The organism is Bradyrhizobium sp. MI1.11 (assembly GCF_055811255.1).
In genome coordinates this window covers 1-53,665 of the sequence record NZ_JBVVPM010000031.1, presented here as the reverse complement: position 1 = coordinate 53,665, position 53,665 = coordinate 1, and the positions used below count along the sequence as shown (strand labels likewise).

Below are 53,665 nucleotides of genomic sequence, written 5' to 3'. Positions count from 1 at the left end.
GTGTCCGCGACCGGCGCCGCACTCGCCAGAGCATCGCCAGCCACACTGCCCGTATCGGCCGGATGCGAGACGTCGCTCGTCGGGTCGGTCAGCGCGGCAGCCGTTGTGGTGAGCACCGGCTCGCTCGTGTCCGCGACCGGCGCCGCACTCGCCAAAGCATCGTCAGCCACACTGCCCGCATCGGCCGGATGCGAGACGTCGCTCGTCGGGTCGGTCAGCGCGACACCTGTTGTGGTGAGCACCGGCTCGCTCGTGTCCGCGACCGGCGCCGCACTCGCCAGAGCATCGCCAGCCACACTGCCCGTATCGGCCGGATGCGAGACGTCGCTGGTCGGGTCTGTCAGCGCGGCAGCCGTTGTGGTGAGCACCGGCTCGCTCGTGTCCGCGACCGGCGCCGTACTCGCCAGAGCATCGCCAGCCACACTGCCCGTATCGGCGGGTTTCGACACGTCGCTGGTCGGATCGGTCAGCGCGTCAGCTGTTGTGGTGAGCACCGGCTCGTTCGTGTCCGCGACCGGCGCCACACTTGCCAAAGCATCGCCAGCCACGCTGCCCGTGTCGGCCGGTTGCTGCGACACGTCGCTCGGCGCATCGGTCGGAGCCGCTGCTGTTGTGGTGAGCACCGGCTCAATCATGGCAGCCAGTGGTGCGGGACTCGCCAAAGCCTCGCCAGCCACACTCGCCGTGTCGGCCGGATCCGACAGTTCGCTCGATGGATCGGTCGGAGCCGCAGCTGTCGCAGTGAGCACCGGCTCGGTCATGTCAGCCACCGGCGCCGCACCCGCCAAAGCGTCGCCAGTCACACTCGCCGTATTGGCCGGATGCGACAGCTGGCTCGGCGGATCGGTCGAAGCGGCAGCTGTTGTGGTGAGCACATGCTCGCTCGTCTCAAGGACCGGCGCGCCACTCGCAAGAGCATTGCCAGCCACATCGGTGGGCTGGGATACATCACCAGGCGCACCGTTACCCGTGGTCAGTGCCGACTCCGCGATCTCAAGGGGGGGTGCTGAACTATCAAAGGTGTGAGTTCCCGTGCTGTCCGATGCAACCGTTTGCGACAACGCGCTCGACTGAGCGTCTGGACCCCTCGTCTGGCCAACCACCTCGTTGCTCACCGTGCTCACGGTGTCGATAGCCGTCGCGAGCGCAGGCGGCACCGTCGCCTCGACCGGCGCGATCGCGCCAACCATGTCGTCGGGCAGCGTACCCGCAGTGTCGGCCAGCGTCGATAGCGTCGGCTGCGTCGCCGCCTCGAGCGGCGTGATCGCGCCGGCCACGTCGTTGGGCAGCACACTGACGGCGTCGGTCGCCGTCGCGAGTGCTGGCGGCACCGTCGCCGCGACCGGCGCAATTGCGCCGACCACGTCGTTGGGTAGCGTGCCTGCAGTGTCGGCCAGAGTCGATAACGTCGGCTGCGCCGCCGCCTCAACCGGCGCGATCGCGCCGGCCACATCGTTGGGCAGCGCGCTGACGGTGTCGCTCGCCGCGGCGAGTGCCGGCATCACAGCCGCCTCGACCGGCGCAATTGCGCCAACCACGTTGTTCGGCGGCGCGCTGACAGTTTCGGCTGCCGTCGCGAGTGCCGGCGGCACCGCCGCCTCGGCCGGCGCAATTGCGCCAACTACGTCGTTCGGCAGTGCGCTGAGGGGCGCCGAGGCGAGTGCCGGCATTACAGCCGCCTCAACCGGCGCAATGGCGCCGGCGACTTCGTTGGGTAGCGTGCCCGCAGTGTCAGCCAGAGTCGCTAGCATCGGCTGCGCCGCCGCCTCAAGCGGCGCGATCGCGCCGGCCACGTCGTTGGGCAGCGCGCTGACGGTGTCGCTCGCCGTGGCGAGTGCCGGCATCACAGCCGCCTTGACCGGCGCAATTGCGCCAACCACGTCGTTCGGCAGCGCGCTGACAGTTTCGGCTGCCGTCGCGGGTGCCGGCGGCACCGCCGCCTCGGCCGGCGCAATGGCGCCAACCACGTCCTTAGGTAGCGTGCTGACTGTGTCGGTCGCCGTGGCGAGTGCCGGCATCACAGCCGCCTCGACTGAAGTAATCGTACCAACCACATCGTTGGGCAGCGTGCCAACGGTGTCGGCCAGAGTTGATAGCGTCGGCTGCACCGCCGCCTCAAGCGGCGCGATCGCGCCGGCCTCGTCATCGGATAGCGTGCTGACGGTGTCGCTCGTCCCGAGCGCCGGCGGCACCATCGCCGCAACCGGCGCAATCCCTACCACCACGTCATTGCTCACATCGCCGATCATTCCAAGCAGGGGAAAGGAGCTGATGATCGACGGGCTAAACGAGTCGCTAAGCAAGTTAGACCGAACGGATTCGATGCTTCCGAGGTCGGAATCCGCTGACAGCGAGTTGACGCAACTAAGGTCGGCTGAGATGTGACCATGGTGCTTGCAAGAATCGACATCGTCGCCACCCCCACCCCCAGAGCTCGCAGTAGCAACTGCTTCGCCACGAGCGGTGCTCGGTCTGGGCGCGTCTTCATGCGGCTCCGCCAAGCGCCCGGTCGGATCGAGCTGAGCCACATGCGTGTCCGACGAGGCGGCCGGCCCCTTGGGCCTCTCATCCTCCCAGCCCGGTTGCGCGGGGTCGCTCGCAGGCAGCTCGTCGTTTGTTCCTTGCGGCCCCGCACCTGCCTGAGCGGCTGTCGCGTCTTCTTGCCTGGCCAGCGCAGATTTGAACGGGGCGGCAAGAAACTCCTCGCAGGCAACTAGCTGGGCAATAAAGAATGACCGGGTCAAGAAACTGAAAGAGCCGGATCGCTTGTCGGCACGCTGCACTCCGGCTTCGAAAATCTTCCGCTCTTGTTCGAACAAGTCGCGCTTTTCTATCTGGTGCATGACCGCCGCCTTTCTTGTTCAAAAACCACCCTCGCCCGGCAGCATCCACCGCCAGACGAGCCTCTTCGGCATGTCAGGCGCCCGTGTCGTGCGACGTATCCGTCGCCGTGTCGAAATGCCCTACGTCGAAGTGATCCATTGGGCCCATCAAACCGATGGCGTATTCGAGCGCATCGTCGGAAGACATCGAAGCGAGCGCGCCGTGTATGTCACCCGAATGATCTGGACCGTGCGAGCTGAAATCACCCCCGAACTCACCGTGGGAGAAGTCGAACTTGGCCAGCGCGTCACCAGGACTGCGATCGGTGTCGCCCCTGCTGCCATCGTCAGCCGGCTGGAGATCGCAATGGTCCTTGGGCTGGTATTCACCGTCCTTGGCATCCTTCCAGCCCCCATCGTGCTCTGGGTAGGTGCCGTCTTTCGGGTAAGCGCCCATGCCGCTAAGCTTGGAGTAATTTTCTTTGCCGTCGCCGGTCGAATACTCGTCGTTACCGCTGTGATCGTCATTCCACTTTGACTGCTTGCCGTCGCCACAGTCGTCCGGCTTGGTTGACGTGCATTCCTCGGCTGGGACGCCGGTTCCCGTGAGCTTTATCAGTCCGAGAATGGTCATCACACTGCTCAGGATAGACATGGCTTCGTTCCTCGCTTCAGCTTTGCGACGGTCACAGGCACCTGCGCCACGCGCGCGTGCCCTGCCCGGATCACCACGCCGTCACTCCTACTGTCGCCGAAGCACACCTATGGATGCAGCGGCGAGAAAAATAGTTTCACGCTTCATTCGAGCTGCCGGCGCATGGCCACGAGCTCTCTCCGGATCCACGCTTTGACGGTTCCGACGGGAACCTGGAGGTATTCGGAAATCTCCTCGTGCGTGCGCCCGTCGACGATCGCCAAGAGAAGGCTCGCGCGGCGCTGTGGCTCGAGTTGATCGAGCATGCTTCGCAACGTCATGCTGTCTGGGATACAGCACGCAGGGTTCGGAACCGTCTGTTCCCGCGCACAGATGGCATTCAATGCTTCGTCCTCCAGCGCGAGTTCGCGCCTGGCGTTCTGGCGCATCTTGAGCGCCGTGTTGCGGACGATCGCGTAGATCCAGCCCCGGGCGGATCCGCGTGCAGGATCGAAGTTTTTCGCATATCGGAGAATCTGCGCGAATGCGTCGTGGATGACGTCCTCGGAACGCGATCTGTCGTGCACGATACGGTGCGCCATCGCGCGCAACTGCTCCTTCTCGCGCGCGTAGATCCTGCCGACGGCGGACTGCGATCCGGAGGCGCACTCAAGCAGAGCTGTTTCGTAATTAAGAGCCGTCTCGCCAGTGAGACAGCTGTCATGGCGCGCTGCGCCGGAGCGAGACCTTGCCTTCGTTAAATCGAGGCACTGATGGGGCATGCTCGAAGTCACCCCTCGTAAGGCACTGCGGCATTTTATGCCGCGCATTTACAATTTATTTAAATGACCGCTTTTAAATAAAAACGAAATCGGCTGTCGGCGAACTCAAGTCAGCAACCAGCGACTTCGTTCCCGGAAGTTTTCAAAATTTTTTTCCCCGATCACCAAAGGGCGAACGTGGTCGTCAGGGGTGCAGGCGGACCATGGCGGGTCGTGCTCCCGGCCAGGTGAGCCGCTGCGAGCAGCAACGTAAGTCTTCGAGACAACCTCGAAAATGGGCAACGTCAACATCGTCGCTAGTCGCGTTTATAACTTCAGAGCACGCATCGGGTCCGACTCCCGCGTAATGCCACCGAAGGACATTCAACGCACCTTCTCAACACACCATGTCAAAACACGCGTCGACTTGCGCACCTTTCGCGATGAGCCATCGAAACAAGCTAAGGCGCTTCCCGGACCGAGCTCGCCACATGGCACGTCGACGCGCTTTCCTTCGGAAGGCGCAATGTCGCATCTCGGCCGCGCAGAACATCCAGCAGACCAGAACATCCAACTCACTCTGACGAAGCCGCCACTGAGTCCCACTTAAAGCGCCCTGCATACGACTTGCAACAATCACGATACGACAAGCGTGAAACACTTGCCGCTCACAAAATTTGCGCGACCGTGCATCCAGATTGGCGTCTTGCACCTAGTGATGACGTGGCAACAGTTACATCAATGTTCCGCCACCTAACCCGAAAGGAGACCAACATGCTAGAGATGACCAATCTTGCTCACCCTATCGAACTGTCTGATGAGGAGCTCGACCTCGTGGCCGCCGGCACCGGCGGTTGTGGCGGTGGCTGCCATGATGGCGGATCACTGATCCGAACTGGCGACATCAATGTGCTCAGCGGAAACCAAGTTCAGGTTGGCCTGCTGTCCAAGCAGTCCCAAGTCTTTATTGGGTAAAGGCGGGATGCATCGGCGCGAACCGCTTCTCCATCAGGGGAAGCGGTTCTCCGGTATCCATCCGCAGTCTTGCTTTGGCGGAAAGATACTCCGCGCAGCGCTTCAGCAAGGTGCGTCCATGGCGAACCGACCAACTCTGTTTCGCAAGGAAGCCGTCGACTTTTTGCATCAGCGCCACACCTGGGGTGAGGTCGTATTGCTGCAGCCGCTGTCGAGCACACTGCTTAGCTGGAGCCTTGCGGCGCTCGTTGTATTCATTTTGTGTTTTCTCTCCATCGCGCAATACGCCCGCAAGGAGACCGTCTCCGGGTATCTGACGCCGACCTCCGGCACAGCTAAGATTTTCGTATCACAACAGGGCTTCATCAAGGCGATACACGTGAAGGAGGGGCAAGAGGTTGCGGAGGGTGACCTGCTCCTGACCATAGTTACTTCCCAAATCACGGCTAATGGCGATGACGTCAATGCGACCGTACTGGCGGTGCTGACGCAGCAACGCAATGTGGTCGAGCGACAGATCGATGCCGAAGATCGCCGAACCGCCTCAGAACGGGATCGCCTCGGTTCGACGATCAAGGGGATTGAAGGAGAGATTCTCCAACTCGAGGACCAGCGGAACATCCAAAACGAGCGACTGAAACTTTCCGAGAGCTTCGTATCAACGGGCGCTAAGCTAACCGCGAGCGGCGCACTGCCAACGATTGAGCTCAAGCGCCGCGAGCAGGCCGCACTTGAGCAAAAGCAGAGTGTGGTGTCGCTCGATCAACAGATCACCGCGCGACACACCCAGTTGACGGACGCTCGGCATACACTCGAGCAACTCCCAACCATCGCCGCAGAGAGGATCCGAGGACTGCGTAATGAACTCTCCTCGATCGAACAGCGCCTGGCCGAGGTGAATGGGCGGCAGGCTTACGTTATCAAGGCGCCAACGAGTGGGCGCGTATCCACGCTGCAGGCGACAATAGGCCAAATCGCTGATCCTCGGCATATGCAGCTCGAAATCATTCCCGTTGATGCGCACTTGCAGGCGGAGCTGTTCTTTCCGACACGCGCGTTTGGTTTTGTGCGCCCCGGCCAGCAGGTTAGGATACTTTACGAAGCATTTCCTTATCAGAAATTCGGCACCTACCGCGGCAGCGTGACCAACGTCTCTCACACCATTCTGACCGGCAACGAAACGACCGGGCCGATCGCCCTCAAGGAACCGGCTTACCGTGTGACTGCGGCTCTCGAGCGGCCCGACATCGACGCCTATGGCCGTAAGATGCCGCTTCAGCCGGACATGCTGCTCAGGGCCGACGTTATCCTTGAGCAGCGGTCCCTGATGAGGTGGCTGCTTGATCCGGTGGTAAGCGCAAGGATGTAGCCAAGGATGTAGCCCATGCAGGGACTATTGAATTTCAGCGGCCGCAGATTCCTCCCGGTCATCCGGCAGACGGAGGCGACGGAGTGCGGGCTCGCTTGCCTTGCTATGGTAGCATCCTATCATGGTCATCGAACTGACTTGAACAGCCTGCGGCGCCGGCATCCAGTGTCCCTAAAAGGGGTCACTCTCCGCGACCTCATGGAAATAGCAGCTCGCCTCGGGCTGGCGTGTCGGCCACTGCGTATCGAGATCGGCCATCTCAGCCAATTGCGTCTGCCGGCTATTCTGCACTGGGACATGGCTCATTTCGTTGTTCTGAAAGCATATAGGAACAGGGGAATCGTGGTGCACGATCCGGCAGCCGGCGAGAAATGGTTTCCCCTCGCTGAAGCATCTAGACATCTCACCGGAGTCGCGCTCGAGCTCTCGCCCACTGAAGAGTTCTGCCGCACAGACGAGAGAGTGAGATTGCCGTTCTCGGTATTCTGGAGCGGAATGAACGGGAACACTTGTGCCCTCGCCCAAATATTAGTTCTGTCAGTGGTCATCGAAATTCTTCTCCTCGCCGCCCCTTTCTATATGCAGCTCACCGTTGACGAGGTCATCGCCAGAGGCGATGTCGATCTCCTGGTCGTCCTCGGGCTCGGATTCGCTCTGCTTCTCCTGATACGGGTCGCGTCGACCGCGACCCGCTCGTTCATTATTCTTGTTCTGCAGAACACGTTGAGTTTTCAGATCGGCGCGCGGCTGTTTCATCATCTGGTGCGCTTGCCACTCTCATTCTTCGAAAAGCGGCACATCGGCGACATCCTGTCTCGTTTCAACTCGATCGAGCCCATCCGCAACGTGCTCGCGGAGGGATTGATCACGGGGTTGATTGACGGTCTCATGTCGGTGTTGATGCTGGCGTTGATGTTCACCTACAACGTCCAGCTCGGAGTTGTTGTCCTGCTGGCGTCCGCGTTGTATGCCACCCTGCGGCTCGCTCTTTTCAGCATGTTCCGGCAACGGAGCGAAGCGGCCATTCACGGCAAGGCAGATGAGAACTCCACTTTCATCGAAACCGTGCGAGCAGTGCAAAGCCTAAAGTTGCTCAACCGAGAAAACGAACGGGAGAGCCAGTGGCTGAACCGCTATGCTGCGTATATAACAGCCAACGTGCGGCTAGGTCGGGCGAGGATCAGCTTCAAAGCGATGAACGACACGATATTCGGCTTGGAGAACGTGATCACAATCTACCTCGCCGCTCGCCTCGCACTGGACAACCTCATCACGGTTGGCATGATATTCGCGTTCGTCAGCTACAAGTTGCAGTTCGCTGAGCGGACAGCGCTGCTGATCGAGAAGCTGGTGGATGTCCGCATTCTCGGGCTGCACCTGGAACGTCTCGCCGACATTGCGCTCACCCCGCTCGAGCGCGGGCACGACCGAGACCTGTCATATATCCGACAGATTCGCGGCGAGATCGAACTGCGCAACGTGTGCTTCCGGTATGCAGAAGGAGAGTCTCTGATTCTTAACAACGTCAATCTGTGCGTTGCTCCCGGACAATTCGTGACGATCATGGGACCATCGGGCTGCGGCAAGTCAACTCTTGTCAAGATTATGCTTGGGCTGCTCGAGCCAACAAGCGGTGAGGTTCTGATCGACGGCCTTCCGCTGGGCCAGATCGGACCGCGCGCTTATCGCGAGCAAATCGGCGCGGTGATGCAGGAGGATCAATTGCTGTCGGGATCGATTGCCGACAATATCTGCTTTTTTGACACAGCGTTCGATCTACAAGCCATGATCGATTGCGCGCGAATTGCCGGCATCCACGAGGACATCGTGGCAATGCCGATGAGCTACAACAGCCTCATCGGCGACATGGGAAGCTCGTTATCCAGTGGCCAGAAACAGCGAGTACTGCTTGCGCGCGCGCTCTATCGCCGACCAAAGATCCTGTTTCTGGACGAGGGCACGGCGCATCTCGACACACAGAAGGAGAAGGAAATCAATGCGAATCTCCGGCACCTTAGTATGACGCGCGTGAGCGTAGCGCACCGACCCGAAATTACCCAGGGAGCAGATATGATCATCCATCTTGCCGCGACGGCCAGACCGTTTCGGGTCGGAATGACGAGCCTCAGACGAGAAGCTGGGGCTGCGCAAGATGTCGGTGTGACCGGGTTTGCTGCCGAAGGTGCGAAATCGGCCGAGACCGATGACTGCCCCGGCGACGCCACGGGGGATGGCTCGAAGCGCGATGGTGACTGGAAAGACGCCAAGGACGACGACTGCCATTCAAAGGACTGCTGCCAGCTGCGGAAGGACTGCACCCCCAAGCCGTCCGACGACGGCGGCAAAGGCGACAACCCGGGTGAAGCGCTAGCCAGGATCGACTTCTCACGATGCTGATTCGGCTCGCGCAGTCTGATCATTCGCGTGACATGGAAGGCGCATTCGCTTCGAAGACGTCCGATGACGCGCGCGGATACGCCATCGGCGGCCAAACGCCTGCTGCAGTCGCGCGAGCGACGTACTGGCCGGATAGAGACCAAGCCGTTTCCTCGCGCTTTTATTGTTGCGTCGATTCCGACGTACGGCCGGGCTCAACTTTTCCCCAGCCTTGAGCCTGGGTCGCTCCGAACCTCATGGGACTAGTGTCGGTGCTCACGCGCCGGTTGGCTGCTGCCGCCATCAAGGCGTTCGGAGAACGCCTGGACCAAACCAGTCGCGGTCCCGCCTGTTCACGCTGGCGGTGCGCCATCAATATGCGAAACACCGACGTTTTCGCAGATTGAGACGAACGCCCTCTTCGCCTCAGCGTCCTCAAAGCAAAATCGTGTGCCTTGGACTGCGCGCTCAATCCACCAATCGATTTTGTTTGCCCGCGAAATGCGGGATGCCTCGCCGCGCAACTGATCCAATTGCCGTCCATAGGCCCGCACGATCACACAATTTGTCATTCGTTAATCCCCCAGAAACGCGCCGTTCTAACTAGCGCTGAACGCAAGTATCCGTCCGACTGTTCATCGCCCACGCGCGGTGAGCTATCCCCTCGAAACGCCAGAAAGTCACAGAGTCAGTCGCTGCGCAGCGATCGCACGTCAATCGCTCCTCGCCGAGTATGTAGCGCCCGCGGATCGCGGAAGCGGAATTTTTGCCTGATGGATAAATCAACAAACAATTGCGCATACGCCAGCGCATCACCGCCCAACACCTTCGACGCCCCTCCGTGAGCCCGGTACCTCGCTGAGGAGGAGCTTAGCGAAACTTTGCACGCCCGAATGTTCGATCGCTAACACAGGAACCGCGACCACTTGCCCAGGCGTGGTGGGCATCCTTTCCGAATGTTGCTAGGCTACGCTCAACTGCGAGAGAGCGATGAGCAATGACTCGAAAGATCCGGGCCTTATGGCGCTGATCAGCGGCATTTTTGCTCCGCCCGCGCCGCCCACCCCCGCGCCTCCGGCGCCGGAGATGCCGCCAACGCTCGAAGAGGAGCCCGTGACCGCGGCAGCGTCGCCTGCAAAACCGGTCGCACCCTTGTCCGCCGGCGGCCCCGATGGAAAACGAGCGCGACTGCCCGCTGTGGCGATCGCCGACCTCGTTCTTGGTGAGCTTCGCAAAGTTGAAGGCTTTTCGAGATCCGGAGTCTCGATCACCGTCTACGGAAGTCGACCTTGGAATGCGATGGTCACGTTCGCACCGTTCTCGACCACGTCCCAAGACGCTGCACGCCTGCGACACGCTTTGCCGGATATCGTCTTCAGGCTTCGTCAGTGCGTCGAGCTCGAACAGTAGGTTCGGCCGATCACCTTCCACTCGGCGGCCCGACCCTCGCGCTCGGGTAGAGCGCGGACTCATTTAGCGCGCAGCCAAATGCGGATTGATGCGAGCTTGATGAAACGCCAGATAGTTGACTGAGAATTTGTGGTATCGGGTCGCGACCCGCCGACATTGCTTGATCTTGTTGAAGAACCTTTCGACGAGATTTCGCGCACGATAGAGATACGGACTGAAGCAGATCGGGTCTTTGCGATTTCGTTCCGGCGGAATATCGCGGTCCATTCACAATCGCTGAGTTCGTAGCGCGTGATTCGAGGCCGATTTGAGAGCTTGAATCACGCCCAAAGCGATACCATCAAGCCGCAGTTGGCCGCAAAACCGCTAACGCTCCAGATTTACTTCCGCTTTCGGCGAGCAATGGACATGGCCGGGTTGGCCATTGCTTGGCGCAGAACGCGAGTGACCCATGACGGACTTACGGGTACTATTGTTTGCTTAGCGAGGATCACTCCTTCGGTCCCGGGCGGTATCGCCAATTGTTGCACGGCAGCAAAGTATGAGCCGGTCGAGGTAGATTGGCGGAGTGGCCTTGGTAACATCATGCTTCTTGGATGAAGCCGATTAGCACGGGCCCTTCATCACGATGGCGCCCGGCCCCCCCAGCTACGTCGATATCCGTTCGTGGTCTCCCGAGGAAGAAGCGCAACTTCTTGCGTTATTCGACAGTGGCATGAGTGCAAGCGAGATCGGCCAGCGGTTAGACCGCACTCGCCTCGCGGTCTACGGTCGATTGCAAGGCTTCCATAAGCAGCAAGGTCGAGTAAGCCGCACTAGCGGACGCGTCTTCGCGCAGCGGGCCGGGTTTGAAAACGTGGAAAGCGGGGCCAAGAATCGGCTGTTCCGCTGGACACTTACCTCGGCTTTTGGACCATCTTGCATGCACGAAAATGCGGGGGTGGACGGGACGTCGGAGTAGGTTCGTTACGCTTTCGAGGAGAGCGAACGACGTCATAGGGGAGCCGGCGCCGCTCGAGGCATCGCCAATCACCGTTCCTGCCGCAAGGCGAACGCTGATCCCCACCCGTCGTGAAGGTTAGATTGGCGTATTGCGCCGTATCGAAGCCGCCGTTTCCATCGATAAGCTCACCGATCTGGCCGGCAATACCGCCACCAGCCCATGTCAGTCATCCGTCAACGATTGGATCGCTAAAATCGGTTGGACAGCGGACATCACGGTGACTGAGGCGCTCTTCGGCTTGGGGCCGTACCGCACGTTCTAGATTGTCTCGCGAACACTCTCGAACCCCGCCTCGATGACGGTGGACCCGCGAGCGGGCTACTCGTCTTGGCGTTGGTCAACGTAGCTCGGGTAAAAGACTTCTGCTATTGCGGTGAAGTTTTTAGATTTGCAACGGGGGCAGTGAGACGGCAAGTGAGCCCGCTCGATCCGTAGGACACAGTAACCGCCCCTCGGAAATCCTCTTCCAGTGTTCTCGAAATGAGGCGTGAGCCAAAGCCTTTCACGGTCGGCTCCGACACAGATGGGCCTCCGAATTCTTGGCAGACGAAGACAAACTTTTGATCACCCGCTTGATCTTCGGATGACCACACAACCGACACGCGGCCGCTTGTCACGCTCAGAGCGCCGTACTTCAACGCGTTAGTAGCAAGCTCGTGGACCGCCAAGGACAGGGCGAGCGACTGTCGTGATTTCAGAACAAGTGGAGGACCGGAAATCGTAATCCGGTCTTGGCCTGTTCTGTACGGGCTCAGGGCAGTATTGATCACATCTCGCAGTGGGGCGCAGCCCAATTTGCCGCAGTAAGCAAGTCGTGCGCTCGTCCGGTGATTGTCCGGCGCCCTAACCCGACGGACGATCGCGGCGCTGGGCGTCGATGCACCCCTTTGACTACCCCGCCAGCTTCTGGGCGGCGACGCTCGTCGAATTCTGCGAACGTAGCGATACCGCTGCGCGCGCCGCGGCAGCTCGTCATAGGTCTCTGGGAACGTGGAGGAGCTTGTCGCTTGTCCTGGATACCAAACTGGTTGAGGCTCCTGAAGCATAACTCCGTCGGCTTAATTGATCGCGGGCCGGCGACTTCCAGCCCGGGAGGGGCATTGCAAAGTCCCCATACCCTATTCACACGGCGTGCCAGGGTTCATGTGCGATGACGGAACAGCCTTTGGAACCATCGGTTCCGGACTGACTTGGTTTGATCCACCGGACCCTTACCGCCGAATACGTCCGGTGCGGAATGGCGGCCCCAGCCCTTGGCCCCCCATCCCCGCTGGGGCCGCTCTGTTTGCGCCCCCTGAGCGATGGCCGCAGGTTGTTGTGCCAAAGCTTCGAACCTGACGCCCTTCCGCATGCGCGCGGATTGACCAAAGGAAAGAGGGCCGAAAAGGAGAGGGCCGACTGAGGCGGCCTTCCGTTACGAGGGCGAGCACCACCGCCCGATGAGTTAGCGAGGACTTGGCGTAGCCTCGTGGTCGTAATCTGGGCAAATCAAACAGGTGGACCATCATAGGTCCCGACTCCTGCCTGACCAGTTCAGACCTGAATCGCACAATGCGCGCCCCGGAATTCGATCGACTTGGATGCTGATTCATGCCCACTCTCCGAAGAAGAAGAAGAAGAAGAAGAAGACGAAGAAAGAGAGTAGCTTCCCGTTAGTGCGACCGACTATCAAAGATAGAAAGTAGGACACCCAAAAATTCGTAAGACGTGAGGGTCAAAACGGGCCCGTTTTGAGGTCAACGGCGACATCGGCTGACGCCAAGTTGCGTCGAACTCAAGCGAACGTGCAGCCGAGCCGTTGCGAGGTGCGCTGTTGGGCAAAACGCGAAGAGCAGAAGCGCGAGCAGGTCTAGTCGGCTATTCTTCCTTAACAGGCAGTCAGCGAAAGACGTAGCTACATCGCCTACGGGCCAGGTGCATCGCCGCCCACGACGACGTGTCGGCGTTGCCGTGCACGAGCAACCACACGGGGCGAATCCGTGAAGACGGCGGCGGCCGCTTGCCGCTCGATTCCGCCCCCAAATCAACAACATCCGAAACACATCGTGACTGAAGTAATTGCATACGCAGCAATTTGACGGCGGCCGGGGCTTCCTTCAGTTCGTTCCGTATCCAGAACGAACCGAAGGAAAGTCGCTGGCGTTGCAGATTTACAACCCGCACAGCGGACTGAAATACTAAGCTCGGCCATTGAGACAACCGAAACATATTCCATTCTTAGTTCGATATGGTCGGCGGGGGCGAACGATGTTTGATGTCTATCGCAATGACAAGCACGGCTTGCTCGTTCTAAGTACAGGCTCGGCCGTACCTGCGCTTTACTCTGCACATACCTGGCGAAAGAGCAGAAAACGAGTTCTCAAGGTTAGCAACGAAATCAAGTCAGCCGTTCAGGCACAAGGCTATTACATCCGCAGCCTGCGGGCCACTAAGGAACGAATGATCTACGTCAAGTAGGTCGGCAGCCGGTGTTCCCCATTTGCAAATCTCTATGACACGGCAGAAGCCAATCCGCCACTATCGCGCTTCGTCAACTGTCGACGCCCGCGCTTCGGTGGTAGCCCGAACCTCGGTGAAGCCCTAGGTCAGGATCCGTCGCCTGCACATGCTAGATCCTCGCCGTCGACTCCGTGCTCAGGCTGTAGCTGGGCAGGCGGGCGCGGCCGCTTCGAAGGCCCGTATTGCGTGGAGCGGCTTTAGCAGCACCTCGCTACCGTATATGCCTCGGTCGCTTCACGTCCCAGCTCAATGTTCGTCATGCTTATTCGCTGTAGGACCGTTGTGGACCTGTTTCGGCGGTCTCGTTTGAGGCCAAGCAACGCCGAGCCCGCTCGATCTGGCTGTTGGTGGCTCCCTGATTGCGGGCATACATCTCGGCCACAGCCGCCGAATACCTCGCAACGTAGTATCGGACTTCCGAACAGGAAATCCGCTCTCCCGGTCTGTGCTGGCGCGCGGCATAAGCTTCAGAGCTCACCGCGATCAGGAACAGGGCGGCGGCGCCGATCCAACGCGTAACAGTCATTGTGTCCCCCACAGCTACAAGGTTCGTTGCGGGAGCTGGCCTGAATCGTTCTGACTGTGCAAATTAACATTCACGCACTCGCGCAAGGTGTTGTGGAGTGTTGCTTTCCTGCTGCACATGCCAGAGCCGTAGAATCTAAGCAGACTTGTGGGCGCAATATGTGGGATCACGCCTTGCTCCCGGCGCCCGGTCATATGGATCCCCCCGTACTGACTTTGCGCCAGCCTCGATCTTCGTCGTGCGCCCTTGAGCGACGATCGCACGGACACGCCCAGGCTCCTGCCGAGCCGGCGGCTCTCCTAGCGCCGACGAGCCACCCACAATCCAAGTAGAAACGCGGCGAAGAGCGACTGCAATGAGGAAGTCGGGGTTGCGGCGGGCTATTTGCTTCAACCTCGGGAAGTCATCAGGCGGTTCCGGCATCTGAATTCTGCATGAACTCTTCGAATGCTTTCCGCTCTCCGCAGCTCAAATGCAGGGCGTGCTTCGTGCGTCGCTCCAGGATATCTGCAGGCCTGCTCGCCCATTCTGCCTCCTGCAGATAGTGGACCTCGCGTTCATAGAGCAGCCCGCCGAAGTGCCGCCCGAGCTCCGGGATGCTCCGCACGGTGCCTAGGAGGTCCCACGCACGGGTACCGTAGAGGCGTGCATAGTGCTGGATCAACTTGCGCGGTAGATTGGGATATTCGGCCGCGATCGCCGCCACGAACTCCTGGAACGTACCGCCGATCTGACCGCCTGGCAGTGGCCGGCCGGCGGTCCATGCCGATGACATACTCGGAAACCACGGCTGCAGCCGCTCCAGCGCCTGCTCCGCCAGCCTACGGTAGGTCGTGATCTTGCCGCCGAAGATCGACAACAGAGGCGGCTCTTCGGGCGCGCCGTGCACCTCGAACACATAGTCCCGAGTCACCGCCGACGGATTTTTCGCATTGTCGTCGTAAAGCGGCCGCACGCCGGAAAACGCATAGACGATGTCGCTCTCTGCTGGAGGCGTCTTGAAGTAGCGCGCCAGCACGCGCAGCAGATAAGCGATCTCGTCGCCGTCGATCGCGACATTCTCGGCGCTTCCCTCATAGGGAATGTCCGTGGTGCCGATCAGCGCAAGGTCATCCTCATAGGGATTGACGAAGATGACGCGGCGATCCTCGTTTTGCAGCAGATAGGCTTGCGGCCCGCTCCAAAATTTCGGCACCACGATATGGCTGCCCTTCACCAGACGCACATTGTGTGACGAATTGAGTTTTGCCACTCCCTGGACGACATCCTGCACCCACGGCCCCGCTGCATTGACCAGTGCACGCGCCCGCACGCGTTGTGAGCGTCCGTCCTCGCTTAGCATCTCAAGCAGCCAGGTCTCGCCCTCCCGCCTGGCACTCACGGCGCGCGTGCGCGGCAGGATCATCGCCTCCTTCTCCCTGGCAGCGATCAGATTCAAGACCACCAGCCGCGCATCATCTACCCAGCAGTCGGAATATTCAAAGCCGCGCCGGAACTCCGCCTTGAGCGGCGCGCCTTCGGGCGCCTTGGCGAAATCCAGTCCGCGGCTTGCCGGCAGCTGCTTGCGGCCACCGAGGTGATCGTAGAACAACAGCCCGGCGCGGACCAGCCAGGCGGGCCGCTGCTCAGGCGAGTGCGGGAGCACGAAGCGCATCGGCCAGATAATATGCGGCGCCGAGGCGAGCAGCACCTCGCGCTCGATCAGCGCCTTGCGTACCAGGCGTAACTCGTAGTATTCGAGATAGCGCAGGCCACCATGGACGAGCTTGCCGGAGCGCGACGAGGTGCCCTCGGCGAAATCGCCCTTCTCGCACAGCAGAACCTTCAGGCCGCGCCCTGCCGCATCACGCGCGATCCCGGCGCCGTTGATGCCCCCGCCGATGATGGCGAGATCGACCAGCCCGTGATCCCTCCCCGGCGCCGTCGCTGACATCACGTCCGGCTGCGCTTGATCTCAATCGCCAGGCGCGCGGCGGCCTTCTTTGCCTTGCCAGGTTTGGCCTTGGCAGGTTTTTTGGGCGTCTGCAGGCCGTAGGTCGAGAAGCCTTTGGCGGTGTCGGCAATCTCGGCTTCGCTCAGAATGTGCGGCTGACCGAGCGCCAGCGACAGATAATGTTGCCGCGCGATGGTCTCGAGCTCGACTGCGAGCCACATCGCCTTGTCGAGGTTGGCGCCAACCGCGATCATGCCGTGATTGGCAAGCAGGCAACCGTTGCGTCCTTCGAGCGCGGCGAGCGCGAGTTCCGACAATTCGGCGGTGCCGTAGCGCGCATAGCCGGCGCAGCGGATGTCGTGGCCGCCAAACGCCGCCATCATGTAGTGGCAGGCGGGGATCGGCTTGCGCGCGATCGCCAGCACCGTGGCGTAGGTCGAATGGGTGTGTACGACGCCGCCGACATCCGGCCGGCCGCGCATGATGTCGAGATGGAAGCGCCATTCGGTGGAGGGCTGGAGCGGTCCCGACCATGAGCCGTGCTTGCCTTCGAGCGGCATCGCCGCGATCATCTCCGGCTTCATCGCATCATAGGGCGTCGCCGACGGCGTGATCAGCATGACGTCCTTGTAGCGCGCCGAGATATTGCCCGAGGTGCCCTGGTTGAGGCCGGAGGCGTTCATCCATCGGCACTTGGCAATGATCGCTTCGCGTAACTGGCGCTCCTCACGGGTCATCTCAACATACCTCTCCTCGTCAACATGGATTGAGCGGCGGCTCGCCAGCGAGATAGCGGCGAACCTCCTCGGCCGCTTGGTCGGCGGCGACGGTTACTGTGCGCACTGAGGCGCCGGCGATATGCGGCGTCAACGTGACATTGCGCAATTGCAGTAACGGCCAATCCGGCGGCACCGGCTCGACCGCGAACGTATCAAGCGTGGCGCCGGCCAGCCGCCCTGCGGATAATGCCTCATGTAGCGCCTTGTAATCGACCAGCGGGCCCCGCGCGGTGTTGATCAGGAATGCGTCCTTCTTCATCGCGGCCAGTGCGTCGTGGCCGATGAATCCCGTAGTCTCCGGCGTCACCCGCGCATGCAGCGTCACCACATCGGCCCGCGTCAGGAGGTCGGCAAGCGCGACATGCTCGACACCGTCATTGCGGTCCTGCGCGCTGATTTGCACATAGGGGTCTGCGACAAGGATCTTGCAGCCGAACGCTTTCAACAGCTTCACCACGCGGCTGCCGATCGCGCCATAGCCGACGATGCCGATCGTCATCTCGCCGAGTTCGCGCCCGGTGCGATCGGCACGATAGAGATCGCCGCGCCATTCGCCGCCGCGTAGCGATTCATGCCCGCTGCGGATCAGCCGGGTCTCCGCGAGGATCGCGCCAATGGTGAACTCAGCGACGGCGCTGGCGTTGCGGCCGGGCGTGTTGACGACCAGCACCTTGTGATCGCTCGCCGCCTGCATGTCGATATTGACCGGCCCGCCGCGCGACACCGCGATGAACTTCAGGTTCGGCAGCCGCTCCAGCATCGCCCGCGAGACCGGCGCCAGATGCGTGACCAACAGCGACGCATCGCCGATGAAGGACACGACTTCGTCGGGATCGCCCATGAACTCCTTCAGGCCGTCGAGCTTGGAGCCGGCATAGCCGTGCTCCATCGGCTCGTCGGGCCATGGCTGCTCGAGGGTGCGGATATCGATGCCGTTGCCGCAGGCCGCCGTGATCTTCTCGACGAAGATCGAGGGAAGCATGAATCGATCCCCAATGACGGCAATGGATTTAGACATGACCAGCTCCCGCGCGCAGCGCCGCGAGCTGCTTCCAGACCGGATGTGACGCCAGCCGGGCATCGAGATAGGCCGGGAACATCTTTGCATAGCGCGCGGCCAATGCCGCGTCAGGCGCCTGCGGTTCGTTCAAATAAGGTCTCACCCAATCCTCGGCACAATCAGTCATGTTGGAATAGAGTCCGGTCGCGACGGCTGCGATCATCGCAGCTCCCGCAGCACCGGCTTCGCCGCGGCTACAGACGCGAACGTTGCAATCGAGCGCAGCGCTCAAGATCACCCCCAGCGCGCGGCTCCTCGCCGCGCCACCCGTGATCCGCACGTCGCGCGGCAGACTTCCCATCGCGGCGTAGCAATCGCGGGCGGCAAAGGCGAGCCCTTCTATCACCGCGCGCATCAGGTCCCAATAGCCATGGCGCGAGCGCAGGCCGAGGAACTGCGCGCAGGCCTCATGCGCGACGAACGGACCGCGCTCGCCGGCATCGGAGATGAAGGGGTGAAACAGCAGCTCGCCGGGCTTCGCCTCCAGCACCCGATCGTCCAGCCGCCGGATCATGTCGGCGCGCGTCCGCGCCACGCCCTCGGCCGCGAGCAGATCGCGCGCGAGATCGAGCAGCCAGTCGATGTTCAGCGTCGCTGCCATGTTGGATTGCATCTGGGCGTAGTGGCACGGCACCGGGAACGGCATGGTGTAGCCGGTCGCTTCCGCGTTCAGCGTCACTGCGCCCGCGCTCGACGCCAGCCGCATATGCATGCCGGTCGAGCCGATGATGGTGCAGCCGACATCGGGTGCCGGATCGTAAAGCCCCGCGCCGAGCGCATTGCAGATCACATCGACATAGCCGAGCGTAACAGGCACATCGACGGGCAGACCGGCTTCTTCCGCCGCGGTCGCGCTGAGCGGATGGGTCGTCGTCACGCCGTCGACGACCTCGGGAAACAGCCGCATGCAATCGGAGATGCCGATCAGCCGCGCCGTTTCGGCATCGAAGCGGCGCTTGTGGAATTCGCCGCAGGAGAATGTGGCCTCCGACGGATCAGTGGCGCGCTCGCCGGTGAGGTTGAAGTAGAGCCAGTCCTTGCAATGGAACGCCGTCGCCGCGCGCGACAGGGTTTGCGGCGCATGCGTCTGCAGCCAGGCCAGTTGCGGACCCTGCTGACAGGCATTCAACCCCGAGCCGGTGCGCCGATGGAGCGCGATGTTGCGCTCGCTGGCCCTGATATCGTCAACGATCTCGGCAGAGCGTGAATCCAGCCACAACAACGCTGGCGCCACCGGGCCGCCGCCATCGTCGATCAGCCAAGTGCCGTCGCCCTGCCCCGTCACCGCAATCGCCGTCACGCGCGTGGCAAGCTCGGGCACTAGCGCCGCCAGCCCGCGCAGCGCTGCGACCGTATCTGTCCAGGTCCGCGCCATGTCCTGCTCGACACGCCCGCCGGGCAGCGTGACGTAGGTATTCGGCAGCGAGGACTCAGCCAACTGCTTGCCGTCCCGCGTGAACGCCACGGTCTTGATCAGGGAGGTACCGGCATCGATGCCGACGATCACGTCACGGCGCTGCGGATTGAGCATCGTCAGCGCACCTCCGCATGACGGATGCAGGTGCCCTCAGTGCCAAAAATGTGCAGATGGCGCGGCTCCAGCCCGAAGGAAATGACGTCGCCCGGTCGCGCCGCCACCCTGCCCGCCGTCACGGCGATCAGGAAATTTCCGGCACATTCGCCGGCGACGTGCGACTGGTCGCCGAGCCATTGATTAGAGACGATGCGGACGCGCACGTCTCCGCTGCCGACCGCGACCTTCTGCGGCCGGATGCCGACGCGCACGCGCGGCGTCTGCTGCAGCGCCTGTTGAGCGGTGGAATCTAGCCTGTCGCCCGGAATCAGAAACGCCATGGCGCTGCCGACCGACAGGCGGAAACCACCATCGGCGCGCGCCACCTCGGTCTCCAGAAGATTCATCGGTGGTTCGCCGATGAAGCTGGCGACGAACAGGTTGGCGGGCCGGTTCTTCAGCTCCTTTTCGCTGGCGAATTGCTGCAGAATACCGTCTTCCATCACCGCGATCCGGTCGGCGAGCGCGCTCGCCTCGGTCTGGTCATGGGTGACGAAGATCGCGGTCATGCCGCGCTCGGCCAGTAGGCCCTTGATCCGTCCGCGCAACACTGCGCGCAGCTGCGGCTCGAGCTGGCCCATCGGCTCGTCGAGTAGATAAAGATCTGCATCGCGCACCAGCGCCCGCGCCAGCGACACCCGCTGCTGCTGTCCACCGGAGATCGCCCGCGGATAGGCGTCCAAGATGTCCTCGATTTCGACCAGCCCCGCGATCGCATCGACCCGCCGCGTCACCTCGCCGCGCGACAGCTGCTGGGCCTTCAGGGCGAAGCCGATGTTCTCGCGCACTGTCAGCGGCGGGTAAAGCGAATAGCCCTCGAAAGCCATCGCCACCTTGCGCCGCGCCGGGGGCAGCGCCTCGATCCGCCGCTTGTCGAGCGCGATCGAGCCTGAAGTGACGTCCTCGAAGCCCGCGATCATGCGCAAGGTCGAGGTCTTGCCGCAACCGGACGAGCCGAGTAGCGCGACGATCTCACCCTTGCCCACCTCCATGTCGAGCGCGCGCACGGCGTGCACCGGCGGCTTGCCGCGACTGCGGTAGACCTTGTCGACATTCTCTAGCTCGAGCATGCCCCTCGTCGCTCCTATGCCGCCTGGCGCCGGTGCGGCAGCCCGATCCGAACACCGGTCGCACGATCGAACAGCAATGATGCTTCCGGCGCGAAGCGGACGAAAACGTCATCGTCGGCCACGGTCGCGCTTGGCGGCAACGCCGCCAGCCATTCAGTACCATCCGTGAAGCGCAACAGCAGCACCGCCTTCTCATGCATCGGGGTGACCGCGACGACGCGCGCCGGGATGGCATCGCCGCTGGCTACTTGCGAGATCACGAGATCATCGGGCCGCACCCCGACCCAGCACGCCCCCAGATCCATCGGCTGGTGGTCTGCCGTATCGAGCCGCACGCGCGTTCCTGAGATATCTGCGAACAAGACGCCACGCTCCGCGACGGGCACGACCTCGGCGAGATTGATGCTGGGATCGCCGAACAGCCGCGCCACCGCAACTGTGGCCGGCCGGGCATAGATCTCCTCGGGACGCGCGACCTGCACCAGGCGCCCCTCGATCAGCACCGCGATGCGATCGGCAATCGCCATCGCCTCGCGATAATCCTGAGTCACATAGAGCACGGACGCCGAGCCGCGCCGCAGCAAGGTCGGCAGTTCGAGCCGCATCTCATAGCGCAACTTGGCGTCGACATTGCGCAGGGGATCATCGAGCAGCAGCACCTCGGGATTGCCGATCAGCGCGCGGGCCAGTGCCGTGCGCTGCTTCTGTCCGTTCGACAGTTCGCGCGGACTATGATCAAGGACATGTTCGATCTTCAACAAGTGGCTGATCGACTGGACTTTTGCGGACACGTCGGCGCCCGCGCCCCGCGCCCGCAAGCCGCTCGCGATATTGGCGCGGGCAGTCATGTGCGGAAACAGCGCAAAGTTCTGGAACGCCATGCCGATGCCGCGCCGCTCGGGCGGCGCGCCGACGATCGAGTGGCCGCCAACCAGGATGTCGCCCTCGTCCGGCTCGAACATCCCAGCGATCATCCGCAGCAGCACGGTCTTGCCGCTCCCGGACGGACCGAACACGGCCACGATCTCGCCCGGCTCGACGGCCAGCGAGAGATCGGCGGCGCAGCTCACAGCGCCGAATGCCTTACCCACGGAAGAGAGTTCGAGACGCGCCATGCCCTAGCCTTTCACCGCGCCGAGCGACAGGCCCTCGACCAGATAGCGCTGCGCATAGAGCGCAAGCAGCAAGGTCGGTGTCACCGAGAGCACGATCGCCGCGGCGATCTGGCCGTACTGGATGCCCGAAGCAGTGACGAAGGCCAGTGCACCGACCGTCACCGGCTGCTTGTCCGCCGAGGCCAGGATCAGTGCAAAGACGAAATTGTTCCAGCAGAAGATGAAGGACAACAGCCCCGCCGCAGCAATGCCCGGACCCGCGAGGGGTACCGCGATCCGCGTAAAGGCCTCGCGCCAGGAGTGGCCGGCTAGCCGATAGGCATGCTCGATATCCGGGCTGATATCCTCGAAATAGCCGCGCACGATCCACAGGATCAGCGGCAGCGCGATCAGCTGATAGACCCAGACGATCCCGAAATAGGTGTCGTTGAGCCCGAGCTGCTGGTAGTAGAGCGACAGCGGCAGCAGCACCAGCAGAGGCGGCGCAAAGCGAAACGACAAGAGCGTGAAGGCGATGGTCTCGCCGAGACGAAATTTGAACCGGGCGAAGGCATAGGCGGCGGGCACGCCGAGCAACAGCGCGAGCAGCACCGCCGCGCTCGACAGCACAAAGCTGTTCATCAGGTTGCGCATGAAGGAGATCTCGAGATTGCCGGCTGTGGTACGCAGCTGGCCGGAGATCAGCGCCTGGTAGTTGAAAAGCGTCGGCTCAAACAAGATGCGCGGCGGTATCCGCAGGATCTGCTCGTTGCTCTGGAACGACATCAGGAATATCCAGACGATCGGAAACATGAAGAACACCAGCACCAGCGCCAGCGCCACGCCTCGAAAAACTCGACCTGCCAGACTGCTGTGCTCCATCGCGGTCCCCTGATCGCCTAGGCGTGGCCGTGCGCGCGCTCGCGCAACCGCAGCCAATTCTTGATGAAGATGTTGGAGAGGATGTTGGTGATCAGCCAGAGGATCATCAATAGCGCCGCCGAGCGGCCGACATTGGTGTACTGGAAAAATTCGAGATAGGCCTGCACCTGGAACACCATCAGCCGGTCGCCGGGTCCTCCTTGCGTCATTGCATAGATGATGTCGAACTGCTGGATCGAGTCCAGAAGGCGAAACAGCGAGGCCGTGATGATATAGGGGGTCAGCATTGGCAGCGTGATGCGGAAGAACACGAAGCTCGCTGGCACGCCGTCGAGCGCGGCGGCCTCGAACGGCTGGCGCGGCAGCGAGCGCAGACCTGCCAGCAGAAGGATCATCATGAAGGGCGTGTAGACCCAGACATCGACCAGAACCACGGTGAACAGCGCCGTCGAGGGATCAGAGGCCCATTTGAAATCATGGATGCCGAGCAGGCTCACAGCATAGGACAGGATGCCGAAGCTCGGATTGGTCATCAGCTTCCACATCAGGGCGGCGATCGCCGGTGCCGTCATCAGCGGCAGCAACAGCATGATCGACACTGCGTTGTGGAAGCGGGTCGGCCGCCTCAGCAACAGCGCGATCCCTAGACCAAACAGCAACTCCGCGACAACGGTCACTGCGGTATAGACCAATGATATCTTGAGCGTATTCCAGAAGGCGGGGTCGGACAGAAAGTCGATGTAATTGTCGACGCCGATGAAGCCGCGCAGATAGGGCAGGTTCAGCCGGTAGCGCTGCAGCGAGTACACCGCCGCGGTGACGAAGGGCACCAGGATGGCGATACAGACCAGCAAGGCCGGCAGGCTCAGCAAGTAAGGCAGCCAGCGGCCGCGCGGCCTCGGCTTGATGCGCGCCGTCGCGCTGGTCTGGAGGAGTTGGGCCATGCTCATGATGATAACGGATCAGCTGTGGGCGTGAACACCGCCGGTTCGGAAAGGGCCTCGATCCCAACCGGCGGGTTGGCGTGGTGCGGAGGAAGCTCCACCACGCGATGCGTCAACCTAAACCCGCCTGCTTGAGCTGGCGGTTGATATTGTCAGCGAGCTTGTCGAGCCCCTCATCGACGCTGACCTCCTTGGCGACCATCTTCTGCAGCGACGCCGCCCACTCCGTGGTCAGGTCGAAGAACAGGGGCTGCGCGGTGAAGTAGATCTTTGCGCCGGGCGCCGAGACATCGTGCTGCTCCAGATAGCCCGGATAGGATTTGCCGATCCGGTCGCGGAATTCGGAGTCTTTCCACACGGACGCGCGCACCGGGTTGACGAAATCCATCTTCCGCGCGCCGAACAGGTCATGCTCGGTCGAGGCCGCCCATTGCATGAACAGCCAGGCCGCGTCCTTCTGCTTGGAGAAGCTCGACATCGCCAGCGACCAGATCCAGACGTTCGGCGTCGGCGCCTTGGCCGCCGGGTTCGCCGCGAACGGCGCATAGCCGAGATGGCCCCGCTCCTTGTTCTCGCCGCCGTTCATGAAGTAGCCGAGGATGTCCGCATCGAAGATCATGCCGGAGGCGCCAGCGCCAAGGTCGGTGCCGACCTGGTACCAGGTGTAGGTCGACCAGTTCTTCGGACCCGAGGTCTGGATCATCTTGACCCACTTCTCGTGGAAGTCCTTCGAGGCCTTGGTGTTCATGGCGGCCTTCAGCTTGCCGCCTTCCATGACGAAATCCTTCTGGCCGAAGTTCGAATAGGCCGACAGGAAGCCCGGATGGATCGTCGCCCAGGAGCGCGAGCCGCGGACGCCGATACCGTAGGGACCGCCGGCATCCTTGGTGATCTTGGCCGCGACCTCGAGCATCTCGTCAAGATTCTTCGGCGGTTTGACGCCAACCTTGTCGAAGATGTTGCGGTTGTAGGTGATGTTGTTGAGCTCATAACCCCAGGGGATGCACCACTGCTTCGCCTTGCCGGAGCCGAGTTCGGAGCCGGCGACGCCATCCCATGCGGTCGAGGCGCGCAGGCCCGGCAGGACGTCGTCCCAAGCAAAGGATGGGTTCGTCTTGGCGGGATCGTTGATGTAGGTGTTGAGGTCTTCGATCCAGCCGGCCGGACCATAGGTCCACGTCATGTAGGCGCCGGTCATGAAGGCGTCGTACTGGTCCGACTTCGACGAAAGCGCCGCCGTCACCTTGTCGAAATAGACGTCCTCAGGAAAGATGTCGTAGGCCAGGTTCATGCCCGTCAGGGACTTGAAGGCTTCAATGTCCCCGATCATCGCGTCAACGTAGGGGTGCTTGTTGAGCAGCAGCTTGATCGTCTTGCCGCTCTGGGACTTCCAATTGAAGTCGGCTGCCATCGCCCGCGATACCGAAGATGCGAAGGCGGCATTGGCGGCGGCCCCGGCGATCCCGAGCTTGGCGGCGCCATCCAGCAGGTCACGCCGGCTGATGCGTTTGGCAGCGTAGGACTCGAATAGATTCTTCTCTCGATCGTACACTTAAACCTCCCTGTTCTAGCGTTTACTTCCCTTCCGACCTTCTTTTTTTCCTTTGCCGGATGTGACCTCCGGCTTGTCAGCAGTGAGCGCAGACGCGGTCGCTTCGTCGATAATGAGCCCGTGCAAAAGGCCGCTCTTCAACACCGCGCGCAAAGCCGTCAACTTGGCGAGGCCGCCGGCGACGGCGACGATGCGATGCTTTTTCAGATCCGCCCGGGTCATCGAGGTGGCGCGCGCCGACAGGTCGGTATCGAGCAGTGCCCCGTCGTCGTTGAAGAAATGACCGAGCAGGTCGGCACAGGCCCCTGCGCGCTTCAGTTCCGTGACCTCATCAGGTCTGATCATGCCACTCGACACCAAAAACCCATCGCTGTGGATCTGGCCGATGCCGACGAACAGGAGCGAAGCCTTGCGTGCCAGCGCGAACACATCGGCGATGCCGAATTGCTGCATCAGAACGGCGCGATCGGCCACGGAGTTCGCAAACACCGGCACCGGCAGCAGGTAGGCTTCCGCGCCGGTGCGTTCAGCCAGCCGGTGGATCACGTCAAACGGATTGGCGGCGAATTTCCGCGTCAGGCCGCCGAGCAGCGAGACGAACTGCACCTCGCGCGCCGGCGTCTGCGGCAGCTGCTCGACCACGGCGGCGAGCGTACGGCCGTGGCCGACGCCGATGACTTTGTGCTCGCCGCGTTCAAGCGCCTGGCGCAGGAAGCTTGCGCCTTCCAGCGCCAGAGCCTTCAGCGGAAAAGCGCCTTCGCCGAGGTCGGGCGCCACGCGGCAGTAGGACAGGCCGTAGCGCTCGGCCAGGACGTTTTCCAGCGCCACGCACTCGGCGATGGGTCCCTCGACGAACACGCGGATCATGCCTTCGCGACTGGCCCGCGCGATCAGCCGGTGAGCTTTCGTGCTCTGGATGTTGAGTCGGTCCGCCACTTCCGACTGAGTCAGTCCCCCAGCAAAATGCAGCCAGGCGGCACGCGTCGCGAGCGAGGCCTCGCCATCCATCATCGGCAGTCTGTCGCTGGATGCGGTCACGCGCGGAAAAGCCTCTTGCAATTTTCTTCACGGCTTGCAAAAAATTGCAGAGGTCGGGCGGGGCGTCAATCCCCCAAACGTGCTGCAGCGCAATCGTTAGCCCGCCCGAGCCCCGAAAGATCAGGCGCATCAGCGATAAAGCGGGCCGCAAAAGCTTCGGTAAGGTCGAATGGCAGGCTTGTTCCTTGGCATTGACGTCGGCACCAGCGGGGTCCGCGCCTGCGCGATCGACGCGCAGGCCGCCATCCGGGGCCAGGCGTCGGCCGGACTGCCGCCGCCGCGCGTCAATGGCAACGCCGTCGATCAGCAGCCGGAGCTATGGTGGCAGGCAACGCTTGCCGCGCTCCGTAAGCTCGGCGAGCACGTCGATCTCGGCGCGGTCGAGCAGATCGTCGTTGACGGAACGTCTGGAACTTTGCTGCTCGTCGATGACGCCGGCCGGCCGTTGACGCCGGGCCTGATGTACAACGACGCCCGCGCAAAGGACGAGGCCGCGCGCATTTCCGATGTGGCTCCAACAGACAGCGGCGCGCATGGCGCCAGCAGCGCACTCGCAAAGCTCTTGCATCTCCTCGCTCGTGATGACGTCAGCCGTGCGCGCTACGCGGTGCACCAGGCCGACTGGATCGCCGGCCGCCTCGCCGACCGTCACGGCATCAGCGACGAGAACAATGCGCTGAAGCTCGGCTACGATCCTGTAACGCGGACATGGCCCGGCTGGCTCGATGAGCTCGGCGTGCCCCGCCATCTTCTGCCCGAGACCACGATTCCGGGGACGGCCTTCGCCGACATCGATCGCAATATCGCGCGCATGCTCGGTCTTTCTCCGCGAGCGAAGATCGCTGCAGGCACCACCGACGGCGTGGCCGCGTTCATCGCCACGCGGGCCGACGCAGTCGGCGATGCCGTCACTTCGCTCGGCACCACGCTGGTGGTGAAGCTGCTCGCCTCGCAGCCGATTTTCGCGGCCGGCCAGGGCGTTTATGCACACCGGCTCGGCGATCGCTGGCTGACCGGTGGTGCCTCCAATTCCGGCGGTGCGGCGCTGTTGATGCACTTCTCGCCCGACGACATGGAGCGCTTGACGCCTCAGCTTGAGCCGGAGGCACCGACCGGACTCGATTACTATCCCCTGCCAAAGCCCGGTGAGCGTTTTCCAATCGCAGATCCGACGCTGACGGCGCGGATCACGCCACGGCCGGCGGAAGACCATCGGTTCTTCCAGGGCTTGCTCGAAGGCATCGCGTCGGTAGAGGCGCTCGCCTACCGGCAGCTCGCAAAACTGGGTGCGCCAGCGTTGCGGCGGGTCGTCAGCATCGGCGGCGGCGCGCGGAACAACAACTGGACCGCAATCAGGCAGCGCACGCTGGGCGTGCCCGTGACGGTCGCCGAGCAAACCGAAGCGAGCTTTGGCGCGGCGCTGCTTGCGCTGAACGGTGGTCCGCCATGACCATTGCCAGGACCATCACCGGCCTTCGCACTATCGCCGATCACTTTGATCACGTGCTGCTCGATCAATGGGGCACGCTGCATGAAGGCATGACGGTGTTTCCCGCCGCCCATGACTGCGTGAGGCGCCTGCACGAGGCTGGCAAACGGATCCTGATCCTCTCCAATTCCGGCAAGCGCGCCAGCAGCAATCAGCGGCGCCTCGCCGCCCTGGGCTTATCGCCGGACATTTACGATGGTGTGTTATCATCAGGCGAAGTGACCTGGCAGAGCCTGAAGGCACGCGCGCAGACGCCCTTCACGGACCTCGGCCAAGCCTGCTTCCTGATCTCGCGCGATGGCGACCGCTCCATCGTCGATGAGCTCGACCTGGCCCTGGTTCCAGATATCACATCCGCCGACTTCATCCTGCTCGCGGGCCTCGACGACAGCGTTGCGGAACCGGAGCCATGGCGCGAACGCCTCACGGTGGCGGCCGTCCGCAAACTGCCGATGCTGTGCGCCAATCCCGACCTCGTGATGTTTGGGGTGACCGGGCTAATCCCGGCTCCGGGCGCGCTGGCGGCCTTTTATCAGCGGCTCGGCGGCAGGGTTTCGTTTATCGGCAAACCACACGCGCCGATGTTTGCCGCGGCACTGGAACGATTGGGCCATCCCTCGCCCGACCGCATCCTCGTCATTGGGGATTCCATCGATCACGACATCGCCGGTGGGCGTGCGGCGGGCATGCTGACCTTGCTAGTCGGCGCGGGCGCGCATCGGGAAACACTTGCAGGATCGCACAATGTCGCACACGCGATCCGGCAGGTTGCCGGCGCGGATGCGCGGATGCCGCACTGGACTGTGCAGCATCTCAGTTGGTGAGGATCGCTTCATGAAACAGCCTCGCGCCTTGTCCGAACTTCGCCGTATGTCCGCCCGCGTCGGCAAAAACATCCTGCTGGTGCAGGGCGCCGGGGGCAATTCTTCCGTCAAAGAAGGCGACGTGCTCTGGGTCAAAGCCTCAGGCACTTGGCTCGCCGACGCCGAAGACAAGGACATCTTCGTGCCGGTCGCGCTGTCAGACGCTCGCACCGCTCTGGCGCGCGGCGATGATCGGGTGCCGTTGGCCCCAAATACTATAACTCAACTACGCGGTTCGATTGAGACTGCGCTGCACGCGTTGATGCCGCATCCTGTCGTACTGCACGTCCATTCCGTTAACACCATCGCATGGGCGGTGCGCACCGACGCTCACCAAGAGTTCGAACATCGCTTGCGCGGATTATCTTGGCTTCGGCTCGGCTACTTCCATCCGGGCCTGCCGTTGGCCCAAGCGGTCAGCGAAGCGATCGCGCATGTCCACGTCAACGTGCTGATCCTCGGTAATCACGGCTTGGTCGTGGGGGCCGAAACTTGCGCGGGCGCGGAAGCCCTGGTGATGGAAGTCGAAGCGCGTCTGGCGCTGCCGCCACGCAGTGCCGCGTCAGGCGATCAGAACGCGCTCTGCATTACCTGTGCAGGTACTGATTATCGCTTACCCAAAGATCCGATCTGTCACGGCATCGCGACCGATCGCTATTGCCGCGTTATTGCCACCAGCGGATCCCTGTATCCCGATCACGTCGTCTTTCTCGGGCCGGGCTTGCCGATCTTGGAGCAAGGCGAAAGCCTGCAAAATATGAGCTTGCGCGCCGAGGCTGCAGGGCAATCACCGCCCGTTGCTCTGCTCGTCCCTGGACTTGGCAGTCTCATCCGCACTGACGCCAGCGCTGGCGCCGAAGCCCTGCTGAGCTGCCTCGCCCTCGTGACCAGCCGCCTCCCCCTCGACGCCGAGATTGTGTATCTCTCCTCCGAGAGCGAGCATGATTTGCTGAACTGGGACGCGGAGCGCTACCGCCAGCAGCTCACAGCAAGCCGCTGACGAAGCCTGAGTAGCCGCCGGTCTTCCCGGCTACATCTGAAAGACCGATAGCCCGGCAATTCCGTGGTTCATAATCTAGGAACCTCAAACGCGCCGGGCTGAATCCATCGCGCCATCAGAAGCGTCTGTAAGGCTAGGTACTAAATTTTTACAGAGACCTCGGGATGACGTTCGTATTCGCGCCGTCGAAACACTCAAGCTGATGGTCCACGCGATGTTGCCGTCAGTGACGATGAGAATTACTGCCGTTGGGGATCAGCAGAGGTGAGCCCTACCTAGTTAGCCTGCTCAGTCCCTTCAACCTGACCAGGAGCCGACTAGTTGGTAAGGTTATTACAGCGAGATGGGAGGCGTAGGGTTCGCGTTTGAACTCTCCCGCGCCGTCATTACTGTGATTGAATTGCCAATTGCCTTTCCCGCCGCGCGGACGGTGTCGATGAACAGCTTCGCGGCCGGGTTGAAACCAATCGGACCACCATGTCCTCTAGCTCCATCGCCAGTATCGCCAAGAAAGCGCCCACGGAGGCTGAGGCGGATTTTGCCACCTGGCTCATGATGGCCAAGCTCGGTGGTTTCGATGACCTGCCGTCCAGCGCCCAAAGCTTTCTGACTAACTATCGAACTCGGCCGCTGTAGACCTCGCGAACGGCTAGGGGCGTGGACTCGGCCCTCGCTCATTGTCTCGAGGGCGCAGCGCCGGAACCAAAGGCTCGGACGCCAGCGACAGAAAATCCCTCCCGGCACTGCTGATTTTCGCAAGCATAGTGGCACTATCGCATTCGGATTGTTAGCGCAATAAGACCGCCCGCGGATTGTGTGCGACGTCCGCTTTTCCCCCGATAGCGACCCAAATAGCGGACATCGTGCACTTCGCTTGGCCAAGAACAGACATCAAGGGGAAACCCGTGGCGTATATTGGTCGGCAAAACGGAGCCGCCGTATCCAGTACCTTTAGTGTTGAGTATCGGAGGTAAGAAATGATCGTAGCTCGTCGAGAAAGCGTGCCAAAGCCGGCTCGCCCTCCAGCATGATGTGATTCCGGCCTTCGAGCGGGACAAAGCGGGCACCGGGAATCCCCGCGGCCAGCCGACGGCCCGACTCGAACGGCACCCTCGCGTCGTTGCGGCAATGCATGACAAGGGTCGGCACCTTGACCTGCGGCAGTAGTGAACTGATTTCCACTTCGCCATTTGCCAGTAAATTGCGCGCTGCGTCTTCGGCCGAGCTCGAGATACGCTGTAGCTCGTTAAACCAGTCGGCCTGCTCCTTGTTAGCGTCCGGAATAAACTGGGACGTGAACATCTGCCTGAAGGCCGGGTTTTCCTGACCCCATCCCAGCCGCATCAGCGTCAGCATCGCATCCCCGGCCGCCTTCTCCGCCTCGGTCCTGGCGCGCTTCTTCCACCCGACGACATAGCCTCCGTAGAGAATCAGATGCGACACTCGCTCCGGATGGCGGACCGCGTAGGCAATCGAGACGGCGCACCCCTGGGATATGCCGAGCAGCGCGAACCGTTCGATGCCCGCGGCGTCGACCACCGCATCGAGGTCGTCGACGAACCGCTCGAATGTTACGTCCGGGACGTCACGATCCGAAAGCCCATTTCCCCTTGCGTCATATCGGATGAAAAGGTGCTCGCGGGAAAATTCCTGGTAGAGATGCCGCCAGATCGGACTTTCGAAGTCGAATTCGATGTGAGTCATCCAGTGCCCTGTCTTCACCAGCGGATGCCCTTGGCCCATCCGGGCGTAGGCCAGCTGCACGCCGTCCCCGGTCTGGCAGAAGTGAATTTCCTGCTTGTGTTGGACGGTTGACTCCGCCACCGTGTCTTCCGCAGACGAGGGAATCGCGGCGTCTGGAATTGCCTCGATGTCCTTGGCAGTGAGCCCGAACACGCCGACCGCGCGCGAGATGTTCTTCACAGCCTGCTCGCCCAGATCAGCAAACGCCATCGACAGCTTGTCCCGGATCTGGTCGTTCGCCGCCCTGGATATGCATACGCCGCCGGGCTCGCAGAGCGTTTCCAAGCGTGCCGCGATGTTGACGCCGTCGCCGAAGATATCGTCGCCGTCGATGATAATATCGCCGACGTTGATCCCGATCCGGAACACGACCTGCCGTTCCGCAGCGATCCCTGCGTTGCGCCCCACCATGCTGCGCTGAATCTTGACAGCACAGGCGACCGCATCCACGACGCTGGCGAATTCCACCAGCATCCCATCGCCGGTGGTTTTGACGATGCGGCCGTGGTGCTCGGAAATGCCGCAGTCGACCAGTTCCCGCCGGTGCGACTTGAGGGAATTGAGGGTCCCCACCTCGTCGGCGCCCATGAGTCGGCTGTAGCCGACCACATCCGCCGCTAGAATGGCCGCAAGCCGACGTTGCATGGCTCTTGCCCTCTCATGCCACTGCTAGTCTGCCCGCAATCAGTGGCCGCGACAAGGCTGAAGCGGGCCGGTGGAATCCGCCTCGGATCAAAAGCGCCGTTTTGGTTTTGCCGCGCACTTCCGGTCTGTCCCGATGATCGGACGTAGTCGGTGTCGGCGGCCACTTCGCAAAAGGGCCGATTGCGTTGAAAACGGCCGGAGGTAGTTCGTTGTAATGGCGCGATCGCAGATGCGGCCGAAGGGCCAGACTCTGGATGCGCTCATTGATCCGTTCCATGCATTTTCTTTGTCGCGAACTCGGATGAGGTTTGGCTCAGATCGCCATCACCTCATGATGCGGCTCCGGACCTGCCTCTGCACAGGCGGAGGATATCATCCGTGGCAAGCGCGGCGGCGGTAAGTGCACCGGGAAGCATTGACCTAGGTCATGGGCCGGGCGGTGCCATGGCCGGTGCTGGGCTATGATGGACACGATCACGTTCGTTGCCCGACAAGCGGCGAGTACGTTCAGCACCAGTTCGACGCTGAGTCGAATGCGGCACGCGCCTCCTTCATCCTCGTGCGTGCAATGCCCAGCCTGCGGCAATAACCATTTCATCAATCGCGTGACGCACAAGCTGTTGGGCCATGAAGACGACCGCTGATAGTGCCTCCACGCAAAAGCCGCCAAGGTTTCCCTCAGCGGCTTGTGTCGTTGCGTTGCGTTTGCGTAGAGGTTTGCCGCGCCGAGCGGTGCTCGAACGTAGCCCAAGCCTGCCACCCACAGGACGCACAACCTTCATGAATGAGGCAGTCGATGCGTTGCCTGTATGTCGGGGCCAACGTATCCCCGATGGACTACCACGTGTCACTGGCGACGATGCTAATCAAGCCAGTGCTGCTGTCCTATCAGATGAAATAGATAGCCCCGCGGCCCCCGTGTGCCTCAGTATCACGACCCATGGTAGCAGCTCCACGAGAGAGCCCCCTCCATGAAGCGGCGTAAGTATCATCCCGGCAACTTGATCCCGATGTTCCGGCTGGCTTCGAAGCTGTGCAAGCAAATGCGCGCGGCGGGCTTCACTGATAAGGGAGTCGCTGGAGTTAAAACCTGAACCGCCCCGGGTTTGCCGGAGGCCATTCGGTTTAAGTTATGCCGCCATGGCCGGCTGTTCCAGAATGGCGTAGCAGCGTTGCTCGGCTTCGGCCGGCGGTATGTTGCCAATGGGCCAGGAGCCGCCGCTTGTTGAACCAGTCCACCCATTCCAGCGTCGCGAACTCGACGGGCTGGAAGCTGCGCCATGGTCTGCGCCGATGGATCACCTCGGCCTTGTAGAGACCGTTGATGGTTTCGGCGAGAGCGTTGTCATAGGAATCTCCGACGCTGCCGACAGAAGGCTCGACGCCAGCTTCAGCCAGGCGTTCGGTGTATTTGATAGAGACGTATTGGGCGGATTGGCTGCCCCTACGCTATGATGCACGAGGCCGCCGCGATGGACCGGCGATCGTGCAGGGCCTGCTCCAGCTCATCAAGCTACGAAGCCTGCGTGCGCCGTGCGGGAGGCCCGCCAGCTGAGGATCCTGCGGGCATACGCGTCGATCACAAAGGCGACGTAGACGAAGCCGGTCCAGGTCGCGACATAGGTGATGCCGGAGATCCGCCAGGCGGGTGAATAGTTCTCGCTTCTTGGGATCGGTCGCCAGGTCTCGGATCAGCGCGCACTCTGTCGCATCCTTGCGGAGCTTTGAACTGAGCCTGCATGTCTTTCATTGCAGCTACTCCGCTCCCGAAGGAAACCGTATAGCCAATGTGCGAAAGCGAACAGATCTGATTGCCGAATTTTCCTAGGCTCCGAACGCTTGGCCTCCCAAGGTCCAAGCACCTCCAGCGGCCCCGGCCCACGATCCCCAAAAGCCCCCACGGCCGGGGCCGTCTTTGCCCCGGTCATCGATATTACATGGCGGCGACCAGCAGCCCGGAGCAATTGAAGTCGGGTCGCACATCGGCAGCGCGCCTGCCGCTAGACGAAGCGCCCCTCGTTGTCGGACTTCTTCGTTCCGGGGCCGGAACTGAACTTACCTTGTTCGGTTTTGGATTCGCGTTCATGGCACAAGGAATGGCTCCATGTCTCAGCGACGCCGCAGAGTGAAGCACAACCGGTCTCTTGAAGAACGCTTGGGACGAGCACGCCACCCAGCTCAAAGAACAAGCTGCCCGGCTCCCCGCTGGTGCTGAGCGCGAGCAGCTTCTCAGGAAGGCGCGCTTAGCTGCGACGAGCGCGCATCTGAGCGATTGGGTGACCTCGCCTGGTCTGCAACCCCCGGAGTAAGCCGCGTACGGCGCATGGAGCGCTCCAGCTCGTGGATCTGGGTCTTCGACCGCCGGACAATGTCGAGCGCGACGGTCTGATGGGTGTCGCATCCGAAGCACTTTACCTCAAGGTTGGCATTTGGAGAATCAATCCGCGATGGGGCACGAATTCGCGAGAGTATCTGTTCGGGGCTACGGTGCGTATCCTGGCCGAACGAGCCCGAGATGCCCGCAAGGACGCGGACGGCCTCGCTTGTCAGGCATGGACCGTATGTTCGGCTTCCAGGGGCCGGCGCAGCCCTCCCCAACCCTTGGCGACGCCCTGAACGCCGGCTGCCGCTTGGGTTCATGCCCCGAGAGGATAGATCATTGGTGGGACATCGCCAGTCCGGCGGACCGGACCAGGAACTTGCGAGCAAATATCAGATTGGCTTCGGCTGGCCCCAGTCGAACGACGTGCCATCGACCCAGATGCAGTGGAGAATCACGGCGATCTTTCGGGCGATGGCGACCTTTGCCTTCTTCATGCCGATCCGCTTAGCGAGCTTTATGCCCCAGGCCTTTAGGGAACACCACTTTTTGGTTCGATAAAGAAGGACAGTGGCGGCCTCGAACAAGTAAGTTCGGAGAAGCCGGTCGCCCCATCGAGATATCTTTCCGTTGGTGTCGGTTTCGCCGGATTGGCTGCGCCTCGGCGTAAGGCCGAGGTAGGCGCCGACCGTCGAAGCCGATCGGAAGCGAGCTGCGTGCGCATGCCGAGCGTCGATGCAGACCACCGGAAGCTCAACCCTGCGGAGTTCATGCCATAGCCAACTCGCCATCGCACCGGTCTCGAAGCCGATACGCTCGGCATGAGGCGCATGTTTGTTAAGCAGGTCAGTCAAGGCACCAGGATTAGACTTGGCTTTCCCTTCGAAGATTACTTGACCAGTCTCGTTGACAACGCACACAGCGGTTTCTCTCTGTGAGACGTCCAGCCCGACGTACTGCTTCATGGGTGAGCTCCTTCGAATCATTTGATTGCGAGGGCTCAACGATAACGGAGGTTACGTCATCGTTTGCAAATTTGACCCCTCATCGGCGTCCAATTTTGGACGCCGATCCCCCGGCTTAAGGGGGCAATATTGCAAGCCGAATGACAGCCACCGCGCGTACTTCCTTGTCGCGGGTCGATCCGCGGCGCGAGTCGCCGCCGTGTTGGAGGCCCTCCCAACAGCATGCACTTCGTCGAGGATACTCCATCCTCCGAATCGCCTTGATGGCATTCGTTCTTTTGCGGCTCAGCCGGATTGCTACGGATGAAATCTACGATCTCCGTCGCAAGACAGCGTCTCGCATGCACAGGCGGAGGTTTGTCGGCCTTTGCCGAAGAGCGGACTAACGTCTGAATGCGAGGCATGTCGGCTTGTGGACCCCGTAGCGGACGTTCGCGACTGGCGATGAGCGCGTCTGCTTGGCCGAGTCAGCCGCAATGTCCCTGAACGACGCTACCGCTCGCCCGCATTAGCCTTTCTTCGCCCTAAGGCCATAATGCCGAACTTTAGCGGCTGTCCAAAGCTGGACCGCCATCACGCAAGTTGTGCCAGCTATCACCCTAAGGACTGCGTTACAGGTTGGGCAGTCGTCCACGCGCCGGCCGCAGCATCGGACAGCAGGTACTTTAATACGCCACGGAGCGCCGTTCAGTTGAATTATAATAGCCTCCCGTATGTCACGGTTTGGCATATAAGGAATCTTAACAACTTCAGCGCGTAATACGTTTGATTTGACGTGACGATATTAAAATGAATTTTGGGGCCAGCCAATGAGGGCAGTTTCTGCGGCCGATCTCATTACTGAGTTGGATGCCACCATCGCGAGGAGCTCATCCGAACGTTGTGCGCGCATGCTCTGGCGCACCACCGAGCTGCTCGTTGAGGGTAATCACCGATTGCAAGAGCCGCAGGTCGGCCTGCTTGACGACGTTCTAATTCGCTTAGCCCGGCGGATCGCGCCGGCGACTCTCGCCGAGCTCAGCACGACGCTTGCCGAGCTGGGTACTGCTCCGATGAACACCCTGCGACGTCTCGCCTCGTGCGGCGATCCGGCGATCGCAGTCCCGATCCTTCTAAAATCTCCCGCTCTATCGCCGGCTGATCTGGTGGCGATCGCGACGTCCGGCAGCGAGGATCACCTTCGCGCCATTGCTGGCCGGCGCAGGATCGAAAGCCCCGTGACTGAGGCAATATTGCAGCGCGGCAACAGCAAGACTTGTCTGGCCGTCATCGGCAATCCGGGCGCTGAATTCTCAGGCGCGGCCTATGCCAACTTGGTCCGTAGGGCTGTGGAGGACGACGAGATCACGAAAGCGCTGACGCTGAGGCCAGACACCCCGGACATGGTGGTTCGGGAGCTGCTGTCGGCATCGCCACGGCCGGCGATTAAGGCTTCCAACGCAGACGCGTCCTCGCAAGTATTAGCGACAGCGAAGCGACCTTACGACACTGAGTACGCCGCTGCGAGGCCGGAGATCATATCGCTCAATCGGAGCGGAAAGCTGAGCGACTCGACTGTCAATCGGTTCGCGATCCGGCGTGAGACAGCCAACCTGTTCACGGCGTTGTCGGTGCTGTCGGCAGCACCGATTGAGGCCATCGAGCAGGTTATGGCAGACTCCGGTTACGAAGGCCCAGTTATGGCGTGCCGGGCATCGCGCTTGAATTGGCAGACCACGCTGGCCGTCCTCAACACTCGCGGCGCGGGGCTTTCACTAGGCGAGCGCGCACGAGCTCAGGAGCTGTTCGAAACGCTTCATCTCTCGACCAGCCAATGGTCCGTTCGTTGGGGAGAAATCTCCGCGGGCGCCCACGGTCGCACTGCAAGACCGGCAGGAAACCAATGAAATTCGACGGTCGCAAGGCGCCTCGGGTGCGCATGGACAACAGACAGCCCGTGAACTTGATGGGCTCCGACGGCACTTGGCGGCGAAGCTGCGTCTTGCTCGATATCTCGAACACCGGCGCCAAGATCGAAGTCGAAGGGTCGCTCGATGTTCTCTCGGCCAAGGAGTTCTTCATGCTGCTGTCGTCGACGGGACTGGCCTATCGACGCTGCGAGCTGGTCTGGATCGACGGAACCACGGCTGGCGTCCACTTTATCCAAGCAAACGGCAAGAAGACCCAAACGACAGCGACCGACAGAGGCGCGCACAAACCAACTTGAGCCGAGCAGTCTCGTCGAAGTGAGCCAATGACCTTGGACCACCGAAGGCCATTCAGCCCGGCACCCGACGAACGAAGGCACCAGTCATGCTCGTGCACGTATTGGCCGACACTTCCGAGAAGCTCTTCGGACTCTGCTCGCTTTTTGGAGGGCAGTTCACCGTTGCCGGCGAGCGGCTCGATGTAGAAGCAAAGCTTCCGCACGCTGCTGCTGCGGTCGTCGTTCGTGCCGACCTGCGGGCGGTCGAAAACATTGCCGCGCTGAAAAAAAGAGCTGCGCGGTTCGCCATAGCAAAGAAGCGCATCTTCCTTGTCGAGCAAACCTCCCACTTTTGCATCTCGCAAGCTTATGCGCTGGGCGCAACGTTGGTGTTGCCTGGCAAGATCGAGGCAGCCAAGCTCCTGGCCGCTTTGGTCGATCCAGCCGCCCACGGAACTGGGTCGACGAGCGGCATCTCGAAGTCTGACAATGCGGTTGAGGCCGCAGCAACCGCGATTGCGTCGATGTTCACTTCGATCACCCTCGGGGAGCGGGTCGACGTCGCTGGTCCCAAAGATGCCGGCCGCAAGATCACCAACCGGATTTCCGAGCATGGGCTATCAGAATGGCTGGCCACGGTGCGGCGCCATCACGAGGGAACGTTCCAGCACTGCCTGCTCGTGACCGGCGTCGCGGTCGATTTCGGCCTCAGTCTCGGTTTTCGTAAAAGTGACCTTGAACGGCTCTCCACCGCTGCCATGTTCCACGACATAGGCAAAGCGAGGGTGCCCTTGGCGATCCTGGACAAGCCAGGACGCCTCGACGACGACGAGCGAGCGTTCGTCGAAACTCACCCGGCGACGGGTTACGATGTGCTGAAGGGGCACGGGGACATCTCACCGGAAGTCCTCGATGCGGTGCGGCACCATCACGAGTATCTCGATGGCAGCGGCTATCCTGACCGCCTCCGCGCGAAGAGCATCACCGACATCGTTCGCATTCTCACCATTTCGGATATCTTTGCGGCGCTGATCGAACACCGGCCGTACAAGGTGACAATGCCGCGCGCGGCAGCGTACGAGATTATCTGCGGTATGAGGGGAAAGCTGGACAGGGCGCTAGTCGCCTCTTTCAAGGATGTCGCGCTTACCAGATGAATTCTGCTCGAACCTGTGCAGGAATATTCCACGTCTCCACTCAAGGCGTGATCGGAGGCGGTCTCATTTCCATGCACTTCGGCTTCTGGCCGCTAAGCCGAACGGCGTTTAAGTGAATGCAACGTCCACTCTTGCCGGTAATCCGGACGTCGAGCCGCGCGTGCCTCGACCGTCGCTTTTTGTCCCTGAGCTGAAATAGGTCCGCGAGTGCCGAGGTTCGATTTCCACCTTTTCTCGCTCCTGTCCCGTCGTAAAGTGCTAGGCTTTGCGTGGTCGGTCAGGTTTTCCCGTGAGGGGGCACATGCGACGGCGCGAGTTCATTACGCTTTTCGCTTGCACGGCGGCGACGTGGCCACTCGCGGCGCGAGCGCGGCAACCGGCGAGACTAAAGCGGATCGCCTTCGTTAGCCCGGCTCTCAAAGTCAACGAAATGGGCCTGAGTGGTCCGCCGCAATACCGTGCCTTTTTCGAGGAGCTGAGCCGCCTTGGCTACGTCGAGGGCCAAAACCTCGTGGTTGATCGCTACTCGGGAGAAGGTCGACCGGAACGCTATTCCGAATTGGTTCGGGATGTGATCAACACACATCCCGACTTGATTTTAGCGGTGGCCGCGCGTCTATCGCTGGATTTTAAAATGGCGACGACGACAATTCCGATTGTGACAATAGTCAACGACCCGGTTGCCTTGGGACTTGTGGCCAGCATCGCGCGGCCGGGCGGCAACATCACAGGCGTCACCATCGGGACGGAATTGGAACTCATTGGAAAGCGGATCGAGCTACTGGTCGAGGCGATGCCGGGACTGTCCACTCTCGGTTACCTTGTGTCGCGATCGTACTGGGAAGACATGAGAGGTGCGGCAGCGCGCGAGGCAGCCCAACGAGCGGGTGTTTCGCTGAAGGCCGCCCTGCTGGACAGCGGCTTCTACCAGACAGAGTACCAGCGGATCTTCAGTTCGATGGAACGAGCAGATGCGCTCATGGTGTCAGATGAGGCCGAGCATCTCGCCAGTGGCGCGGCTATTGTTGAACTAGCCGCGGCGGGCCGCATTCCCACAATGTACGCTTACGGCGAGTACGTGCGACTCGGTGGACTGATGGCTTATTCGATTGACCTACCAGAGACCTTTCGGCGCCTCGCCAGCCTCGTCGACAAGGTTCTTAAAGGCAGCAGTCCCGGAGATATCCCCTTCTACCGACCGACCAAATTCGAGCTGAGTATCAATCTCAAGACTGCGAAGGCGCTCGGGCTCGCACTGCCCGCGATGCTGCTCGTCCGCGCCGATCAAGTTGTCGAATGACGTCGCTTGTTGGCCCTTCACCGAACTAGCGGCGCGCCTCGATGAGGTCCGCTTATTGAGGCACGGCGGACGGGATTCGCTCAGCTTGAGTTCTTCGCATCTTGACCCAAGGCGGACTCCCGCCCTTCCAAGCGAACTGCCATCCATCCGCTACGTCGTAAGCGGCGGCGATTTCTCATCAGGTTACCGCGTTTTTCCATTACCATTCTCAGGAGATCATGGTCTTCCCGCCGATCGTGCTTGCCGCCGGTTTGATCCTGATCGAGTTCAGGAACGTTGCGGCCGCAATCATGACCAAGATGCCAGCGAGACTCAGCGTGATCTGCATGGCAAGCCTATCCGAGATATCTATCAGTACTATGCGGCCGGCAAGCGCCAGCAGGACGCCGAGGCAATAGATTGCCAGGGAGTTCTCGCCACAGCGGATCGCCCCACGCATCACCGGAGTCGTAAGCCAACGCCAATCGCGAGGCACGACCCACGCAACCAGAATCGCGAGAGCAACAAAATGCAGCAGCCGCAAGGGCGAGAGATTCGATTTGTCCAGCAGGTAAGCCAGCTCCGCCAGCATCTGTGGGACCAGGGGTCTAATGCTCCAACTGAATGCGATCGTCAGGCCAAAAACCAAATAGAGAATGGCAATTGCAAGCGCCGTGCGCGAGGTCACCCACGGCCAGAACGTCTTGCCCTCCATGACACACCAGGCACCAAGAACAACCAGCAACTGCCAAGCCAGCGGATTGAAGAACCAGACGTCATTGGGCCATGCCGGGACGGACCAACCGAAGACGTGCACTAGCGCATAAAGCAACAGTGACGCGCCAAGCATTACATTCGGCATTCGCAGCATCAGCCACAGCAGCGGGGCGAATAGAAGATGATAAATCACGAAGAGCGGCAAGACATCGGAGTTGACTGGGCGGTATTGCAGGATCGCTGCATGCGCGAGCGCCGCGCCCGGCTGCTCCAGCAGAATGCGCGTGTTGCTTTCGTCGGCAATCGTGCCGCCACCGGCGAGGTAAACCAAGATGGCGCAAGCGAGAGTGAGCAGCAGAAATGCCGCATAAATGTCCCAGCTTCGCCACAGCGTACGGCTGACCACACTCGCCCAACCATCGCACCGACTTGCCTTGCCGTAAGCCAGCGCGCAGGTCACACCCGAGAGGAACATGAACACTTCCGCGGTATCACTAAAACCATAATTCCGCAGCGTCAGCCAGCTTCCGATGTTGTTGGGGACATGGTCAAGAAAGATGCACCATAGCGCGATACCACGGCACGCATCGATGCGGAGGTCCCGACCAGACCCTTTCAGCACTGGGAGGGCGCCCGCCAATGACTGCGCAGGATTCGCTGGCAGCTCGGATTCAAGTAGTGGCTGCTGACCGCGTAACGCCTTGCTTTCGATCTCCGCCAGCATCCGGCGGAAGTCTGGCGAGGGCATGTCGCGATGTTTGCCGATGTCAACAGGCACATCACTTTCGGGACGCCCGCACATCATCGCGCGAGCCGCGGATAGATCGGTCGAACTGATCGCTACCATCTCGACGACAGAGCTACGTGGCGGGGCAGGCAGCATCATCCTGGTAGCGACGCACCGATAGAGCGGCATTGACGAGCCTTCCATCAACTCTTCGTCGGTAATGACTTCATACGAGCCCGCCGGTAACAGCCGCTCGATACTCGCGATCCGGAATGGACGCTTGAAAACCACTGTTTCACGTCGCGATCGGACTGTCATCGTCATTCTCGCCCATTGGTTACGGCACGCCGCTGCCAGGAGAATAGGCACCACGCTGACTATTGATTCTAATGTCTTTCTTTATTTGCTCCGTCTTGTCCGTCTCGCTGTCGCGCGCTCAAAAAGAGACCAGCGGCGTTAGTAGCAATTGCAGCGGGAGTTACTCGCCACCATCTTCGAGCACGCCGTTGCGAGCGATGGAGCCGGCCACAATTTGAAGCGAAGAACCAATCGTCCAACAGACTGCGATCAGAACGATCGAACCTTCAGAAACGACCTGATCAACGACAATCATGCTGACAGACAGAAACGCCGCAATCGCCGCAACGAATGTACCTGCCGCACTGAAGATCTGAGCCGCATCGGTGCCACGGTTCCGCTCTTCCGGGAGTCTCGAAGTCGCTCCCTGAACAGGACGGCCAGGCAGATCGATGCCGATATAGAAGCTGAAAGCTCCGTAGAGCATCATCAACAAGATGAACCAGCCGCTTCCAAACAGTTCGTTTTCCAGGCGCATCAATGCTGCGGCCACGTACAGGCCGCACGAGCCTCCAACCGTAGCGAGTCCAATCCTTTCAAACAGATGCGCCGATTTGATGAGAGCAGAAGGAGCTACCCATATGGTCGCCGCGACATAAGTATGCTTTGCCACAGATAATGCGCTGGGAACTACATTGCTAATTTTCATGTTGTTCCTCCCTTAACAGGTAGTCTACGGCGCGCGACGCGGTCAGCAGTCCGCACGCGTGGGTGCATTCACGTGTTTGGAACAGCAATTTTGAAAAAGTTTTGCCTACCGACGGCACTGGGCTGCCATTTAGATGGAGGCGGAGAGTTCGGCGCGTCGCCGTTTTGGCAGTCTGTCAGGCAAGCAATCCGCTTGACTGCTACGAGGACGCTACTCCGTTTCCGTTCCAAGACCTAATGATTAATGACTGCCGGTCGAGGTGGTGTGAAAATTCCGCCGGCCCACCGTATCGACGAAACTCTCGTGGATTGCGCACAATATCACAGTAGAAAACATTGCGGCGCGATTCTCAACGATGAGCATACCGTGCCTGATCGAACGGCTTGCGGGGCTCGTCGCGTTACCGGCCGCGCGGGAGAAAATTCTCAGCAGTAGTTGGAAATTTCCAGAGGCCGCCGGTGAAGGTGAGCAGGTGCGATATGGCCGCTGTTGGCCCCAAGGCCAAGTGGTCCAATCTGTTAGTTGCGGATCGGACCTGCCGCTCTGAAGCCTGCTTGCGCAACCAATCGCCAAGTATTCTACAGCTGTTCTTCAAGGATCAAGTTCACCGTCTCTTCTTGCCTGCTCGCCTTTTTGACTTCAGAACGTCGGCTTGGCTTTTGAAGGCGCGTGCTAAGGCTTGTAGTTCCTGAGATACCTCAGCATCTGCGACTGCCTTTGCAGCGCGCGCGGCCTTTTCAGCTTGCTTCCGCAGTTGTTTGATCTCCTTCGCCATCGAACACTCCGTTGCGCATCGGACGTTTAGCCGCAGATAATCATATCATCCCGCCGCCCGTGGATAAGTCGGGTGTCAGGGTTAGACCGGACCCGGCAGAGCGCAAGGTTGGACCGCCCCTCTGGACCCCAAACCGACGTAGCGCCCCTGAACGTTCTTGTTCTGGCTGCGCCTGCTAAGCCTGAGCTTTCGATAGGGCATTCAGCAAGTCATCCTGTGCGAACGGCTTGCGCAAATAGGCGATGCATCCGGCGTCCATCGCCTCATTGCGCGTGGCCTCGTCGTCGCTCGCGGTCATGAAGATGACCGGCCACTTCGATCCCGATGCCGCAAGCCGGCGCTGCAGCGCGATCCCCGAAATTCCCCCGAGGTGAATGTCAAGCAGCAAGCAGGTTGCCGTCTGCACGCTGTCGCTCTCAAGCAACGCCTCGGCCGAGGCGAACGTCCGGCTCTCAATGCCGTGGCACGCCAACAGCCGCGCCACGCTCTTCAGAAGGCTCGCATCGTCGTCGATCACGACCACAACTGTCCGCTGCGCCATCATAGCCATGTCCAGCCTGCCTAGGCGTATATGGCCCCCAAGGGGTAGGCCAATCCCTTGATCTGGATCACGGAAAGTCTGCGGGCGCTGATGTCATCACTGGGCCTTGCGACGCGCAGTGCGACTGACCACTGGTAAGTCGTGCGACATGCGGATCTTTTCTTTACAGGCGTCTCTGGTTGCTCAAATATCTTCTGCGGTGGGTCTCAGGGTATCCACCTGGTGCCCCCTCCACATCTGTTACAGGTAGGGAGGCTTCTATGATCCTATTCAGGATAGTCTTCGCACTAACCGCTATCTTGGTAAGCAGAGATGCATTTGCGGAGTCAGGGATGTGGATCGGGACAGCCCCATTTTGCTATGGGTCGCCAGCAGACTGCACTGATCTGGGAATGACATACGTGAAGAGTGATTCAAAAGGGAACGGTGGCAAATGCTGGACTGGAACGAAAGTGTATTGTTCAGGTTATCCCGCCCCTGAAATTGCATTCATGGGTTATGATGCTTGTGACGGTTTTCAATGTCATCGAACGATGTGCGGTTACAATCCCAGTCCGGGTCCGAGGGTAATCGCAAGTGAGTCTTGGTTCTTCTGTCCTGTCTGCGTCAGTGCAAATGTTAGAACGATCATGAGATTGAACAAAGTTCCTAGCGCACAGATTGCGCGTGCTTGTCCGTGGCGATATTTCTAGGTTCGTGATCATCGGGCAGTGCGTAGGTCAGCCACATGATTCCCTTTTTCTCCGATGCAGGTCCGATCCTCGTCGCCGCCGTTGTGCTTGCAATCGCGGCATTTGGATAGGTAGTCACCTAGCGTGCGGAAGATTGATGCCCGGAGCGGCATCGCTCGAATTTCCACCGACGTTCAGCGTCCGCGTCGACTGGGTGATCGAACAGGTTGGCTACTTCCGGTATTGGCCGATTTTGTTGCAGAAGTCGGCCGTTAGCGATGGATCGTTCGGCCATTTCTCTAAGGACGACCGGCTTTGATCCGCCGGCCCTGACGCTCTCTACGCAACTCGAACGCTACGCAATGCACAGAGCCCGAGCGGGTGGTGGACGAGCGCCCAGCGACGCGAGCCGCCGCAGGTTCTGGGCGATGGCAGCAAGAACAAACTCGTCCTGAGCGCCTTTTGGTCCCCGCAGTCGAAGCCTACCGAGCTTCAGGATGCGCTTCAAATGTGCGAACCGCATCTCGACCTTCTTGCGCTCACGTCGTGACTTCTCAAAGTCTTCGGTGTCGGCAATCGACCGGGCAACGTCTCGGGCGTATTCATGGATGTCGCGCGGGATCTTGCGCGACGGTTCTTTTGGACAGCACTGCGATTTAAGCGGGCATACATCGCAGTCGAGCTTGCTTGCTCGATACAGCAGCGTCTTGCCTTCATGCACGGTACCGCTTGTCCCAAGCCGCTTACCACCCGGGCAGTGATAGACGTCGCCGGCCGGGTCATATCGAAAGTCGCTCGGCGAGAAGGTACCGTCATCCCGCTTCGACTTATCGAACACAGGGATATGCGGCCCGATGCCCTTCTCCTCGACCAGCCAGTTCAGCATCGGAGCAGCCCCGTATGCGGTATCTCCGATAAGCCGTTCTGGCTTGAGACCGAAGCGCTCCTCGGTCCGTTCGACGATGGTCTTTGCTGCGCGGACCTCGGCCTGGCGAATGGCGCGGGAGGCCTCGACGTCAACGATGACACCGAACTTCACGTCGATCAGATAGTTATCGGAGTACGCGAAGAATGCCGCCCCCTTGTGAGCCCCGGTCCATTGCGCTGCCGGATCGGATGGCGAAATAAACTTCGGGACGACATCGCTGGCGGCGCCCCACGCCGTATCGTTGAGGGTCGCCAGATACTCCTTCACCGCGCGTCTAGACTTGGCTGGATCGCGATCCCTGTGCCAGCGCGCGGTGCCTTCCTTGACGGCCTTGTAGGTCTTTATCTTTCCGGCTGGTAGTTCCTGGATGTGCGAATAGCCGGCGGCGCGAAGCTTAGCGATGATCTCCTCCGACGTCAGGCTGAGCGCGGACGAGGATCCCCAACCCAGTGCGAGGGCAGTCATGATGAAAGATCGCAGCACTTGTCCTCCTTGCGCACTCGCCGCCACCGGGTTGGCCCGTTAGCCTAACTGGCTTCAGACCCCGAAAGCGCCTCCAGCCCGGGTCTATCGCCGCGATGTCCTGCTCTATCTGGGCAATCGCCAGCCTGCAATCGAAGCCCTCCCAGGCCTTCAGGTCGACCACCAGGCGCTGGCGGTGCATCCCTAGATCCTTGGGCGACCTAGTAAGCACGCCGCACTACTCGGGGCAGAGACGGCAGTCTCAGAGAAAACCGGTGGGCAAGCGCGAGCACTGCGGCTTCGTCGGTTTCGAGCGCGATCTTCTGGGCGAGCATCACATCGCCAGCCGCCAGAGGACGTTCGGGAACGAAACACCAGCCGATCGCGGGCTGCCCTGATGCGTCGAGCTCTACAACATTGCTCAGGGTACCATATTGAACTCGATATCGTCTGCCGGTGTGAGAACCGGTGACTTCGAAATAGTTGTTGGCATCGAATTGCGCGCGCTGCTCTGGAGATAACCAATCCCGCAGCAGACGCCGCGAACGCGCTTCCGGGCCATTTTGCTCGGTGAAGCTCCGATAAAGCTCACGGAGGGCGCGGAAGCGCGTATTGTTAGCGTCGCTGCGTCTGGACAGAAACATCGTCGCATCGCGATAGCTTAGCCGCCGACGAGACGCGGATAGAATAGCGTCTCTTCCGCGGTGGGATCAAACGACCGTGTGACCTTCAGTTCACTGCCCGCCTTTCGCGTCGCGGCAGTAAACCCCTGATTGGTGAGCTGCTTAAATCGCCGTTCAGCCTCGGCGAGCCCCTTCGGATCAGTTTGTTCAAAGAAATGTCTGCTTTCGCCTGTGTGGTCCATCACGATCTGGGTATCCATGGAAGAGAACTCCGCAATGCTAGGCCTCTGATGAGGAAGGAAACCTCGCGGCACCAAAAAGTGTTCCTAAGCTCGGCATGACTGGCAGTTCTTCTGGCGACGCTCGAACTCCACAAATACCTGATCACCGCCACTAACGCCGGCACGGATCGGCGCGGTCGATCCGCCGCGACCCGACCCGCGCCAACGCGTAAGGCGCCGATCTCGACCGTTTCACGACGTCGCGTACCAACCGTCAGGAAATGGAATGAGCGGCCAGTGCGTGTTTTCGGCGTTGTCTTTCGCGCGGCGGGTTTACTCGCAGTTGTAATATCGGAGGGGCAGTCCTCCACCTCAGCATCCCTCGCCGGGCTGCGCTCGGCGGACCTCAAATCGATTTGCATGAACAAAGCTCCCCACCGGAAGCGCGGTTAAATTTGCAGGGTTCAAAAGTCGATCAAAACTTAATCACCCCGAGAAGATATCGGGTCGCCTTGGTTAGCGATAGGAGCGCGAACCTGACTTAGTTGGTGGGCAGCGCTATCGGGCGTTGCCGCGCGGCCAACACTCATCCCTCGACCGAAAGAGACGGCGCGTCACAGTCGGCATGGTTGAGCAGGCAAACGCCGAAGCCAAGGCGCTGCTCCCTCCGGGGTCTCCATCCGGTGACTTTTTTGGTAGGGCCGTTGGTATCGCGCCGAAAGCGTGTTGGTAGAGCGGACGGGATCGTCACATCGACAACTTTCTTCCGCGCTCGTGAACTCGCTTTGTTACCCTTGGATGAGGGCCTCTACATCCTGAGCATAACGCCCGTGAGTGATGTGTGGGCATTGCCGCCCCCGGCTTGGGCGCCGGTGTTAATGCCGGGGCCGCTCCGCCGGCTCAATCGAACCAGCGAAATTAAACTTTCCACGGGCGCCGGGTCCTAAGGCGCGCGGACTGCACCCAAAGATTCCTAGCAGTCGTCGTCCAAGCATGACATGATGATTCTTAATTGCGTTTCGGAGGGAAAGCCCGATGCGCCTTGCATTGCCTTATCTCGGAATTGGTCTCTGCGCGTCACTGGCGACGTGGTTGTCATTCACGCTGATCTATTGACTGAGCAGCCCGTTCGACAGCCGTCAGCAGCCGCACGTAAGTCCCACTTTCGTGCAGCTCGAGCCAACCCTTTTCAACAGCGCACCTGATGCCGGCGCCGAACCCGGTACCTTTTCCTTTGAGTGTATAGAGGAAGGGATAATTGATCTTCTCGATGTGGATGCGGTCGTTGATCGGCTGCACGCCTGCGGCGAGTTCAAGGAGTTCTCGTGCGTAGGGACGTGCCTCTGTGTGTTTCATGCAGCAGTTCGATCCTCTTTCACCCCTCGTGCCACGATTCGCAGCGCACCGTCTGCAAGAGGACGCTGTAGGCCCTTGGCTTCATCCCATGTCGCGGTCATCCACGTCTCTCCGTCTGGCTTGGTGTAGGTCAACGGTTTCTGCCGAGGCTATGATGGACATGGTCTAGCCACCCGCCGTCTTGGCTGCTTCGGCGACCACGTCCATCTCGCCAAATCCCCAATGCTTCGCCTGATTGCCTTCGCCAGCAGGGTGTCCCCAAGGGGGAGCAAAACTGCCCGCCAGAAATCCCACGGACCTCGCGATGCTCGCGCCTTCTCGAATGTCCAGAGGACGGCCAACTGGCGACGAATTGTCGCCAAAAGAGCGATCTCGCCAGACTTGACAACTTGCTTATGATATCGCGGAGGTAGTTTATTCGCAGCTGTCCGCTTTTCCGGGAGAGCGAGAAGCGGACGCTGTGGCTCTGCCGGTTGACCAGGGTAAGCTTTACGCAATGAAAAATGACACCGCTCGAACGGACGCGGACGCCTTGACCGAGAGAAGCCTCGGTCAAACAAAGCCTCACGAAGGCCCGCCACGCACGGATGTCGGGACGATAACGCTCCATTGGGCGACCGCCCTCGCGTTCGTCGTCAGCCTCGTTACCGGCCTACGCATCGCAGCGGACGCGCTGCACGCCCCCTTCTCGAAATGGCTCGCTCCCGTCCTGCCGCAGGGCGAGATCCTCTCCTGGCATTTGCTCGCCGGACTCGCCGTCTTCTTCTGCGGGTCGGCCTACGTCGCCTACCTCGCGCGCAGCGGCCTCGTCGAGCGCAACAGCCCCAAGAAGACGCGGATTCTCGCGATACGCGCTCCGGCTCGCCTCAAATGGGGAGCCGTCAACGTCATCCTGCACTGGTTCGTCTATGCGCTCGTGATCTTCCTCACGACGACGGGCGTCATGATGTATCTCGGCTATGGCGGCTGGTGGGCTTATCTCCACTCGACCGCCGCCTTCGTCTCGCTCGTCTATATCTTCGCGCATGTCGCCGCGCATTATCTCTATGGCGGGTGGCTGCAGATTTTCCGCGTGTTTCGGCCCACCCCGCTCGCGATCACGAAGGCCGTGCGGCCGCGGCCTCTTCTCGTTGCCGCGGCAATCGGGGTGGCAATCGCGTGCGGCGTCGCCGGGCTCGACTGGGCGACGCGCGATACGCTCGTCATCGCGCGTGTGAGCGACGCGCCCAAGCTGGATGGCGCCATGGGCGATCCCGCCTGGTCGCGCGCGCGCCCGGTCTTCATCCGCGCCCAGCAGGGTGCCAATCTCAGCGGATCGGGCGAATCGCTCGTGGAGGTGCGCGCTCTGCACGACGGGCAGAAGATCTATTTCGCCTTCCGCTGGGAAGATCCCACCCGCTCCCTGCGCCGCATTCCGATCATCAAGAAAGAGGACGGCTGGCACGTCCTCGACGAGCGTGCGGGCCTGCAAGACGCCGTCGACTTCTACGAGGACAAACTGGCGATCATTTTCTCGGATAACCCATCGCTCGGCGGCGCAGGCGCGACGGATCTCGGCGCCAACCCGCTGCCCGGCAAACCGATGCCGATCAACGGCCGGGGCTTCCACTTCACGACGGATGGCAGCTACATAGACATGTGGCAGTGGAAGGCGTCGCGCGGGGGCATGCTCGGCCGTGTCGATAGCCAATATATCGGCCCGCCCTACGCCCCGACCCTGGACGAGCAAAATTATGATGCCCGCTACCAAGGCGGCTATTGGAACAAGCCAGGTCGCTCTCTTTATTCGTATAATTTCAAGTTCATCCACAGGGACGACAAGGGGCCCGTGACGGTTCTGCGGCTTCCCAAGGACTGGACGGCGCAGGTCGCAGCGCTCGGCAAATTCGATCTCAATCCCGACAGCAGCGACGACGAAAACGGCCGCTGGTACATGTTCGACCGGGAGAGCGAACCCTACGCTCCAGAGGCCGACGCGAGGATTCCCGTTGGCACGATCTTGCCTGGCGTGATTATTGCCGGCGACACCGAAGGAGAGCGGGCCAATGTCACCGGCGTTTCAAAATGGAGCAACGGACATTGGACGCTCGAGCTGACGCGCAACATGAAAAGCGATGGCAGATATGACAAGGCCTTCGTGCCAGCCCGCGATCTCTACATGTGGGTCGCTGTTTTCGACCATGCACAGACGCGGCATGCGACCCATAACCGCCCGGTGCTTGTCGTCACGGAGAAATAGCCACCTCACGGGCGGCCGCGAGCTCAACCGGAGGGCACCACGGCGTCGCTGCGCTGAAGCATGGCTTCGCCCTCATCCTCGCATCGCATTCTGGCGCGGCGAGCAGCGGTCCGCTCGCGGAAATTCGCGGCGCCCGGAGGCCTCGCGATGACGAGGCATTGTCGGCTCGTCCTCAACGGCAAGCTCGTCGAAGCCCGCTCCGGCGAAAGCCTGATCGATGCGGCGCTCGGCGGCTCGATCCTGATTCCGCACGACTGCAGATCGGGACAATGCCAGAGCTGCCGGGTGACGGTAGTGTCGGGTTCGGTCGATGACGGCGGCTCGGGCCACGGCCGTACTGTGCTCGCCTGCCAGGCCGCGGTCGTTGGCGATGCAGAGATCGAATTCGAAGAATTGCCGCTGCCGATGAAGCGGGCGTGCGCCGTGACCGAGATCAACGAGCTCTCGCCAGAGATCGCCGAAGTCGTGCTGACGACCTCAGCGCCCCTCGAGTTTCGGCCGGGCCAATATGTGCGCGTCAAGTTTTCCGGCTATCCTGCGCGCGAGTTCAGCCCGACCTTCAGACTCGATGGTTCCTTCAAGCAAGCCGAACTCGTCTTCCACATCCGGCGCCAGCCTGACGGCACCGTGTCGGGGCAGTTCGGCAAGGCCATCAGGCCCGGCCATGCGGCGCATGTGCAAGGCCCGTTCGGACAAGCCTATCTGCGACAGGGCCAGGGGCCGCTCGTGCTGGTCGCCGGCGGAGCAGGCTGGGCCCCGATCTGGGCGCTGGCCCGCTCGGCGCGCTCGACCCAGCGCAACCGCGAGATGGTGGTCGTCGCCGGCAGCCGGGATGCCGATAACCTCTATATGCTTCCCTCGTTGCAGTGGCTGATCGACGACGGTGTCCGCGACGTCATTGCGACGACGGAGATCGGATCCACCCTGCCGATCAGGCCCGGGCGCCCGTCGCACTACCTCCCCTTGCTCGGGCTGGAGGATACGGTCTACGTCGCCGGCCCCGTTGGTCTCGTCGATACCGTGAAGAACAAGGCGCGCTCGGCCAATGCGCAATGCTACGCCGATCCCTTCCTGCCGAGCTCGCAAACCTCATCGCTGATGGACAAGGTCACCCGTCTATGGCGAAGCCGGGAGCAGCCTCATCGCCCCGGTCTGTGAGCCGGCGCGGAGCTCAGCAGCGCCGGCGGCTCACGGCTTGACGGGTAGACTACCGAGGCTGGTGATGAGGTCGGCCGCCTTCTGCGTATCGGCAAAGCGTAGAAAGGCCAAGGCGTCCGGATCCTGCAACGTCCTCAAATAGATCAGCGCCAGCACCACGCTCGAGGGATAGTCCGCGTCGGTCGGGTAGTGACCATCCACGCGAAGCACTGTGAGCCCTTGTTCCAACGGCCGCGAGAACGGGCCGAAGCCGATCGCGCCTTGAACATCGCGAACCGTCTCGATCGCTTCCTGTGTGGTGGTCGCCGTCTTCGATTTCTCGGTGATCTCGAGATCATGCCAGCCGGGCATGCTGGCCCGCAGTACGGTGAGAGTGCTGTCCTGGTCCTCGCGCCGCACGACGCGGATGCGCAAATCGGCGCCGCCCAGCTCCTTCCAATTCGCGAGGCGGCCCGAATAGATCGCAGCGAGCTGATCGCTTGTAACGGCACTCACCCCACAGGCGGGATGGACGATGAAAGCCGATGGCAGGCGGGCGATCGCCTTGTAGACGATGCCGGAAGCCGCTTCGGCGTCGGTCAGGCGGCGTGCGACGCGCCCCAAGATCGCCTTGCCGGACCCCACGGCCGCGATGCCTCCGCCAGAACCGATGCTCGGCGGGACCTCGATCCGTGCCGATCCTTCCTGCTGCATGAAGCTCGTCGCGATGACGCGCAGGACATCGATGCCATCTCCAGTCCCGACGATGTCGAGCCTGGGTGTTTCGGCGCCAGCGGCATTCACCCCCGCAAGGCAGAGGCCCAGAATTGCCGCCGTTATCTTCGAAAATGCCATGGCAGACCCCTTCGAACCACGAGGTGCGCAATCTCGCAAAGAAACCTAAACCATCTGTTGTCGCAACGCCGTCCATTCGGAATCAGTGTGGCGGACAGAAGCGCAAAATTTGATGGTTTCGAAAAACCGATTGTTAATTACTCAACCACAAATAGCCGATAAATAGACGATGTTGAATGCTTCGCTCGCCTAATGTCGCCCTGGAACACGCTCAGGGGCCTCAGCGAGCGACATTGACCGGCCCCGCAAGTTCAGGGTGCTGGCGGTGGCGGCGATTGATACGGATTCGGAAAAGGCGTCGAGGGCGCCACCCCGCTGGCGTCGTTGGGCCGTTGCGTCCGGAATTCCGGGCGTCCCCTCGTCTATCGCCATGCGCCTTGTTGCCGTCGTGCTCGCGACCGGCGTCCTCGGGCTCGGCCTCATCGGTGGCTCGACGGCGCTACGCCTGCAGCAGCAACTGAGGCACCAGGCTGCGGCACTGGGTGAACTCTCGGAAGACCAGCTCGCTCATCGCCTCGACGGCGAGGCGCAGTTGGCGCGAGCGCGAATCGAGGCCCTAGGCGCAGAAACCGCATCTCGCCTGCGTCAGATCGCTCAGCGCGCCGATGTCGCCAAGGCCGTCGCCTCGAACAACGATGTGACCATCCGCGAGCTGCTCAGCATCGTAGCTTCGACCTCCGGCTTCGAAAGGCTGATCGCCTTCGACGGAAGCGGTCGCGTGATCGGCGCCAACACGTCCCTCGACCTACTCGCGCTGAACCAGGCGTTCGAAGGTACCGCTCTCTCTATCAATCTCAACCCGATCCTCAAGGACAATAGCCGCTCGCACCCGCAGGGTGAGGAAGGCACTTATGAGCTCAAATTGGGTGAGTTGTCGGCGCTCGGACTGCCGCAGCGCCAAACCATCGCGCACACCGCGATCGAGCCCGTGTTTGACGACTTTGGCGACCTCGTCGGCGCGCTTGCCGCGATCCGACCGCTCGGCCGCACGGAACGGACTCTCGAGAACTTCACTTCGCTGGCCAATGCCGGCGTGGTCATTATCACGGGTGACAGCGAGATCGTGTCTTCCGCGGGGCCTCAAGGGGCGAGATTCAGCGGCGCCAGGACGCGTTTGGCCGGGCTGCAGCGCTCGGATGACGGCAACTACGTCGCGCGCTGTGTCGATTACGAGGCGACGCTCAAGGTGTGCACGTTTGCGAGCGCATCGCTGGTGACGACGACACGCGATCAGATGTTCCAGATCGGCGCATCCCACACGCGTTCGCTGATGTGGCAGTTCCTGGCATCCGCGGCGCTGGCGCTCGGTGCCTTGGTCGTCGCGCTATTGGCCGCCGTGAGGCACCTCACGAAAGGACTTTCAGCGCTGGCCAAGACCGCCCAGGAAATCGCGGGTGGCAATCTCGACGTTCAATTCCGCGCAACGGGCCTCGGCGAGGTCCGCGGCCTTGGCCTCGCATT

General features: G+C 61.3%; 38 protein-coding genes and 7 pseudogenes. 17 read left to right on the top strand and 28 right to left on the bottom strand.

What is annotated here, in order from left to right:
• From AC0L30_RS27365 to AC0L30_RS27355, 3 genes are all read right to left on the bottom strand, one after another.
• A partial coding sequence (locus tag AC0L30_RS27365) for a hypothetical protein (protein ID WP_473405640.1) occupies positions 1-2,237 on the bottom strand: 2,237 nt, incomplete at its 3' end.
• Between the two features lie 679 nt (positions 2,238-2,916).
• Entirely contained in the window at positions 2,917-3,477 is a 561-nt protein-coding gene (locus AC0L30_RS27360) for a hypothetical protein (protein WP_007601778.1), read from the bottom strand.
• A gap of 143 nt (positions 3,478-3,620) precedes the next feature.
• Entirely contained in the window at positions 3,621-4,238 is a 618-nt protein-coding gene (locus AC0L30_RS27355) for a sigma-70 family RNA polymerase sigma factor (RefSeq protein WP_007601775.1), read from the bottom strand.
• A 753-nt stretch (positions 4,239-4,991) separates the two neighbouring features.
• Here AC0L30_RS27355 and AC0L30_RS27350 point away from each other — a divergent pair.
• The 4 genes from AC0L30_RS27350 to AC0L30_RS27335 all read left to right on the top strand — a co-directional run bounded on the left by AC0L30_RS27350 (position 4,992) and on the right by AC0L30_RS27335 (position 10,347).
• Complete coding sequence (locus AC0L30_RS27350) at positions 4,992-5,192, top strand: hypothetical protein (RefSeq protein WP_007601774.1); 201 nt, start codon at positions 4,992-4,994, stop codon at positions 5,190-5,192.
• A 118-nt stretch (positions 5,193-5,310) separates the two neighbouring features.
• Positions 5,311-6,561 (top strand): beta-barrel domain-containing protein, encoded by a 1,251-nt coding sequence (locus AC0L30_RS27345; protein ID WP_007601773.1) that lies wholly within the window; start codon positions 5,311-5,313, stop codon positions 6,559-6,561.
• A 15-nt stretch (positions 6,562-6,576) separates the two neighbouring features.
• The gene (locus tag AC0L30_RS27340; protein WP_007601772.1) at positions 6,577-8,958 is read left to right on the top strand and encodes a peptidase domain-containing ABC transporter; all 2,382 of its coding nucleotides are present in this window, start codon (positions 6,577-6,579) and stop codon (positions 8,956-8,958) included.
• Positions 8,959-9,927: 969 nt separating this feature from the next.
• Positions 9,928-10,347, top strand: a complete 420-nt coding sequence (locus tag AC0L30_RS27335) for a hypothetical protein (RefSeq protein WP_035994466.1) — start codon at positions 9,928-9,930, stop codon at positions 10,345-10,347.
• Positions 10,348-10,406: 59 nt separating this feature from the next.
• Here AC0L30_RS27335 and AC0L30_RS27330 read toward each other — a convergent pair.
• A pseudogene (locus tag AC0L30_RS27330) lies at positions 10,407-10,605 on the bottom strand (transposase); the annotation flags it as partial.
• 833 nt (positions 10,606-11,438) lie between these two features.
• On the opposite strand from AC0L30_RS27330, the gene AC0L30_RS27325 reads away from it, so the two are divergent.
• Positions 11,439-11,612, top strand: coding sequence for a hypothetical protein (locus tag AC0L30_RS27325; RefSeq protein ID WP_157158666.1), 174 nt, complete (start codon positions 11,439-11,441; stop codon positions 11,610-11,612).
• A 1,985-nt stretch (positions 11,613-13,597) separates the two neighbouring features.
• Entirely contained in the window at positions 13,598-13,807 is a 210-nt protein-coding gene (locus AC0L30_RS27320) for a hypothetical protein (protein WP_007601767.1), read from the top strand.
• A 974-nt stretch (positions 13,808-14,781) separates the two neighbouring features.
• Here the strand turns inward: AC0L30_RS27320 and AC0L30_RS27315 are convergent.
• The 10 genes from AC0L30_RS27315 to AC0L30_RS27270 all read right to left on the bottom strand — a co-directional run bounded on the left by AC0L30_RS27315 (position 14,782) and on the right by AC0L30_RS27270 (position 26,273).
• A complete protein-coding gene (locus AC0L30_RS27315) occupies positions 14,782-16,308 on the bottom strand; it encodes a glycerol-3-phosphate dehydrogenase (protein ID WP_007601763.1) in 1,527 nt (508 codons plus the stop codon).
• Positions 16,308-17,045, bottom strand: a complete 738-nt coding sequence (locus tag AC0L30_RS27310) for a class II aldolase/adducin family protein (RefSeq protein ID WP_473405639.1) — start codon at positions 17,043-17,045, stop codon at positions 16,308-16,310. The genes AC0L30_RS27315 and AC0L30_RS27310 overlap by 1 nt, the downstream gene beginning before the upstream one ends.
• A gap of 19 nt (positions 17,046-17,064) precedes the next feature.
• On the bottom strand, positions 17,065-18,105 hold the full coding sequence (locus AC0L30_RS27305) for a 2-hydroxyacid dehydrogenase (protein ID WP_007601760.1): 1,041 nt from the start codon (positions 18,103-18,105) through the stop codon (positions 17,065-17,067).
• A complete protein-coding gene (locus tag AC0L30_RS27300; protein WP_007601759.1) occupies positions 18,098-19,678 on the bottom strand; it encodes an FGGY-family carbohydrate kinase in 1,581 nt (526 codons plus the stop codon). The genes AC0L30_RS27305 and AC0L30_RS27300 overlap by 8 nt, the downstream gene beginning before the upstream one ends.
• Before the next feature lie 2 nt (positions 19,679-19,680).
• Complete coding sequence (locus AC0L30_RS27295; RefSeq protein ID WP_007601758.1) at positions 19,681-20,790, bottom strand: ABC transporter ATP-binding protein; 1,110 nt, start codon at positions 20,788-20,790, stop codon at positions 19,681-19,683.
• 14 nt (positions 20,791-20,804) lie between these two features.
• Complete coding sequence (locus tag AC0L30_RS27290; protein ID WP_007601757.1) at positions 20,805-21,905, bottom strand: ABC transporter ATP-binding protein; 1,101 nt, start codon at positions 21,903-21,905, stop codon at positions 20,805-20,807.
• Between the two features lie 3 nt (positions 21,906-21,908).
• On the bottom strand, positions 21,909-22,766 hold the full coding sequence (locus AC0L30_RS27285; RefSeq protein ID WP_007601756.1) for a carbohydrate ABC transporter permease: 858 nt from the start codon (positions 22,764-22,766) through the stop codon (positions 21,909-21,911).
• Between the two features lie 17 nt (positions 22,767-22,783).
• Positions 22,784-23,710 carry a carbohydrate ABC transporter permease gene (locus tag AC0L30_RS27280; protein WP_088941204.1) on the bottom strand — a complete coding sequence of 309 codons (927 nt, stop codon included), beginning with the start codon at positions 23,708-23,710 and terminating at the stop codon, positions 22,784-22,786.
• A gap of 112 nt (positions 23,711-23,822) precedes the next feature.
• Positions 23,823-25,262, bottom strand: a complete 1,440-nt coding sequence (locus AC0L30_RS27275; protein WP_007601754.1) for an extracellular solute-binding protein — start codon at positions 25,260-25,262, stop codon at positions 23,823-23,825.
• A 15-nt stretch (positions 25,263-25,277) separates the two neighbouring features.
• A complete protein-coding gene (locus tag AC0L30_RS27270) occupies positions 25,278-26,273 on the bottom strand; it encodes a sugar-binding transcriptional regulator (RefSeq protein ID WP_035995620.1) in 996 nt (331 codons plus the stop codon).
• Positions 26,274-26,469: 196 nt separating this feature from the next.
• Here AC0L30_RS27270 and AC0L30_RS27265 point away from each other — a divergent pair, with 196 nt between their 5' ends.
• The 3 genes from AC0L30_RS27265 to AC0L30_RS27255 are packed head-to-tail and all read left to right on the top strand — an operon-like array spanning position 26,470 to position 29,652.
• Positions 26,470-27,750 (top strand): FGGY-family carbohydrate kinase, encoded by a 1,281-nt coding sequence (locus AC0L30_RS27265; protein ID WP_007601751.1) that lies wholly within the window; start codon positions 26,470-26,472, stop codon positions 27,748-27,750.
• Positions 27,747-28,613, top strand: coding sequence for a TIGR01459 family HAD-type hydrolase (locus AC0L30_RS27260; protein ID WP_007601750.1), 867 nt, complete (start codon positions 27,747-27,749; stop codon positions 28,611-28,613). Before AC0L30_RS27265 ends, AC0L30_RS27260 begins: the two co-directional genes overlap by 4 nt.
• 10 nt (positions 28,614-28,623) lie before the next feature.
• Entirely contained in the window at positions 28,624-29,652 is a 1,029-nt protein-coding gene (locus tag AC0L30_RS27255) for a class II aldolase/adducin family protein (RefSeq protein WP_007601749.1), read from the top strand.
• Positions 29,653-30,603: 951 nt separating this feature from the next.
• Here AC0L30_RS27255 and AC0L30_RS27250 read toward each other — a convergent pair.
• Both AC0L30_RS27250 and AC0L30_RS27245 read right to left on the bottom strand, forming a co-directional pair.
• Positions 30,604-32,040 (bottom strand): alpha/beta fold hydrolase, encoded by a 1,437-nt coding sequence (locus AC0L30_RS27250; RefSeq protein WP_007601747.1) that lies wholly within the window; start codon positions 32,038-32,040, stop codon positions 30,604-30,606.
• 1,130 nt (positions 32,041-33,170) lie between these two features.
• A pseudogene (locus AC0L30_RS27245) lies at positions 33,171-33,677 on the bottom strand (DDE-type integrase/transposase/recombinase); the annotation flags it as partial.
• 799 nt (positions 33,678-34,476) lie between these two features.
• On the opposite strand from AC0L30_RS27245, the pseudogene AC0L30_RS27240 reads away from it, so the two are divergent.
• Positions 34,477-34,664: pseudogene (locus AC0L30_RS27240) on the top strand (hypothetical protein); the annotation flags it as partial.
• 88 nt (positions 34,665-34,752) lie between these two features.
• On the opposite strand, the pseudogene AC0L30_RS27235 reads toward AC0L30_RS27240, so the two are convergent.
• Both AC0L30_RS27235 and AC0L30_RS27230 read right to left on the bottom strand, forming a co-directional pair.
• Positions 34,753-35,070 (bottom strand): annotated as a pseudogene (locus AC0L30_RS27235) (transposase); the annotation flags it as partial.
• 9 nt (positions 35,071-35,079) lie between these two features.
• Positions 35,080-35,325 (bottom strand): annotated as a pseudogene (locus AC0L30_RS27230) (IS110 family transposase); the annotation flags it as partial.
• Between the two features lie 809 nt (positions 35,326-36,134).
• On the opposite strand from AC0L30_RS27230, the gene AC0L30_RS27225 reads away from it, so the two are divergent.
• The 4 genes from AC0L30_RS27225 to AC0L30_RS27210 all read left to right on the top strand — a co-directional run bounded on the left by AC0L30_RS27225 (position 36,135) and on the right by AC0L30_RS27210 (position 39,967).
• Complete coding sequence (locus tag AC0L30_RS27225) at positions 36,135-37,211, top strand: DUF2336 domain-containing protein (RefSeq protein WP_007601741.1); 1,077 nt, start codon at positions 36,135-36,137, stop codon at positions 37,209-37,211.
• Positions 37,208-37,531, top strand: a complete 324-nt coding sequence (locus AC0L30_RS27220) for a PilZ domain-containing protein (RefSeq protein WP_007601739.1) — start codon at positions 37,208-37,210, stop codon at positions 37,529-37,531. The genes AC0L30_RS27225 and AC0L30_RS27220 overlap by 4 nt, the downstream gene beginning before the upstream one ends.
• Before the next feature lie 86 nt (positions 37,532-37,617).
• Positions 37,618-38,667 carry an HD-GYP domain-containing protein gene (locus AC0L30_RS27215; protein WP_007601737.1) on the top strand — a complete coding sequence of 350 codons (1,050 nt, stop codon included), beginning with the start codon at positions 37,618-37,620 and terminating at the stop codon, positions 38,665-38,667.
• Between the two features lie 301 nt (positions 38,668-38,968).
• Positions 38,969-39,967 (top strand): ABC transporter substrate-binding protein, encoded by a 999-nt coding sequence (locus AC0L30_RS27210; protein WP_219681342.1) that lies wholly within the window; start codon positions 38,969-38,971, stop codon positions 39,965-39,967.
• A 208-nt stretch (positions 39,968-40,175) separates the two neighbouring features.
• On the opposite strand, the gene AC0L30_RS27205 is transcribed toward AC0L30_RS27210, so the two are convergent.
• From AC0L30_RS27205 to AC0L30_RS27165, 9 genes and pseudogenes are all read right to left on the bottom strand, one after another.
• Positions 40,176-41,708, bottom strand: coding sequence for an OpgC family protein (locus AC0L30_RS27205; RefSeq protein ID WP_376707488.1), 1,533 nt, complete (start codon positions 41,706-41,708; stop codon positions 40,176-40,178).
• Positions 41,709-41,868: 160 nt separating this feature from the next.
• Entirely contained in the window at positions 41,869-42,396 is a 528-nt protein-coding gene (locus tag AC0L30_RS27200; protein ID WP_007601733.1) for a hypothetical protein, read from the bottom strand.
• Positions 42,397-43,000: 604 nt separating this feature from the next.
• Positions 43,001-43,171, bottom strand: a complete 171-nt coding sequence (locus AC0L30_RS27195; RefSeq protein WP_198288278.1) for a hypothetical protein — start codon at positions 43,169-43,171, stop codon at positions 43,001-43,003.
• Positions 43,172-43,346: 175 nt separating this feature from the next.
• Positions 43,347-43,721, bottom strand: coding sequence for a response regulator transcription factor (locus AC0L30_RS27190; RefSeq protein ID WP_007601732.1), 375 nt, complete (start codon positions 43,719-43,721; stop codon positions 43,347-43,349).
• Positions 43,722-44,738: 1,017 nt separating this feature from the next.
• Positions 44,739-45,602: pseudogene (locus tag AC0L30_RS27185) on the bottom strand (transposase); the annotation flags it as partial.
• Between the two features lie 392 nt (positions 45,603-45,994).
• Positions 45,995-46,417, bottom strand: coding sequence for a hypothetical protein (locus AC0L30_RS27180; RefSeq protein WP_007601728.1), 423 nt, complete (start codon positions 46,415-46,417; stop codon positions 45,995-45,997).
• A gap of 17 nt (positions 46,418-46,434) precedes the next feature.
• A complete protein-coding gene (locus AC0L30_RS27175; protein WP_007601727.1) occupies positions 46,435-46,656 on the bottom strand; it encodes a hypothetical protein in 222 nt (73 codons plus the stop codon).
• Positions 46,657-47,712: 1,056 nt separating this feature from the next.
• The gene (locus AC0L30_RS27170) at positions 47,713-47,973 is read right to left on the bottom strand and encodes a hypothetical protein (protein WP_007601725.1); all 261 of its coding nucleotides are present in this window, start codon (positions 47,971-47,973) and stop codon (positions 47,713-47,715) included.
• A pseudogene (locus tag AC0L30_RS27165) lies at positions 47,970-48,101 on the bottom strand (SOS response-associated peptidase); the annotation flags it as partial. The pseudogene AC0L30_RS27165 and the gene AC0L30_RS27170, both read right to left, overlap by 4 nt.
• 404 nt (positions 48,102-48,505) lie before the next feature.
• On the opposite strand from AC0L30_RS27165, the gene AC0L30_RS27160 reads away from it, so the two are divergent.
• Complete coding sequence (locus AC0L30_RS27160; protein ID WP_245286027.1) at positions 48,506-50,212, top strand: ethylbenzene dehydrogenase-related protein; 1,707 nt, start codon at positions 48,506-48,508, stop codon at positions 50,210-50,212.
• Between the two features lie 147 nt (positions 50,213-50,359).
• Complete coding sequence (locus AC0L30_RS27155) at positions 50,360-51,370, top strand: 2Fe-2S iron-sulfur cluster-binding protein (RefSeq protein WP_007601721.1); 1,011 nt, start codon at positions 50,360-50,362, stop codon at positions 51,368-51,370.
• 30 nt (positions 51,371-51,400) lie between these two features.
• On the opposite strand, the gene AC0L30_RS27150 is transcribed toward AC0L30_RS27155, so the two are convergent.
• Positions 51,401-52,204, bottom strand: a complete 804-nt coding sequence (locus tag AC0L30_RS27150) for a substrate-binding domain-containing protein (RefSeq protein ID WP_473405638.1) — start codon at positions 52,202-52,204, stop codon at positions 51,401-51,403.
• A gap of 370 nt (positions 52,205-52,574) precedes the next feature.
• Between AC0L30_RS27150 and AC0L30_RS27145 the strand changes: the two genes are divergently transcribed.
• On the top strand, positions 52,575-53,665 hold a 1,091-nt coding region (locus AC0L30_RS27145; protein WP_473405637.1), incomplete at its 3' end, for a cache domain-containing protein.

Coding starts and splice junctions, on each gene's coding strand:
- AC0L30_RS27360 (WP_007601778.1), bottom strand. CDS start 3,477: ATGTCTATCCTGAGCAGTGTGATGACCATTCTCGGACTGATAAAGCTC.
- AC0L30_RS27355 (WP_007601775.1), bottom strand. CDS start 4,238: ATGCCCCATCAGTGCCTCGATTTAACGAAGGCAAGGTCTCGCTCCGGC.
- AC0L30_RS27350 (WP_007601774.1), top strand. CDS start 4,992: ATGCTAGAGATGACCAATCTTGCTCACCCTATCGAACTGTCTGATGAG.
- AC0L30_RS27345 (WP_007601773.1), top strand. CDS start 5,311: ATGGCGAACCGACCAACTCTGTTTCGCAAGGAAGCCGTCGACTTTTTG.
- AC0L30_RS27340 (WP_007601772.1), top strand. CDS start 6,577: ATGCAGGGACTATTGAATTTCAGCGGCCGCAGATTCCTCCCGGTCATC.
- AC0L30_RS27335 (WP_035994466.1), top strand. CDS start 9,928: ATGAGCAATGACTCGAAAGATCCGGGCCTTATGGCGCTGATCAGCGGC.
- AC0L30_RS27320 (WP_007601767.1), top strand. CDS start 13,598: ATGTTTGATGTCTATCGCAATGACAAGCACGGCTTGCTCGTTCTAAGT.
- AC0L30_RS27315 (WP_007601763.1), bottom strand. CDS start 16,308: ATGTCAGCGACGGCGCCGGGGAGGGATCACGGGCTGGTCGATCTCGCC.
- AC0L30_RS27310 (WP_473405639.1), bottom strand. CDS start 17,045: ATGACCCGTGAGGAGCGCCAGTTACGCGAAGCGATCATTGCCAAGTGC.
- AC0L30_RS27305 (WP_007601760.1), bottom strand. CDS start 18,105: ATGTCTAAATCCATTGCCGTCATTGGGGATCGATTCATGCTTCCCTCG.
- AC0L30_RS27300 (WP_007601759.1), bottom strand. CDS start 19,678: ATGCTCAATCCGCAGCGCCGTGACGTGATCGTCGGCATCGATGCCGGT.
- AC0L30_RS27295 (WP_007601758.1), bottom strand. CDS start 20,790: ATGCTCGAGCTAGAGAATGTCGACAAGGTCTACCGCAGTCGCGGCAAG.
- AC0L30_RS27290 (WP_007601757.1), bottom strand. CDS start 21,905: ATGGCGCGTCTCGAACTCTCTTCCGTGGGTAAGGCATTCGGCGCTGTG.
- AC0L30_RS27285 (WP_007601756.1), bottom strand. CDS start 22,766: ATGGAGCACAGCAGTCTGGCAGGTCGAGTTTTTCGAGGCGTGGCGCTG.
- AC0L30_RS27280 (WP_088941204.1), bottom strand. CDS start 23,710: ATGGCCCAACTCCTCCAGACCAGCGCGACGGCGCGCATCAAGCCGAGG.
- AC0L30_RS27270 (WP_035995620.1), bottom strand. CDS start 26,273: ATGATGGATGGCGAGGCCTCGCTCGCGACGCGTGCCGCCTGGCTGCAT.
- AC0L30_RS27265 (WP_007601751.1), top strand. CDS start 26,470: ATGGCAGGCTTGTTCCTTGGCATTGACGTCGGCACCAGCGGGGTCCGC.
- AC0L30_RS27260 (WP_007601750.1), top strand. CDS start 27,747: ATGACCATTGCCAGGACCATCACCGGCCTTCGCACTATCGCCGATCAC.
- AC0L30_RS27255 (WP_007601749.1), top strand. CDS start 28,624: ATGAAACAGCCTCGCGCCTTGTCCGAACTTCGCCGTATGTCCGCCCGC.
- AC0L30_RS27250 (WP_007601747.1), bottom strand. CDS start 32,040: ATGCAACGTCGGCTTGCGGCCATTCTAGCGGCGGATGTGGTCGGCTAC.
- AC0L30_RS27225 (WP_007601741.1), top strand. CDS start 36,135: ATGAGGGCAGTTTCTGCGGCCGATCTCATTACTGAGTTGGATGCCACC.
- AC0L30_RS27220 (WP_007601739.1), top strand. CDS start 37,208: ATGAAATTCGACGGTCGCAAGGCGCCTCGGGTGCGCATGGACAACAGA.
- AC0L30_RS27215 (WP_007601737.1), top strand. CDS start 37,618: ATGCTCGTGCACGTATTGGCCGACACTTCCGAGAAGCTCTTCGGACTC.
- AC0L30_RS27210 (WP_219681342.1), top strand. CDS start 38,969: ATGCGACGGCGCGAGTTCATTACGCTTTTCGCTTGCACGGCGGCGACG.
- AC0L30_RS27205 (WP_376707488.1), bottom strand. CDS start 41,708: ATGACAGTCCGATCGCGACGTGAAACAGTGGTTTTCAAGCGTCCATTC.
- AC0L30_RS27200 (WP_007601733.1), bottom strand. CDS start 42,396: ATGAAAATTAGCAATGTAGTTCCCAGCGCATTATCTGTGGCAAAGCAT.
- AC0L30_RS27195 (WP_198288278.1), bottom strand. CDS start 43,171: ATGGCGAAGGAGATCAAACAACTGCGGAAGCAAGCTGAAAAGGCCGCG.
- AC0L30_RS27190 (WP_007601732.1), bottom strand. CDS start 43,721: ATGGCTATGATGGCGCAGCGGACAGTTGTGGTCGTGATCGACGACGAT.
- AC0L30_RS27180 (WP_007601728.1), bottom strand. CDS start 46,417: ATGTTTCTGTCCAGACGCAGCGACGCTAACAATACGCGCTTCCGCGCC.
- AC0L30_RS27175 (WP_007601727.1), bottom strand. CDS start 46,656: ATGGATACCCAGATCGTGATGGACCACACAGGCGAAAGCAGACATTTC.
- AC0L30_RS27170 (WP_007601725.1), bottom strand. CDS start 47,973: ATGAAACACACAGAGGCACGTCCCTACGCACGAGAACTCCTTGAACTC.
- AC0L30_RS27155 (WP_007601721.1), top strand. CDS start 50,360: ATGACGAGGCATTGTCGGCTCGTCCTCAACGGCAAGCTCGTCGAAGCC.
- AC0L30_RS27150 (WP_473405638.1), bottom strand. CDS start 52,204: ATGGCATTTTCGAAGATAACGGCGGCAATTCTGGGCCTCTGCCTTGCG.